Source organism: Polaromonas sp. P1_F9, from assembly GCF_056405615.1.
On record NZ_JBFUBT010000003.1, the window covers coordinates 1 to 55383 of the forward strand.

Consider the following 55383-nt stretch of genomic DNA (forward strand, 5'->3'; position numbering starts at 1 on the left):
AGCCCAAGTACCCAAGGCGGGTCAGCTCCAGCAAGCTCGATCCCTACGCCGAGAAGCTGGCCACCTGGCTAGGAATCGAGGCAACAAGATCGCGGAAACAGCGGCGCACTTTGAGGCAGATCCACACAGACTCAGCCCAAAAAGGAGAAAACCAAGAACTTATCCACATCGTGAGCACCTTCTGCTCACAAAGAGTGTGGGTCAATATTCGATGGAAAACTCGGGTCAGACTTCAGCGGAATTCAACAGGTTGAGCAGAGTAGAGCGTTTACAAAGTGGCTCATACTCAGTAAAAGCGCGCTACTTCGCTCTCAACTTGAGAGAACAGTATCTGTGAAAGTGCTTGGTTCAAATAAATTTGAACCTACGGGTGACGTATCAACTTATCTTCTGACTCTGAAGAATGCTGATGTATTGCTCACCGGAATTAAAGACAAAACCTCGGACCAACTCAAGCTGGCTGACGACATCAAGACCTTACGTTCAATGCCGGCGAATGGAAAAGATTCGCAGTCGGAACTACCTATTATTCAGCAGTGGAAATAGCGCTAGAGCACGCTTTTGTTGGGGCTGATAAATTCTCGGGGGAGGGCTAGAGCTTCTATTGAGAAAGCTTTTCGCTTTCGTTCACAGTGGCAAGCCCACGTAGTTTTCGGCCAGCGCCGTTGAAGCAGCCTGCGAATGGATCAAGTAATCCAGCTCGGCCTCCTGGAGCTTCTGGCCGAAGCCGCCTGCATCGGGAAACTTGTGCATGAGTGACGTGAACCACCAGGAAAAGCGCACGGCCTTCCAGACGCGGCGCAGGCAGGTGTCTGAATAGCTGTTGATACCGGCCTCGCTACCGCCGTAAAACTCTGTCAGCGCGCCTGCCAGGTAGCGGACGTCGCTGGCCGCCAGGTTCAGACCCTTGGCGCCCGTGGGCGGCACGATGTGGGCCGCGTCGCCTGCAAGGAAGAGGCGGCCGAAGCGCATGGGCTCGGCCACAAAACTGCGCAGCGGCGCAATGCTTTTTTCAATCGAGGGCCCGGTGACGAGGCTTTCCGCCAGCTCGGGCGCCAGGCGGCGGCGCAGCTCGTCCCAGAAGGCGTCGTCGCTCCAGTTCTCCACCTTGTCGTCCAGCGGGCATTGCACGTAGTAGCGGCTGCGGGTGTGGCTGCGCATGCTGCACAGTGCAAAACCGCGCGCGTGGTTGCTGTAGACGAGTTCGTGGGAAACGGGCGGCGTCTCTGACAGCACGCCCAGCCAGCCGAAGGGATAGACGCGCTCAAAGGTCTGCAGCGCATTGGCCGGCACGCTGGCGCGGCTCACGCCGTGAAAACCGTCGCAGCCGGCGATGAAGTCGCATTCCACTTCGTGTGCCACGCCGTGCTGCACATAACGCACTTTGGGGTGTGGCCCGTCAAAGTCATGAAGGCTCACGTTTTCGGCTTCATAAGCGGTTGCCAGGCCTGCTGCGGCGCGCGCGTCCATCAGGTCGCGTGTGACTTCGGTCTGGCCGTAGACCATCACCTGTTTGCCGCCGGTCAGCTGCTGCATGTCAATGCGGTGATGGGCGCCGCCAAAGCCGAGGGCAAAGCCGCCGTGCACGAGCCCTTCCTTGTGCATGCGGCCGCCTGCGCCGAGTTCGTCAAGCAGGTCGGTTGTACCTTGCTCCAGCACGCCTGCGCGTATGCGTCCCAGCACATACTCTTTGCTGCGCTGCTCAATCACGATGGCATGGATGCCGGCCTTATGAAGCAGCTGGCCCAGCAAATGCCCGGCGGGGCCGCCGCCCACGATGGCTACCTGTACGCGCATGGTGTCTCCGTTTAATTTGTCGGGCAATGTGCCCCAAGCGAGAAGGTTATGCGGCTGCGTGCGCCGCGCCCAGCGCGTGGCCGCGGCTTTGCACGATGTCCGGCTCACTTGTGCGATGATCGCGCAATGGTCACTTCAAAAACCGCTTTGAAACCCGGCGCTTTCCCGATCGCCAAGCCCGACATGATTGAAGGCATGGCCAAAGGCATGGCCGTGCTGGAGAGTTTTGACACGCAGCGCCAGCGCCTGAACGCCACGCTGGCAGCGGAACGCGCGGGCATCACACGGGCGGCCGCGCGCCGCCACCTGCTCACGCTCACGCACCTGGGTTACCTGGAAACGGACGGCAGCTATTTCTGGCTGGCGGCGAAGGTGCTGCGGTTTTCAGGCAGCTACCTGGCCACCGCGCGCCTGCCGCGCGCTGTCCAGCCCGCGCTGAACCGGTTGGCCGCCCAAACGCAGGAGTCGTTTTCCGTCGCGGTGCTGGACGGCGACGAGATTGTCATCATCGGCCGCAGCGGTTTTGAGTGGAAGTCACCGGCAGACAGTGGCAGGGCGGCGCCGGCGCGCGTGCTGGCTTACGGCTTGCACCTTGGGGCGCGCCTGCCGGCGCATGCGACTTCCACCGGGCGTGTCCTGCTGGCCGCCAAAACAAAAAGCGATTTCAATGCCTGGCTGAAGGCCAGGACCGACACAGGCAACCTGGCCCGGCTGACTCTGCACACGACGACCGACCCGCGCAAACTTCGCGCGCTGGTGGATCAGGTGCGGCTTGACGATTACTGCGTGGCCAGCGAAGAGCATGAGCTGGGCGTTCAGGCGCTGGCCGTGCCGCTGCGCGACATGCAGGGGCATACCGTGGCCGCGCTCAATGTGGTGTCGTCGCCGCAGCGGCTGAGGCCGGAGGCCATGCGGCGCGAATTGCTGCCTTTGCTGCTGGATGCAGCCAGGGAGTTGCGTTCGCTGCTTTAGCTTTTGGGTGGTGAAGGGCGCACGGCCAGCGCGACGCCGCCCAGAATGGCCGCGCAACAGGCCGCGAGCGACCAACCCAGCGGCTCCCCAAGAAAGACGATACCGCCCAGGGCGGTGATGGCCGGAACTGACAGTTGTACCGAGGCCGCCGTAGTGGCGGGAAGCCGCTTCACCGCCGCGTACCAGACGATGTAGCCCACACCGGAAGTGAGTGCGCCGGAGGCCACGGCATATGCCGCCCCGCGCATATCCCAGATCAGCTGCGGGAACATCAAGCCGGCCAACAACAGCGCTGGCGGTGTGGCGCGCAGGAAGTTTCCGGCAGTGGCTCGCGTCGCGTCACCGGCGTGTTTTCCGCGCAGCGAATACACCGCCCAGGCGATGCCGGCCAGCAACATCAGCATGGCCGACGGCAAGCGCGGGGCGGCGGCGCCCGGCAGCAACAGTGCGATGAGGCCCGCAACAGCAATTGCCAGGCCGGCGCTTTGCCTTGCGCCCAGCCGCTCGCCGCGGGCCAGCCCGGTGCCCAGCATCGTGAGCTGCACCGAGCCGAACAGCAGCAGGGCGCCCGTGGCCGCCGGCAGGCTGACGTAGGCCAGCGAGAATGCGGCCGCGTAGACGAACAGCGCCCCGGCCGACGGCCAGTTGCCGGTCGCAGTGACACCACGCCGCCACATGAAAAGCCAGAGCACCAGCGCACCTGAGGCGATGCGAAGGGCCGTAAAGCTGGCCGCGTCAATCGGTGTGCTGCGCAGTGCGAGGCGGCACAGGAGCGAATTGCCCGCAAAGGCGAACATGGCCAGTACAGTGAGGCCCAGTGTCGAGGTGGCTGGTGATACCTTCATGGTGACTGCTGCCCGGCGAACTGTACGTTCAGGCCGACGCCGCGTTGCGCTCGCGCGTTTGTGCCTTGAGCTTGCCGACTTTTCCGACCCGCAGCAGCGGTTGCCGGGAATAGATGGAAAAGCGCTTGGGTGTTTTGTCGTTGGCCAAAGTTTCAGTCATGCCGTAGATGGCTTCCGACTCATACGCCCAGGTACTGCGCCAGCAATTCAGGTTTGGCATGCAGCTCGGCCGAACTGCCTTCAAACACCACCTGGCCCTTGACCAGGATGACATTGCGATCGGTGATCTGGGTGACGTGCTTCCAGTTCTTGTCGACGATCACGCTGCTGATGCCGGTTTCGCGGATCAGGCCGCAGATGCGCCAGATGTCGCGCGCAATCAGCGGCGCCAGGCCTTCGGTGGCCTCGTCGAGGATCAACACGTCAGGGTTGGTCATCAGCGCGCGGCCGATCGTCAGCATCTGCTGCTCGCCGCCAGACAGCTGCTGCCCGCCGTGGTTCAGGCGTTCTTTCAAGCGCGGAAAGGTCTCCAGAACGCGCTCGTAGGTCCAGTCGTTTCTGCGGCCCACGCCGTCTGCGGCGCTTCCTGGTCTGCCGGCGCGCGCCGCCATTTTGAGGTTCTCGGTCACGCTGAGGTTGCCGAAGATGCCGCGGCCTTCGGGGACATAGGCGATGCCGAGGCGGGCGATTTCGTAGGGCGGGGCGCCCGTCATGGGCCTGCCGTTGATTGCGACCGAGCCCGAGCGCGGTTTGACAAGGCCCATGATGCTTTTGAGCAGCGTACTTTTGCCCATGCCGTTGCGGCCCATGAGGCCTATGGTTTCGCCGCGTGCGACGTGAAAGTCAATGCCGCGCAGGATGTGGCTGGCACCGTAGTAGGTGTTGATGTCCTGGGCGCCGATCAGGATGTCGATTTGTTTCTCGGGGGCGTTCATTAATGCTCCTCGCCTAAATACGCGGCTTGAACGCCGGCGTCAGCGCGGATTTGCGCGGGCGTTCCGCTGGCGATCACCTGGCCGTTGACCATCACGGTCAGTTTGTCGGCCAGCGTGAACACCGCGTCCATGTCGTGCTCGACCAGCAGGATGCCGTGGTTTTTCTTGATGGCCAGCAACAGGGCGACCATGCGCTCGGCCTCGGCCACGCCCATGCCGGCCAGCGGCTCGTCGAGCAGCAGCACCTGCGGCTCGGTGGCCAGCGTCATCGCGATCTCAAGCTGGCGTTGCTCACCGTGGCTGATGGTGCCGGCGATGCTGTGTTTGCGGTGTTGCAGGCCGGCCAGTTCCAGCGCTTCTTCGGCGCGGGCGTTGACTGCCGCGAAGCTCGTGGCGCGCTTGAGCCAGTGCGCGGCATGCGGCGCGCGCGACTGTGACGCCAGCCGCACGTTTTCCCACACGCTGAAGGGCAAAAAGATATTGGTCTTCTGGTAGCTGCGACCCAGTCCCTTGCCCGAGATTTTTTCGGGTGTCCAGCCTGTGATGTCGTGCCCGCCCAGCGTGACCGTACCCGAGGTCGGCGGCAAGTCGCCAGAGAGAAGGTTGGTCAGCGTGGATTTGCCGGCGCCGTTGGGGCCGATGACGGCGTGAATGTGGTTGCGCCACAGATCAATAGAGACATCATTGACCGCCGCAAGACCACCAAAGCGTTTGGTGAGATTTTTTGCACTGAGGAGTAGCTCAGTCATGGCCAACCTCCGCCTTGTCTTTGCGCTGGGTGAATTTTTCCACCAGGCCCAGGATGCCGCGCGGCGCAAACGTGACCAGCAGCACGATAAAGAGGCCCATCCACAGCTGCCAGTGCTTGCCCAGGTTGACGCTGCCGATTTGCGGCAAGTCCTTGAAGACATGCAGCAGATATTCAAACGCGAAGGCGCCGACGATGGCACCGGCAAAATTGCCCATGCCACCCAAAATGACCATCATGATCGCGTGCGCGCTCATGTGAAAGCCCATGAGCTCGGGGTTGATGTAGCCCGTTTGCGCACCCCACAGGTAACCAGCCAGGCCCGCCAGCGCGCCGGCCAGCGTGAAGGCCGAGAGTTTGTAGCCGAAGGTGCCGAAGCCCATGGCGCGCATGCGGTGCTCGTTGACGCGAATGCCGGCCAGCGTGCGGCCGAAGGGACTCCAGAGCAGGCGGCGCAAAAAGGCGTAGACCAGCAGCACGGCCGCGAGCGTGAAGTAGTACAGCGTGACTTTCTTGTCGAGGTCGAAGGGCACCCAGCCGAAGATGGTTGCGCTGGGCTTGAAGTTGATGTACAGCCCGTCGGAGCCGCCCAGCACCTTGTTGTCGAAGAAGAGGTAGAACACCATCTGCGCAAACGCCATGGTGACCATGATGAAGTAGATACCGTGGGTGCGCACCACGAAGAAACCGATGATGAGCGCGGCAAGGCCCGAGGCCGCCACGGCCACTGGCAAAGTCCACCACAGGCTGACAGGCTCGCCCGCGGGTGTCAAAAAGGCCAGCGCATACCCGGCCAGGCCGAAGTAGGCTGCGTGGCCCAGCGACACCAGGCCGGTCACGCCTTGCAGCAGGTCCAGGCTCATGGCAAAAATCGCCATGATCATCATGCGCGTGACCATCTGGGTGTAGAAGTCGGTGCCGACAAAAGGGAAGGCGATCAGCGCGATGAGGCCGAGCCCAAGCGCCACCTGCACACCGCGCGGCAGGATTTCGAGATTGGATTTGGCTGAACTCATAGCGCTTTAGCCGATAACTGAACTGGATGTGTGGAGGCTTTTCCCCTCCAGGCCGGGGCCGCGGAACCGGCTTTGCCGGGCCGCAGGCGCAGCGCCCCCTCGGGGGGCAGCGCAGTACACGAAGTGACAAGCGTGGGGGCCATGGAATTCATTGTTTAAAGAGTCCTTCTGGTTTCCACAAAAGGACAGCGGCCATCAACATATAAACCAGCATGCCCGCCATCGAAGGCAGCAGCACCTTGCCAATGGTGTCGACCAGGCCGACCAGCAGGGCCGAGATCAGCGCACCGCGCACCGAGCCGATACCGCCAATGACCACCACCACAAAACACATGATGAGGACTTGCGAACCCATGTTGGGGTAGACGCTGGCCACGGGTGCGGCGATCATGCCGGCCACTGCGGCCAGGCCCACGCCCAGCGCGAACACCACGGCGTGAATCAGCTTGATGTTGATGCCCAGCGATTCGGCCATGTCGCGGTTAAAGGCGCCGGCGCGTATCTTCATGCCCAGGCGGGTTTTGGAGATCATGAAATAAAGGCCCAGTGCCAGCGCGATGCAAACACCCGACATAAAGAGGCGGTAGACGGGGTAGGAGAGGTTGTCGGTGAGCGGGATCGAGGCGCCCAGCAAGTCGGGAATCGTCACGCCATGGACATCGTCGCCCCAGAGGATGGAGCGCACTTCTTCAAAGATATAGATCAGGCCAAAGGTCAGCAGCACCTGGTCCAGGTGGTCGCGCTGGTAGAAATGGCGAAACAGCAACCACTCCAAAGCCAGCCCGAAGACGACCGACAGCACCGCGCCCAGCAGGATGGCCAGCGTGAGGCTGCCTGTCAGCGTGCTGAGCGACCAGGCCAGGTAGGCGCCCAGCATGTAGAAGCTGCCATGAGCCAGGTTGACCACGCCCATGATGCCGAAGATCAGCGTCAGGCCGGCGGCCAGCATGAACAGCAACAGGCCGTACTGGACACTGTTGAGCAGCTGGATGAGGAAGTTGGCTAAATCCATAGGCGGTTTAGAGAGTCGATATCCGTGAATGGGATGGGCGAGGAATAAGATCAGACGCGAGACCCTGGAGGCGATCCCAGCCAGCAGGGGCCGCGGAACCGGCTTTGCCGGGCCGCAGGCGCAGCGGCCCCCTCTGGGGGCAGAGAGCTACACGAAGTGAGCGAACGTGGGGGCTCATGTATGTCGGCGTGTGAATAGCAAGAGGCTGCCCATCAGCGTGAACAAGCCACCCGAGATGCGGTTAAACCAGCGCACGGCCCGGCTGGATCTCAGCAGCGGTGCGATGCGCGCCACGCCCAAGGCGCAGCCGGTCAGCACGGTGAACTCAAACGCCATGAAGGTGAGGGCGAGGATGGCGAACTGCGGCACAAAGGGCGCGGCCGGATTCAAAAATTGCGGGAAGAACGCGGCAAAGAACAGGACCGCTTTAGGGTTGCTGGCGCCGACCAGGAAGCCGCGCAGGAAAAACGAACGGCGCTGGGCTGGTGCTTCACCTGCGGCAGGATCAAAGACAGCCGCTTCACTGCGGAAGGTCTTGATCCCCAACCAGATCAGATATGCAGCGCCAATCACCTTGGCTACGGTAAAGGCGGTTTCAGACGCCGCCAGCAACGCGCCTAGTCCCATGGCCGACAGCAGCATCACACACAGCACCGCGCTGACGCTTCCAGCCACCGAAGTCATGGCCTTGCGCGGACCATGGTTGAGCGCATTCGTCATGCACATCAGCATGGTCGGGCCGGGTGTGAGGATCAGCAGGGCGACTGCTGCGACGTAGAGGAGGTAGGTAGTGAGCGTCATGGTGAGGATGCTACAAGACAGAAAGCACACCTCATACCAGTTTTACCTAAGAATGAGGCGGGGCGGCCCATGTGACTTCATACCAGCATGAGCCGCGGGACTGGCTTTGCCAGACCGCAGGCGGGCGGCCCCCTCGGGGGGCAGGGAGCTACACGAAGTGAGCGACCGTGGGGGCCACGTCTTCAGGCCATCTTGCAACCGGCGCCTGAGTCGGCCAGCGCCTTGGCTGCCACACCAATCACCTTGTTTTCCTTGTTCTCGACCACGCGCAGGTACATGTCCTGCACCGGGTTGTGCGACGGGCTCATGGTCCATTTGCCGCGCGGGCTGTCGATGACGGCGCCTTCCAGGGCCTTGTAGAGCGCCGGCTTGCTGCTCAGGTCACCCTTCACCGCGTTGGCGCCCTGGATCAGCAGCAGGCCGGTGTCGTAGCCTTGCACGGCGTAAACGTCGGGCTGCAGCCGGAAGGTCTTGGCGTAGCTCAGGCGGAACTGGCCATTGCGCTGCGTTGGCAGCGAGTCGCTGTAGTGCATGGTCGTGATAATGCCGTTGGCCGCGGGGCCGGCGGCCTCAAGCACGCCCTCGGTCAGGAAGCCGGAGCCGTACAGTGGAATCTTTTCCTTCAGGCCCGAGGCGGCGTAGTCCTTGATGAATTTGGCCGCGCCGCCGCCGGCGAAGAAGCAGGCCACGGCGTCGGGCTTGAGTGCAGCGATCTCGGTCAGCAGGGCCTGGAATTCGACTTGGGGGAACGGCAGGCCGAGCTCCTTGACGATGGTGCCGCCTGCGGCGGTATAGCTTTCCTTGAAGCCTTCAAAGGCCTCGTCGCCTGCGGCGTATTTCCAGGTGATCCACACAGCCTTTTTGTGGCCGCGGTCGACCATGGCTTTGCCCAGCGCGCGCGTGGGCTGCGAGTTGGTGAAAGACGTGCGGAACACATTGGGCGCGCACAGGCTGCGCGTGGCGGCGTGCACGCCAGCGTTGGGGATCAGGCTCAGCACGCCGGAGTCGCGGGCGACTTTCTGGATGCCCATCTGCACGCCCGAATGCACCGTGCCGACGAGTACGTCGACCTTGTCGCGCTGCACCAGCTTGTTGGCGTTTTCAATGCCTTTGGAAGGTTCGGATTCGTCGTCGACCTTGAAGTATTCGATCTCGCGGCCGCCGAGTTTGCCGCCTTGTTCGTTGATGGCCATGCGAAAGCCGTTTTCAATGGCGACGCCGAGCTGGGCGAAGGTGCCGGTATAGGGCAGCATGAAACCCACACGCACCTTGGCGGACTGCGCACGCACGATTTCGGGCAGCAGGAGGCCGGTGGAAGCGGCACCGATAACGGCAGCACTGCGGGTCAATACAAGTCGGCGTGAAGTCATGGAATAGCTCCTGGTTGAGACTGAAGACAGTGAGACGAATAGTAAGCGTGCGTTGTGTATGCAGCCCTAGTGTAAAACCCGAGATTGAAGATTAAATTGTTTATGTCTAAAGCAATACCCGTGCCCGGTTCGCGCATTTTCTGACCCTCCGGCGCAGGGTATTTTCCGGATGCCTGCTTCCCGGGGTTTTCCATGTCAGTGCGGCTGGCGCAGCTTGAAGCGCTGGATCTTGCCGGTGGCCGTCTTGGGCAGCTCGTTCACAAATTCAATCCAGCGCGGGTATTTGTAAGGTGCAAGCTGCAGCTTCACATGGGCCTTGAGTTCGTCCACGGTGGCGGCCTGCCCGGCCTTGAGCACCACATAGGCCTTGGGCTTGATGAGTTCGTCGGCGTCGGCCACGCCTATCACCGCCACTTCCAGCACGGCGGGGTGTGTCATCAGGCAGGCTTCGACTTCAAACGGCGAGACGTAAATGCCGCCGACCTTGAGCATGTCGTCGCTGCGTCCGCCATAGGTGTAGTAGCCGTCAGCATCGCGGGTGTACTTGTCGCCGCTCTTGGTCCATTCGCCAGCGAAGGTGGCTTTGGTCTTGGCGCGGTTGTTCCAGTACATGATGGCCGCGCTGGGCCCGCTGATCTGCAGCTCTCCGATTTCCCCGTCAGCGCATTCGCGCCCGTCGTCGCCGATGATGCGCAGCCCGTAACCCGGCACGGCCTGACCGGTCGTGCCGTAGCGCACCTGACCGGGACGGTTGCTTAAAAAGATGTGCAACATTTCGGTGGAGCCGATGCCATCCAGGATTTCGCAGCCGTATTGGGCTGTCCATTTTTTGCCGATTTCAGCGGGCAGGGCTTCCCCGGCGCTGGTGCACACGCGCAGGCGCAACTCGAACTTCGCCGGCCGGGCCGGATCGGCCAGCAGGGCCGCATACAAGGTGGGCACGCCATAAAAAATCGTGGGCTGGTATTTTTTGAGCAAGGCAAACACGTCAGCGGGCGTGGGCCGCGCGGGCAGCAGCACCGTGGTGGCACCCACGCTCATCGGAAAGGTCAGCGCATTGCCCAGGCCGTAGGCAAAGAAGAGCTTGGCGGCTGAATACACCACGTCAGATTCGCGGATGCCCAGCACACCGCGGCCATACAGCTCGGCCGTCTGGATCAGGTGGCTGTGCAGGTGCACGGTCCCTTTGGGCGCGCCCGTCGAGCCGCTGGAATAGAGCCAGAAGCAGACGCCATCGGCGCAGGTGTCTGCTATGGTTTTGGTAGCTGCTTGCGCACGCAGGACGCCGGCCAGCGTGGGATATGGCGGGGATTCTTCAATGCCGGCGACGATCACGGTTTTTAGCGTGTCCATTTTTTTGAGCAGTGGCTCAAAGGCCGGGAGCAGGGCACTGGAGACGATAAGGCCCTGTGCCCGCGAGTCGCGCAGCATGAACTCGAAGTCGGGAGGGGTGAGCAGGGTGTTGGCCGCCACGGGCACCACACCCGCAAGAATGCAGCCGAGGAAAGCGACGGGCCATTGCGGCGTGTCCAGCATGGCCAGCAGCACGCGGCTTTCAGGGACAACACCCTGGTGGCGCAAGGCGTTGGCAAAACGGTGGGCCTGGTCGGTGAGTTCGCCGTAAGTCAGCGCCTCGCCGGTGGTGGCATCGATGAAGGCGGCCTTGCCCGCACGGCCGGCATTGCGCTGCAGCAGGTCGTGCGCGGCGTTGTAATTGCGCGGAATGGTTACCCGTGGTGGGCTTGCCGAATGGTCTGCGCTGCTTGCTTGCATGCTTGTCTCCAGATTGCTCTTGCTATTATTTTGGTAGCTGCTTGCGCACGCACATCAAGCGCTACGGGTCGATTTCTTATAAATACATGGCGCAGATCAGGCGGTGGCCGGGCTTGCTCCCAGCGTTTGCAACGCGCCGGTGAGCCACTGGCGGCACCACTCGGTGCCTTCTGTTTCGGGCATGGTGCCGCTGCTGGCGTCGTGGCACCAGACGTCGCCGATGCGCTGGGCGCCCAGATCTGTCAGGCGTTCGTCAAACTTCTTGCCGCCGAAGCAGAAGGTCTGCATATAGGTGCGGTCGCCGAGCGCGATAACGCCGTAGCGCACATGGCCCAGGAACTGCGGGTTGGCGTTCAATGATTCATAGAGGGCGCGGGCGTTGTCGGGCACATCGCCGGAGCCGTAGGTGGAACTGCAGATGAGATAAAGTGCATCTTCTGCCTTTGAAGCGTCGAAGACGCTGATGTCGAGGTTGTCCATCAGTTCGACTTCAATGTCGTTGACCAGGTCTGCGCAATCCATCTGGATGGCCTGTGCGACATAGTCGGCGGTACTGGTCATGGTACCTACAAGGATTTTGAGTTTCATCAAGAAGTCTCCAAATAAAAGATGCAATAAACTGCTTGACATCAATTTAACCTGAAGTATACTGCAATTTAGACGAAATGCAACTGGCAAAGCCCTGAAAGGGCGACTTTTTACACAGGTGCTTCTTGGAAATCATGTCCGAACAGGAATCGAAAGCCACGCTCAGTGAACTTGGCGCCCGCGTTCGTGCCTGGCGCGCGCGCCGGGGCATGACGCGCAAACAGCTGGCGTCGGACTCTGGCCTGAGCGAACGCTTTCTGGCCGATGTGGAAACCGGCAAGGGCAACGTTTCGATCAATTCCCTGGAAGCTGCGGCCCGCGCGCTGAACATCTCCATTCTCGAGCTGCTGCAGGACGCGCCGCGGCCGGCCTTGGCCCGTGTGCAGGGCCTGTTGACGCGGCTGGACGACACCCAGCTTGACCAGGCCTACAGCCTGCTTGGCAGCACCTTCGGCCTCAGCGACTCACTGGGCCGCGAGCAGCGGGTAGCACTGATCGGCCTGCGCGGCGCCGGCAAGTCCACCTTGGGCAGCCAGCTGGCGGCCGAGCGTGGCGTGCCTTTTATCGAGCTGGACCGCGAGATTGAACGCGAAGCCGGCACCAGCATGAACGAAATTTTGCTGCTGCACGGGCAGGCCGGCTATCGGCGCTATGAGCGCCGTGCGCTGTTCCGCATCGCCGAAGACCACCCGGACGGTGTCGTCATGACCACGGGCGGCAGCATCGTGAGCGAGCGCGAAACCTTCGATTTGCTGCAAAGCCGTTTTTACTGCGTCTGGCTTAAGGCCAGCCCCGAAGAACACATGGCCCGCGTGGTGGCCCAGGGCGACATGCGGCCTTTCGACACGACCCGCGGCGCGACCGACGAGGCGATGGAAGACATTCGCCGCATCCTTTCGAGCCGCGAAGCGCTCTATGCCCGCGCCGACGCCGTGGTTGATACCGCTGCGCGCACACTGAAACAAAGCCTCAAAGACCTGGAACGCGCCGTTCCCAAAACAACCGTCCGCGACACCGTCGAACGGGCATAACCGGAGACACCCCTATGAACGCCATGACAGAACCGCTTTTATTTAAACAGGTCATCGAAGGCCAGGAGCGCGAGCTCGTGAGTTTCTCCACCCACCCCAGCAAATACCAGCACTGGACGCTGAGTGTGGAGGGCGACGTCGCACGCCTGAAGCTGGACATCAACGAAGACGGCGGCATCAAGCCCGGCTACAAGCTCAAGCTCAACAGCTACGACCTGGGCGTGGACATCGAACTGCACGACGCGATCAATCGCGTGCGCTTTGAGCACCCGGCCGTCAAGGTGGTGGTGTTCGAGTCGGGCAAGGAAAAGATCTGGTGCTCGGGCGCCAACATCTACATGTTGGGCCTGTCGACGCACGGCTGGAAGGTCAACTTCTGCAAGTTCACCAACGAAACCCGCAACGGCCTGGAAGACTCCTCGCGCCATGACGGCCTCAAGGCGATTGCCTCCGTGACCGGCGCTTGCGCCGGCGGCGGCTACGAGCTGGCCCTGGCCTGCGACCGCATCATCATGGTGGATGACCGCTCTTCCACCGTCAGCCTGCCGGAAGTGCCCTTGCTGGGCGTGTTGCCAGGCACGGGCGGCCTGACCCGCGTCACCGACAAGCGCAAGGTGCGCCGCGACCTGGCCGACATTTTTTGCACGACCTCCGAAGGTGTGCGTGCCGACCGCGCCAAGGACTGGAAGCTGATCGACGCGCATGCCAAGCCGCAGCAGTTTGGCGATCTGCTTGCTACAGAAATTGAAGCGCTTCGCGCACAGTCCGCAAGGGCTGCAGCCTCAAAAGGTATCGAACTCACCCCGCTGAAAGCCGTTATTGATGACGCCGGCTATCACTACAGCCTGGTTAACGCGCAGGTCGACCGCGAAAAGCGCATTGCCACCGTCACGGTGAAGGCACCTGCTTCTGCCATTGAATCCACGCCGGAAGCCATTGAGGCGGCCGGTGCCAACTGGTACCCGCTCAAGCTGCAGCGCGAACTGGACGACGCCATCCTCAACTTGCGCACCAACGAACTGGAAGTCGGCACCTGGGTCATCAAGACCACAGGCGATGCCGGCCAGGTGATCCGCATGGACGAAACACTGGCCAAACTGAAGGACCACTGGCTGGTCAAGGAAACCACGGGCGCGCTGCGCCGCACCCTGGCCCGGCTGGACGTCACCAGCCGTTCGCTGATTGCGCTGGTCGATGCGGGTTCATGCTTTGCCGGCACTTTCTACGAGCTGGCCCTGGCCTGCGACCGCATCTACATGCTGGACTTGCCCGATTCACCGGACGCCGCGCCTGCGCTGCAACTGAGCCCGGCCAACTTCGGCTGGTTCCCCGCCGTCAATGGCCTGACGCGTCTGCAGACCCGATTCTGCGAAGACGATGCCACCATTGCACAGTTGCAAAAACTCGGCGACAGCCCGCTGCGCGCTGATCAGGCGCTGGCGCTGGGCCTCGTCACCTTGACCCCCGATGACATCGACTGGGAAGACGAGATCCGCATCATGCTGGAAGAGCGTGCTTCGCTTTCGCCCGACGCCATGACCGGCATGGAAGCTTCGCTGCGTTTTCCGGGCAAGGAGACGATGGAGACGCGTATTTTCGGGCGCCTGTCCGCATGGCAGAACTGGATATTTATTCGACCCAACGCGGTGGGCGAGGACGGTGCGCTGAAATTATTTGGAACTGGCAAAAAGGCCAAGTTCGATTGGAAACGGATTTAAGGAATCGCCATGAGCTCTATAGACCTCCAAGCCCTCATCCCCAACAACGTTCACCTCGGTGAAAACCGCCAGCTGCAGCGCGCGCTGGAGCACTGGCAGCCGGCCTTCCTGAACTGGTGGGACGAGATGGGACCCAGCGACTTCAAGGCCAAGGAAGTTTATTTGCGCACTGCTGTCGGCGTGGATGCCTCCGGCTGGGCCAGCTACGGCTACACGCCCATGCCCGACTACCGTTGGGGCATCTTTTTGGCTGACAAGGAAGAGGGCCGCAAGATTGGCTTTGGTGACCACATGGGTGAAGAGGTCTGGCAGGATGTGCCTGGCGAATACCGCTCCACCTTCCGCCGCCTGATCGTGACGCAAGGCGACACTGAACCGGCCTCGGTCGAGCAGCAGCGCCTGTTGGGCCACACCGCGCCTTCTCTGTACGACCTGCGCAACCTGTTTCAGGTCAACGTTGAGGAAGGCCGCCACCTCTGGGCCATGGTGTATCTGTTGCACGCGCACTTTGGCCGCGACGGCCGCGAAGAAGCTGAAGAGCTGTTGATGCGCCACAGCGGAGACGCTGACAAGCCGCGCATCCTGGGCACCTTTAATGAGCCCATGGACAACTGGTTGTCCTTCTTCATGTTCACCTACTTCACCGACCGCGACGGCAAGTTCCAGCTCAAGTCGTTCGCGGAATCCGCCTTTGACCCGCTGGCGCGTACCACGCGCTTCATGCTGACCGAGGAAGCCCACCACATGTTTGTGGGTGAGACCGGCGTTGGCCGTGTCATCAAGCGCACGCTGGAGGTGATGAAAGAGCTGGACACCGACGACGTCGCCACACTGCGCAAAGCCGGCGTAATCGACCTGCCCACGGTGCAGAAATTCATGAACTTCTGGTTCACGTCGTCGTTGGATCTGTTCGGCTCGGAAGCGTCGTCGAACGCCGCCAACTACTTCAGCAACGGCATCAAGGGCCGGCCGGACGAAGCCAAGTTCGCAGACCACGTCGAGCTGGAAACCGAGATGAGCATCATCGTGCCGAACGGGCAGGGCGGTATTAAAAACGAGACGATTTCAACCCGCAACGGCATGAACGAGATCACGCGCCTCGAGTACGTCAAGGACTGCAACGTCGGCGTGACGCGCTGGAACATGGGCATCAAGCGCGCGGGTGTGGATTTTGAGTTGACCCTGCCGTCCACACGTTTTCGCCGCGCGGTCGGCGCCTGGGCCGGCAACTTCACCGACCCGCTGGGCAACCCGATCAGCGCCGCCGATTTCGAAGCAAAAAAAGACCAGTGGCTGCCCACGCCGGCCGACACGGCATTTGTCAAAAGCCTGATGAACCGTGTCACCGAACCCGGCAAGATGGCAGCGTGGATCGCACCACCGGATCGCGGCATTAATGCCAACCCCTTGGAGTACGAATACGTCAAACTCTAGGGGGGATTAAGCCAGTCAGGGCCGCGGGACTGGCTTTGCCAGACCGCAGGCGCAGCGGCCCCCTCGGGGGCAGGGCGCTACACGCAGTGAGCAACCGTGGGGGCTAACCAATCTTTGCGCCGCGTTCTTTGAGTAAGTCCCGCAGTAGCGAGCGATGGCAGCGCGCCTCGTTCTCGCAGTAGCAGCCCATGGCGAAATTCGTCTGGTGTGACAGCGCCGCCAGCAGGTCCAGATTGCGGCTGGCATCGGGTTCGTTCATTTCAGCCCGGTATTTCTTGCTGAAGGCGGCCCAGTCCTTGTCGGACTCCACGCTCTGGCCCAACTTCATGGTTTCCACGCTGGGTGCGAGGCTGGGGTACCAGACGTCATACCAGTCCTGCGAGGCGAACTCGGTTTTTGGCACGCCGCGCGGCGGCCTTCGCACCGTGCCTATGCGCAAACCTTCGTTGGCACTTCGCGCTGTGCCCAGCCTGACGATCCTGACGCTCATTACGGTCTCCTTTTTGGCGAACGGTTCAAGAACCCTGTTCTGGAACGACTCAGGGCGCGGCGGCGGTGCCTGGCTCAGGAGGTTCAACGCTCGACATCTCCCGCATCTGGCGCGCGATTTCATCTTCGGCCATTGGCGCTTGCTCAGAAGGCGTGGGGGCCGTCGTGTCCAGCCAATGCACCGTGGCTGGAAAGGCGAATACCACCACCGTGAGCGTCACCTGCGCCAGCAGCATGGGCCACAGCGCGCCCAGCAGACGCCGGCTTGAAATGGCTGGCAGGCCCGAGCGAGCCCGGGCCATCAGTACGGCATAGCCCATGGGTGGAATCAGGAAACTCAGCTGCAGCACCAGCAGCAGCAACACCGCCGCCTGCTGTGCATCGCCCAGGCGCGCGATCAGCGCCGGCGCGACGATGGGCACGATGACAAAAATCATCTCGAACGCATCCAGCACCCAGGCGCACGAGGCCACCAGCAGCAGTACCAGGGCCGCCGTCACGCCCGGCGGCAGGGTGGAGCCCAGCAGCAGGCCGTTGAGCCAGCGGTCGGTGCCGAACACGCGAAACACCAAGCTGAAGGTGGTGGCGCCCACCAGGAGCGCAAACAGGGCGCCGCTGAGCTTGAGCGTGTCGGCCAGCACTGCCCGCCAGCCTGCCGCCGAAATCGAGCGGCCCGCGAGAGCGGCTGCGACCAGCAGCATGGCACCGGTGGCGGCCGCTTCCACCGCATAGAGCTTGCCGGTAAAGACGCCGGCCAGCAGCAGCACGATGGTGCCACCCGCGAGCAGGGCGACTGCCGCCTGCGCACGGCTGAGCAGGGTGTGCTGCGGCTTTTCCTGAAGCTTTCGCGCCCGGAGCCAGGCCACCAGGGCCCAGAGCGCCAGCACGCACAGGGCGGGCAACAGCGCGGCATGCATCACGTCCTGGGTGTTGATGATGCGCTGGCCGGCCTGCAGGTAGCCCGGCAGCCGGCTGGCTTCCAGGTGCGCCAGCATCATGGCATCGCCCAGCAGCAGCAAGACCAGAGAAGGCGGCACCACCACGCCTATGGTGGCGGCCACACTGATGATGGAGATGGCCTGCGCGGTGTCCAGGTGCGCCATGCGCGGTGCCACCAGGCGCGAAAGCAGGGCCGAGCTGGAAGCGACCGAGCCGTTCATGGGCGCGATAATGGCGCCGACACTCAGGGCTGAGAGGGCGTGCGCGCCGGCCAGGGGCCGGAACAGCCGCAGCAAGGCCGAGAACAGGGCGTCGGCCACTGTCAGGCGCTGCAGCAACACGCCCATGAAGACATACAGCGGCATGGCCTGCAGCAAATCGTTTTCCAGCAGGCCCAGTGTTCGCACGGGCAAGGCCTGCAAGATCTGGAGGTCAAAAGCGCCTGCGGCCAGGCCCAGCATCGCGAACAGGCTGGACACGCCGATCAGCAAGGCCCAGACCGGCAGGCCGGTGGCCAGAATCAGCACGCCCAGCGCCACCAGCATCCACAAGCCCGCGAGGGGGCCGGTGAAACTCATGGCGAGCCCGGCGCGCGGCCGTGCGGCAGGAGTTCCAGAAGGCCTTCCGCCAGCACCAGCAGGAGCATCAATACCATGGCGAGCTTGATCACGAAGTAACCCGGGCTGAGTGTTTCACCGAATCGCTCGAAAGTGGCCACGGAAGCCACCAGCAGCGGCCAGCCGGCCCAGAGCATGAACAGCGCCCAGGGCGCGACGCAGGCCAGCAGCGCCCAGGCATGCCAGCGCGGGCGAGGTGCGCCGCAGGGGTGCGGCTGCAAGGAGGCGAGGTGGGTATGGCTTCTGGAGGCCGCGGTCACAGCCACAGCGACATACAGTGCGAACAGCACCTGCGCCGCATCATTGGCCTGGCGTGAGTAGGCCTGGACGAGTTCGCGCAGCGGCCATTGGGCCAGCAGCAGTGCCGCCAGCGGCAGCACCAGCAGCCCGAATACTGCCGTCATGCGTGTCAGACTCTTGTCGATCCAGGACACGGCCCCGGCGGCGGCCCGCATCATCATGCGGCGGCAAGGTTGCCGCCAGCCTTCCCCTCGGGCCGGTGCGGATCAGGCTGGGCAGCGAGGCGAAGTTTCATTGGGTAATCCAGTGAATGGAAAAAATGAGGAGGGTTGCGGGAAAGTGTAGCGGGTTCAGGCTATAATATTTGACTAGTCGGAGTGTGGCGCAGTCTGGTAGCGCACCTGGTTTGGGACCAGGGGGTCCAAGGTTCGAATCCTTGTACTCCGACCAAAAATCTCAAGCAAAAAGCCCACTTAGGTGGGCTTTTTCACGCCTGTTTGTTGGGGCGCCTCGCTAATCCGGCTTTGGCAGCCTTCGGGCCTCAGTCCCGCCAGCGGCGGCGTTTTCAGGGCTTGAGCAAGGACCCAAAGTTGGATGTGCGCCAGTATTCGCGCACCTGTTCCAGTTTTTCCTGAAAATCCCGAAAGTGCAGCGGCTTGCGCACGTAGCTGTTGAGCCCGCCCTGGAGCTCTTTCACCACCGGGGAGTATTTGGATTCGGATGTCAGGAGGATGACGGGTACAAAGAAGGTGCGCGGGTCGGCCCGCATGCGCTGCATGACTTCCATCCCGCTGAGGCCGGGCAAATTCAGATCCAGCATGACGAGTTCGGGTGGATGGTCGTTGGGCCGGTTGCTGTAGGCCCCTTCGCAGAAAAGGTATTCCAGGGCTTCCGTGCCGTCGCGGGCAACGATGATTTCATGGTCCGCACCGTTTTCCTGCAACGTCACCATGGTGAGCTCGACATGGGCAGGGTTGTCTTCCACCAGCAGCAGGATTGGTCGGGTCATGTGCGTGCCTTTGCGTTTCTTTCGTGTAGACAATATACCCCTGACAGGGAGCCGGCCATAGGTGAGTCATTGCGGTGTGTGAGAACCACAACAAACCGCCGTGTCCGAATCACTGCGCGCCGGACACGTTCGACCCTGTTGTCTGGGGCGTCAGGCAGGCGTTTGAAGGTATGATTCGCGACGAACTGAATCCTGCAGTTCACAAGTTTGCGGCTCCGCCGCGCTGACACACACATACAGACTGCCCGTAGCTCAGTTGGATAGAGCATCAGCCTTCTAAGCTGAGGGTCGGGGGTTCGATCCCCTCCGGGCAGGCCAATTTGGGCCATCTCGCTACTGCGAACGCGTGATCAAGCCCGATGCGCTCCTCAGAATCCTCACGTACCTGAAGTACGTTCCGGTTCTTCCGGTGCGGCTCGGACTTGCTGACGCGTTCTCGCTACGCGATCTGATCCCAAATTTGGGGGCAACGCTGCGGTACGGTTTGGCTTGCTGACGGGTCCTCGCTACGCTTGCTATCGGCCGATTTTCTTGTCTGGGCGTCAGCTCGATGTGCTTTTATCCTCACTTACCGTTCCGGTTCTTCCGGTGCGGCTCGGACTTGCTGACGCGTTCTCGCTACGCGATCTGATCCCAAATCGGGGGACAACGCTCCTGGTATCGGATCGCCGTCTGACTCAACGCTTTTCGTACTGCGTCTTGCCAAACAGGACTTCGCGCGCCTTGTCATCGGTGATGGGCCGGCGCAAGTCGGCCAGAACTGCTACGCCGCGTTGCACGGCGGGACGCTCGCTGATCAGGTCAAACCATTTCTTCAGGTGAGGGTAATCGGCCCAGTCGATGCCGTGGTTTTGCCAATTGCGCAGCCAGGGGAAGATGGCGATGTCGGCGATGGTGTATTCATCGCAGGCGATGAACTTGTGGGTGGAAAGCTGCTTGTCCATCACGCCGTAAAGCCGCTTCGTTTCATTCGTGTAGCGGTTGATGGCGTAGTCGATTTTCTCCGGCGCGTACTGCCGGAAATGGTGGGTCTGCCCAATCATGGGGCCGACGCCGCCCATCTGGAACATCAGCCACTGCAGCACCTGAAATTTGAGGCGGTCGCTTTTTGGCAAAAACTGGCCGGTTTTTGCGGCCAGGTACAGCAGGATGGCGCCGGATTCAAACACCGGGATCGGCTTGCCGTCGGGGCCGACCGGGTCGACCAGCGCCGGAATCTTGTTATTCGGGCTGATAGCCAGAAATTCGGGTTTGAACTGGTCGCCGGTGCCGATATTGACCGGAATCGCCCGCCAGTCCCGGTCCAGCTGCAGTCCGCATTCCTCCAGCATGATGTGGACCTTGTGGCCGTTCGGTGTGGGCCAGGAGTAAACATTGATCATTGGCGCTTCCTTGGACTAACATGAGGTTGCTGCACTTTACGAGAAAAGCCAAAACCATGTTTGAGCGGTTGAAGAAAGTCTTTGTCGGGGGTAAGGGGGATGCGGGCGACGCCGGCGCCTCCGACGATGCCGTGTCCGAGTGGGCCGGCACCCGCGGCTTTTCTTATACCGGCCTGGGGGAAGGCAAGGGTTTTGCCCTGAAAGGTTCCGTGAGAGGCAAACCCTGGAAGATGGAGCGTGGCCGGGCCTCGCGCGACTACATCCGCGGCGAAGAACTCCGCGCCCGCGGTGAGATCAAGGTCAACGACGACGTCACGGTGCTGGTCATGAACCGGGCACTGAAGGATTCACTTGAAAAACGTGCTTACCAGGCCTATACCGACACCCTGCAGACCACCGCAGACCTGAGCATGCCGGAAGAGGTGCGCTGGCTGGCCATGTATTCGGAAGTAGGTTGGGAAAGCCTGCCCAAGCCGTTCTGGCAGCGCTACGCAGTCATGGCAGACCAGCGCGTGCATGCGCAGGCCTGGCTGGACCCCCACCTGGTCGAATTGCTGATGAACTGGCCGGAGCCATCACCAGATGCGCAAGTGCCTTTTATCCTGATGATTCTGCGAGGCAAGGCCTACCTGCGCATGCAATACACCCCCGCCGACATGCCGACGCTGGAACATGCGGCCCAGATTTTCACGAGCGCCTGCGAATCGGCCATTGCAGGCCTGTCCAACGACATCACGCTCTGATTTTGGCATTTTTAAGGGCGAATTTGGCCGTTCCCTCTTATATACCGTGCGCGGGCAGCTATCAATTTAATAGCGAATGTCGAGCACCTCAGCTGCCTCGCGTCACAGGCATCTCGACTTCGCCGGGCATCAGCAAGTGCTTGGCGAGCTCGAGCTTGGCCAGAGAAGCACGATGAACCTCGTCCGGGCCGTCGGCCAGGCGCAGGGTGCGCTGGCTGGCGTAGGCGTAAGCCAGCGGGAAGTCGTCTGACACGCCGCCGCCGCCGTGGGCCTGGATGGCCCAGTCGATGATCTGGCAAGCCATGTTGGGTGCCACCACCTTGATCATCGCGATCTCGGCCTTGGCGACCTTGTTGCCCACCGTGTCCATCATGTAGGCGGCTTTCAGCGTAAGCAGGCGGGCCTGCTCAATCATGCAGCGGGCCTCGGCGATGCGTTCGTGCCAGACGGACTGGCTGGCAATGGGTTTGCCGAAGGCGACGCGGGTATTGAGGCGCTTGCACATCAGCTCCAGCGCGCGCTCGGCAATGCCGATGCTGCGCATGCAGTGGTGGATGCGCCCCGGGCCGAGGCGCCCCTGGGCGATTTCAAAACCACGGCCTTCGCCCAGCAGCAGGTTGGCGGCGGGCACGCGCACGTTGGTCAGGCGCACTTCCATGTGGCCGTGCGGGGCATCGTCATAACCAAAGACCGACAGCGGGCGGATGACTTTGATGCCGGGCGTGTTGGCCGGCACCAGGATCATGGACTGCTGTTCGTGGCGGCCGGCGTCAGGGTTGGTTTTGCCCATGACGATGTAGATGGCACAGCGCGGATCGCCCGCGCCGGACGACCACCACTTGAGGCCGTTGAGCACGTAGTTGTCGCCGTCGCGCTCGATGCGGCACTGGATGTTGGTGGCGTCGGACGAAGCGACTTCCGGTTCGGTCATCAGGAAGGCCGAGCGGATCTCGCCCTTGAGCAGCGGGTCCAGCCACTGGTCCTTGTTGGCTTCGGAGCCGTAGCGGGCGATGGTTTCCATGTTGCCGGTGTCCGGCGCCGAGCAATTGAACACCTCGGCCGCGAAAGGCACGCGTCCCATGATCTCGCACAGCGGCGCGTATTCGAGGTTGGACAAACCTTCAGGGGCACGCGGCGAGTGCGGCAAAAACAGGTTCCACAGGCCGGCGGCGCGCGCCTTGGGTTTGAGCTCCTCGACCAGCCTGGTCGGGATCCAGGCATTGCCCTTGGCGCGGTTCTCGGCGATTTCGCGGAAAAAGCGGGCCTCATTGGGGTAAACATGCTCGTCCATGAACTTGAGCAGGCGCGCCCGCAGTTCCTGTACTTTGGGGGTGTAGTTGAAGTCCATGAAATCTCCAGAAAGATGTGAGGCGATGTTGTTGTGAGGCAGCGGTCGTTCAGCCCTGGCTTTTCAGCGCAAAGCCCCAGGCCATCCTGGCCAGAAGCGGCGCACCGGCGGCCGAGCTGACGGCCTGGGCGCTTGAGGCCGTGCCGGCCTCGACGCGCTTGGCAATGCCTTGCAGGATGGCCGCGATGCGAAACAGGTTGTAGGCCATGTAGAAGTTCCAGTCGGCCTTGAGCGCCTCGGGTGTGGCCAGACCGGTACGCTCGCAGTAAAGGCGTATGTAGTCGGATTCGGTGGGAATACCCAGGCTGACCACGTCCAGGCCGCCGATGCCGCGAAAAGCGCCAGGCGGGATGTGCCAGGCCATGCAGTGGTAGCTGAAGTCGGCCAGTGGATGGCCCAGGGTGGAGAGCTCCCAGTCAAGCACCGCCAGCACGCGTGGCTCGGTGGGGTGAAAGAGCAGGTTGTCCAGCCGGAAGTCGCCATGCACGATGGAGACCATGCTGTCGTCGCGCGCGCTGGCCGGGATGTTGGCTGGCAGCCACTGCATCAGGCTGTTCATCTCGGCGATGGGCTGGGTGATGGATGCTGCGTACTGCTTGCTCCAGCGGCCGATCTGGCGCTCGAAGTAGTTGCCGGGCTTGCCGTAGTCGGCCAGGCCCCGCTCGGCAAACTTCACCTTGTGCAGGGCGGCGACCACGCGGTTCATCTCGTCGTAGATCTCGCCGCGCTGGGCGTTGGTCATGCCGGGAAGTGACTGGTCCCAAAGCACGCGGCCTTCAACGAACTCCATCACATAGAAAGCGCGGCCGATCACGGACTCGTCCTCGCACAGGCAATACATCCTGGGTACCGGTACGTCGGTGCCGTGCAGCCCCTGCATGACCTTGAATTCGCGCTCCACCGCATGGGCCGACGGCAGCAATTTGGCCACCGGTCCCGGCTTGGCGCGCATCACATAAGAAGCGGTGGGCGTGATCAACTTGTAGGTCGGGTTGGACTGGCCGCCTTTGAAGATTTCCGCGGTCAGCGGGCCCTGGAAGCCAGGCAGGTGCTTGTCGAGATAAGCGGCAAGGGCTTCGAGATCAAAAGAGTGTGCACCCGAAACAGCCCGTGTACCGACAAAGTGATCGAAATTGCTCATGCTAAAGCGTGTTGTCTCTGTTTATTTGTCAATTTCAGCTTCAGAGATGCGCATCAGGGTTGCGCGGTTGCGCACCACCAGGCCGCCCGGCTCGATCCGGATGGCTTCTTCGCGCTCCATGGATTTGAGTTCCTGGTTGACGCGCTGGCGCGAGGCGCCCAGCAGCTGTGCCAGTTCCTCCTGTGCCAGCTGCAGGCCGATTCGCACCTCGCCGCTGTCCGCCAGGCTGGGCACACCGTAGCTGCGCACCAGGTGCAGCAACTGCTTGGCCAGCCGCGCCCGCAAGGGCAGGGTGTTGAGGTCTTCCACCAGGCCGAAGAGCTGCCGTATGCGCCGTGCGTGCAGGCGCAGCAGGGCCTCGTAGAGTTCGACATGCTGGCTCAGTATCTTGCGAAGGTCGGCGCGCGAAACGCACAGCAGCGTGGTCTCGCCATGCGCATACGAGTCGTGGGTGCGCCGCTCGCCGTCGAAGATCGCCACATCGCCGACCCAAAGGCCCGGCTCCACATAGGTCAGCGTGACCTGCTTGCCCGAAATCGAGGTCGAACTGACACGGATGGCGCCCCGCGCGCAGGAGATCCATTCTTCCGGCACATCGCCGCGGGCGCTGATGAGTTCGCCGTCTTTGTAGCGTTTGACGTAGGCGCATCGAAGTATGTCGTGCCTCAGGGATGGGGACAGGGATGAAAACCAGCGGCCGTTGTTGATGGCCTCTCGTTCCTCTATCGTAAGAATGGGATCGTCCATGGTCTGTCTTTTGAGTGACTAACAAGACGTCCATTGTCGCTTGAGGGACCCGCCCGGCGCCAGCGGGCTGTCGCATGGGTGTCGCCCGGCCGGAGGCTGGGAGGGGTGGCCGGGCAGCCTGCCGCCTAGCGGTAGTGCGGCGTGCGCTTGTTCAGGAAGGCGTCTATGCCCTCGCCCGCGTTGGCGTCGTGCAGGTTGCGCACGAAGTGATCACGTTCGCGGGTGAGCTGCTCGGTCAGCGTGCTGCCGGCTGCGTCGTTGATGAGTTCCTTGATGCTGGCCAGCGCGTTGGGTGCGCGCGCATTCAGGTTGTCGGCCAGTTCAAGCGCCTGGGCCAGGGCCTCGCCCGGGGCCGTAACGCGATTCACCAGGCCAAAATCATGCAGCCGTCGCGCGCCTATGCGTTCACCGGCCATCAGCAGCTCGCTGGCCAGCGCACGCGGCAAGGCGCGCGCCAGGGTCCAGCTGCCGCCGCCGTCAGGTGAGAGCGCCACCGTGCTGTAAGACATCACGAACACGGCGTTGTCCGCTGCAACGACGAAATCGCAGGCCAGCGCCAGTGAAAAACCCGCGCCGGCGGCGGCGCCTTCCACGGCGGCGATCACCGGCTTGGGATAAGTCCGGATCGAGTCGATCCAGTTGTGCAGGCCTTCAATGCTTTGGGCTTGCACCTCCGGCGCCTCGCGGCGGTTGGCCTCCAGTCGCTGCAGGTTGCCCCCGGCGCAAAACATGGCGCCTTCGCCGGTAATCACCACACTGCGGATGTCGGGGTTGTTTTCAGCGGCATTCAGCGCCTCAATGCCCGCTGCGTAAATATCGGGGCCGAGCGCGTTCTTGAACTCGGGGTTGCTGATCGTCAGGATAAGGGTCTGACCCTCGCTCGTACCTTTGATTGCGCCTGCCATGTCAGTTGTTCCAATACGAAAGAGTGTGTAGTCGCCGAGAAGGGATTCTCACGCCAGAGGGGGCCGCGGAACTGGCTTCGCCAGGCCGCAGGCGCCGCCCCCTGAAGGGGGGAAGGTGCTACACGAAGTGAGCATCCGAAGGGGGTGCTATTCCTCCTGGTGTAACAGGCTCAGGCCGATGGCGCCGCGCCGCCGCAGCCAGGGGGAAGGGCGGTAGCGTTGGTCGCCGTAAACGGTCTGCATGTTGAACAGCACTTCCAGCACATTGGTGGGGCCATAGCGGTCACCCATGGCCAGCGGGCCCAAGGGGTAACCGAGGCCCAGCGTCACGGCCGTCTCAAGGTCTTTCGGGCTGCAAATACCTTGCTGGCAAATGTCGCTGGCGATGTTGACGATGGTGGCCACCACGCGCTGGGTGACAAAGCCGCCGCTGTCGCGGATCACGCTGACCGCTTTGCCGTCGCGGGCGAAGAGGGCATGGGCGGCGTCGCGCATGTCGGTGCGGGTGGCCGGATTGGTCGCCAGTACGCGCCGCCTGGTGGCTGCGTCGTCGATCAGCATGTCGATGCCCACGGTGCGGGCCGGGTCCAGCCGCTCCACGACGGCGACGGTGGTGATGTCAAAGCCAAGGGGCGCCACCAGCATCAGGGCCTGCGGCGATGCGGAGGCGCCGGTCTCGATTTTGGCGCCCAGGTTTTTGAGCAGTTGCAACAGCTCCGAGCGGCGTGAAGCACGCGGCGAGACCCATACGGGCGGAAGTCCGGTTACCTCAGGGACGGCCGGCTCGGGCGGAACTTGCATGGTGCCGTCGGTGTAACGATAAAAGCCTTCACCGGTCTTGCGGCCCAGCACGCCGCCGGCCAGGCGCTGCGCGGTGATCACATTGGGACGGTAGCGGGCTTCTTCGTAGTATTGGTGGTAGATTGACTCCATCACGGGATGGGAGACGTCGAGCCCGGTCAGGTCCATCAGCTCGAAAGGGCCCAGCTTGAAGCCTGCCTGGTCGCGCAGGATGCGGTCTATGGTGGCGAAGTCGGCGACGCCTTCGCTGACGATGCGCAGCGCTTCGGTGCCGTAGCCTCGGCCGGCGTGATTGACGATGAAGCCGGGCGTGTCTTGCGCCTGCACTGGTGTGTGGCCCATTTGCCGGGCGTATTGGCTGAGGCCCTCGCACACCGCGGGGCTGGTCTTCAGGCCCGCGATCACTTCCACGACTTTCATCAGCGGCACGGGGTTGAAGAAGTGATAACCGGCCATGCGCTGGGGGTGCTTGAGACCTGCGGCGATGGCCGTCACGGACAGCGAGGAGGTATTGCTTGCCAGAACGGTGTGCACAGGTACCAGCGCCTCGAGTTCCGAGAACAGGGTCTTCTTGACTTCCAGCCGCTCCACGATGGCTTCAATGATGAGGTCACAAGCCGTCAGGTCGGCGAGGGTGGAAGCCAGCAGCAGCCGGTCTTTGTGCCCGGCTGCTGCGGCTGCGTCGATGCGGCCTTTTTCAACCAGCTTGTCCCATTGGGCGCAAATGGCCTCGCGTGCTTTTTCCGCGGCGCCTGCCTGCGCGTCCATCAGCCTGACGGTGCTACCGGCCTGCACTGCGATCTGCGCAATGCCGCGCCCCATGGCGCCGGTGCCAACTATTCCCACATTCGTGTAATTTACTTCCATGCCTGAATTATGGCCGACCGTATTTGTCAGGGTCCCGTGTCAAAATTGCCAACCCCATGAAACTTGCCAAGAAGCCTGTCAAATATCTCCTTGGCGTTCTGCTGATGGGCGTTGCCGTCCACAGCATGGCCTTGTCGCTTGGGCGCATGCGCGGCGCCACTCTTGTCGGACGTCCCCTTGATGTCACCCTGTCGGCGCAACTGGACGGCGCGGAAGGGCTGTCTGCAGTCTGCGTGGCGGCTGATGTGTTTTTTGGCGACAGCCAGGTTCCCCAGGACAAAGTTCGTGTCATCACGTCGCAAGGCGCTTCCGGTGAAGCGCTGATCCGCATCCGCACAAGCTCCGGCGTCGATGAGCCGGTGGTGACACTCTATGTGCGTGAAGGATGCCTGCAGAAAAACACGCGCAAGTATGTGCTGCTGGCGGAAGTGGCCGGAGAAAACACCAGCCCGATTCCCGCTGTCGGCGGAGAAGCCGTGGCGACTGCGCCTCTGGTGGCGCAGATGCCTGGTGTTGCTGGCGCCGGCGGCAACGCCACAAAGGCACAGGCAGGCTCCGCGCCCTCCAGTCCGGGAAAAGCCCCAAGAGCGAGGTCCGGAAAAGTCCCGCCTCCCGGAGGCAGTGAATTGCGATCGGCTACTTCAGTTGGGTTGCCGCAGACAACGCCTGCTGTCCGCGGGGCTGGCAAGTCCGCATCCAAGCCGGCGGATAAGCCCCGTTCTCGCCTGAAACTTGACCCCATTGATATGGCGGCCGAGCGCGACCCTGTGCTCCGGTCTTCGCCGGAGCTGCTGACGGAGCCCTCAACAGACGCCCAGCAGCGCGCTGCCGCCGCCGCATTGTGGCAGGCGCTGAATGCCCAGCCGCAAGACATGGTGCGAGACAACCAGCGCCTGAAGTCGCTGGAAGCCGACGTTGCCGGCATGCTCGCGCAAAGCCAGAAAACCGAAAAAGCTGTGACGGAAATGCGTGGACAGCTTGAGCAGGCACGCGGCGAACGCTATAACAACTGGCTCGTATACGCCCTTTACGCCTTGCTGGCCGCCTCCCTTCTGGCGATCCTGGTACTGTGGATGCGTAGCCGACAACAAAACCGTGTCAGCCGGGGATCATGGTGGGGCAAAGGGTTTGCCGAAGACAGCGCGCCTTATGTGACTGAGGGTGCGGGTAACACCGGGAAGGCCTATTTACGCAGGGCTCCAGAAGCTGAATCGTTGAGCGCCGGGCCTTTGCCCGATTCGCTGGTTGATTTCGATCCCAGCGAACCATTTTCCGAGGCGCCGAAAAATACGCCGGCTTCAAGCGCCGTGGCGCGCCCAAGGGTTGCCGAATCCAGATTCCCTTCGGAATTTCTGCCTAGCCTGAGCGGGATCAGCAGCATGCCGCGGATTGTGAATGCCGAAGAGCTGTTTGATGTGCAGCAACAGGCCGATTTCTTCCTGTCGCTCGGCCGGCCCGACAAGGCCGTAGATGTTCTGCGCCACCACATCATGGACAACGTGGAAACAAGCGCGCTCGTCTATCTCGACCTGTTTGACCTCTATCACAGCTTGGGACGCCGGGAGGATTACGACGCGTTGCGTACGGACTTCAACAAGATGTTCAATGCCAAGGTGCCGGCATTCGACGAATACGCGGCGAATACGCACGATCTGGAGTATTACACGGAGGCCCTCTCGCGGATTGAGGCCCTCTGGCCAACGCCCAAGGTACTCGACGTACTTGAAGAGTCCATATTCCGCAAACCGGATTCGCGGGGAGAGGTCTTCAGCCTGGCCGCCTATCGCGAGCTGTTGCTCCTCCACTCGATCGCAAAAAGGATTGTTAGCCGGCCGCCCGGCGAAGCCGAAGCACTGGTCAAACCATCGGACGCACCGTCGATTCCGACCATGCCGGATACGCTCCCAAGCGTCGCAGGCTTTGGACCCACCAGCATCCAGCCGCTGTCAGCCCGGTTCCAGATCGTAGCGCCCTTGCCATCTCCTGCCGTGGCAGGTGCAACCGACCCGACGCAGCCTCCCGCGTCCCCCCGGCTTGGCCTTGATATTGATTTGAGTGCAGGTGAGGGTGGGGACCTGGCGCCGTTTCCATCGATCGACGCTGGTGCGCGGCCGCCGCAAGCCGCTGCCAACAATCTCATCGAGTTTGACCTCGACTTTCCAGATTCTTCAGGGTCGACGCAGAAAACTTGAGCGAAAGTTTCAGCTTGGGCTCCGTTTTGCGAGCACCTGACCAGGCTGGGCGCGTTGCGTCAGCGCCGTACTTGCAGGGCACCCGGATTGACGATATTGGTAGGCGTGCCCTTGATGAAGTTGACAACATTGTCAAACGCCGCACCAAAGTACAGCTCGTAGCTGTCCTGTTCAACATAGCCGATATGCGGCGTGCAAATGCAATTTTCGAGACGGAGCAGCGCATGGCCTTGCAGGATGGGCTCTGATTCAAACACATCAATGGCCGCCAGGCCGGGCCGTCCGCGATTGAGGGATGCAATCAGCGCTTCCGGTTCGATAAGCTCCGCCCTTGACGTATTCACCAGCAGGGACGTGGTTTTCATGCGCGACAGGTCTTCCAGTGTGACGATGCCGCGTGTCTCCGCGTTGAGCCGCAGGTGAAGGCTCAATACATCGCTTTGCTCAAAGAATTCGGCTTTGCTGGCTGCGACTTCAAAGCCATCGGCCTGTGCCCGCTCCAGCGACGCGTCGCGGCCCCAAATGACGACACGCATGCCGAAGGCCCTGCCGTAGCCGGCCACAATTTGCCCGATCTTCCCGTAGCTCCATACCCCCAATGTCTTGCCCTTGAGGACGGAGCCAATGCCGAAGTTGGGTGGCATCGAGGCTGACTTGAGCCCTGCCTGCTGCCAGGCGCCATGCTTCAAGTGGGCTACATAGTGGGGAATGCGGCGCATGGCGGTCATCACCAGTGCCCAGGTCAGCTCCGCGGGTGCCGTAGGAGACCCAATGCCCTCGGCAACCGCGATGCCGCGTTCTGTGCAAGCCGCGACATCTATATGGCTTCCGACACGGCCTGTCTGGGCAATCAGCTTGAGTTTGGGCAGCTTTTCAATAACTTGCCGGTTGAGCTGGGTTCTCTCCCGGATCAGGACGATGACATCGGCATCCTTGAGGCGGACGGACAGCTGGCCGATGCCTTTAACGGTATTGGTATAGACCTTGGCGGGGTAGGCTTCAAGCTTGGCCGCGCAGGTCAGCTTCCGCACCGCGTCCTGGTAGTCGTCGAGGATCACAATATTCATGCCGATATTGTGCCTGCAAGATTTTTCTTCCTTTCCGCCGGGGTCACTTCCGACTTGGGATTTTGTATCTCAAGGAAACGCGCCAGATTGCGCCGCAAAACGCCCAGGGCTGAACTTTTGGCAGGTGTTTTCCGTACCGGTTATCGCAAAGGGGCTTCCCGCTGGCTCATGCGCTCAAGTTCTGCACAGACGTCGGCCATGCGGCCGGATATCACCATACGGCCGGCACACGCAGGGCTGACGTTGGAATCAAACTCACGAACAACTCGCAGCCGGCTGGGGCGGGACTCCTTGACAGAGCGTTGGACGGCAAGAGCGCCGGTTGCGCGCGCAGTCGGGGCGCGCGTTGCCGCGAAATCGCCGGAAGCAAAGGGTAGCGCAAGCTGGTGAGATCTGAGCTGTGCGCCGGCTGGCGCGGAAAGCCGGCTTGCCCCAGCCATGCCCTGCGCCGGCAAAAACAATGACACCAATGCCTGCACGGGTGCAAGCAACACTGACAACATTGGTGAGTATGAAAAACTGGTGATTCCCATGATGAACTCCTGTATGAGAGAGGTTTACACAGGCAGGATTGCAGACTGGCAAATTGCCAGGAAGGCCTCGCACCAGGGTGTTGGCCACCACAAAGGCCAAACGCCCGCCACCTGGTGCGCGGCCAGGTGAGCGGCCTACATCAGCATCGTGTTGCGAATGAGACCGACGGCCAGGCCTTCCAGCTCGAAAGGCTCACCGGGCTCGACCACAATGGTTTTAAAGTCCGGGTTTTCGGGCAGGAGTTCGATCAGGTGCTTGTTGCGGCGAAAGCGCTTGACGGTCACTTCATCACCCAGCCGGGCCACGACAATCTGACCATTCTTGGCTTCCTTGGATTGCTTGACGGCCAGCAGGTCGCCATCCATGATGCCTGCGTCCCGCATGCTCATGCCGCGGACCTTGAGCAGGTAGTCGGGCTGGCGCTGAAACAGGCTGCTTTCAAAATAATAGGTTTGCTCGACATGTTCCTGCGCGAGAATCGGGCTGCCAGCAGCAACCCGCCCCACCAGAGGTAGGGCGAGTTGGGCCAGGCTTTGCAACGGCAGGGAAAACTGTTTGATTCTGGATTCGTTCAGGCTGCGAAGGGCGTCGTTGCGCAGACGTATGCCGCGTGAGGTCCCGCTGACCAGCTCGATGACGCCTTTGCGGGCCAGCGCCTGCAAGTGCTCCTCGGCGGCATTGGCAGAGCGAAAGCCAAGCTCGGCGGCGATTTCAGCACGGGTAGGCGGGGCGCCCGTGCGCGCGATGGCGCTCTGGATCAATTCCAGAATTTGCTGCTGGCGCGCAGTGAGCTTGGGAGCCTCAGGGGGAAAATGCGAAAAGTTATCGAGTGTGCTCATCACTGTTGCTCCTTGAATCACAACTTAAGCCCGCTTGCGTATTGCCTGCTGGCTTTGGGTACGCAACGTTGCCGTAGCTGTTTTAATATCCAGTAACTGTATTTTCATCCAGTTTTTAAAAGATTGCAAGTTTACGTTTTATGCATCCTCAAAATATTGTGATTCTGGGCACTGGCGGCACGATTGCCGGGCAGGCTGCGAGTGCGTCGGACAACATCGGCTATATCGCTGCCCAGGTGGGCGTTGAACAACTTGTTGCGGCGGTCCCGCCTTTGGCCAGGTTCGGCCCCCTGATGACCGAGCAGGTCGCGCAGGTCGACAGCAAGGACATGAGCTTCGAGGTATGGGTGCGGCTGGCCGGCCGCGTCAGTCACTTTCTGGCCCAGCCGGACGTGCAGGGCATTGTCATCACGCACGGAACGGACACGCTGGAAGAAACAGCATATTTCCTTCATGCGGTGTGCCGCCCCGATAAACCTGTGGTGCTGACCTGCGCCATGCGGCCCGCGACGGCGCTGGTGCCTGACGGCCCCCAGAACATGCTGGATGCCATGGCGGTGGCGCGTCATGCAGGGGCTAGGGGTGTTGTTGCGGTGTGTGCCGGAACCATCCACAGCGCGCTGGACGTGCAGAAAGTGCATACCTACAAGGTGGACGCCTTTGACTCCGGTGATGCCGGGCCGATTGGCTATGTGGAGGAAGGATCGCTCAGGTTAATGCGAAATTGGCCTGAAGCCCATGTAAAACAAGCACTAGCAGCTATCAAAATGATAGTAAACCCCATAATTCCGTTCCAGTGGCCGCGCGTTGAGATTGTCATGAACCATGCCGGCGCCAGTGGTGCGGTCGTGGACGCGTTGCTGGTGCAGGGTATTCAGGGGCTGGTGGTGGCTGCCACGGGTAATGGCACCTTGCACCATGCGCTGGAAGCGGCCTTGCTTCGTGCGCGGTCTGCGGGGGTGCGGGTCGTCTGTGCGACAAGGTGTCTCAATGGCCGGGTCTTGCCCACACCGGGGGATCTGTTTTCTGATTCGCAGGGGCTGAGCCCCGTGAAGGCGAGGATAGCGATGATGCTTGAGCTGTTGGCGCAAAGCTGAACCCCGACTTCCGATTCCGGTCTGCCGGGAACGGAATGAAAAAAGCCGTCGGGCTGACGGCTCTGGGATGCAGATGGATTCGCTGGAGGCTCGATTCAACCCGCCAGCGCTTTGAACGCCCGGGCGGTGATCTCGTCAACACCGCCCATGCCGCTGATGGCACGGTATTTTGGGGCCAGTTCAGGCTCTGACTTTGCCCAGCTGGAGTAGTACTCCACCAGCGGACGGGTCTGGGCGCTGTAAACCTCCAGGCGCTTGCGGACGGTTTCTTCCTTGTCGTCATCGCGCTGGATCAGCGACTCGCCGGTCACATCGTCTTTGCCTTCGACCTTGGGCGGATTGAACTTGACGTGATAGGTACGGCCTGAGGCGGGGTGCGAACGGCGTCCGCTCATGCGCTCGATGATGGCGTCGAAGGGGACGTCGATTTCAAGAACGTAATCCAGCTTGACGCCGGCAGACTTCATGGCGTCGGCCTGCGGAATGGTGCGCGGAAAGCCGTCAAACAGAAAGCCCTTGGCGCAGTCGGGCTGGGCAATGCGCTCTTTGACCAGATTGATGATCAGGTCGTCGCTGACCAGTGCACCCGAGTCCATGATTTTTTTGGCTTCAATGCCCAGCTGCGTGCCGGCTTTGACGGCCGCACGAAGCATGTCGCCGGTGGAAATCTGGGGAATGCCGTACTTCTGGCAGATGAAGGTCGCTTGCGTCCCTTTGCCCGCGCCAGGCGCGCCCAACAAAATCAGTCTCATGGATGTCCTCGGATTTTATGAATTCTTGAAGTCAGTCCCGAACCGCCGGCCGGTTTCCGCAGGGGCTGCTTGACAGGTATGGAGGGCTGCCGACACGTCCTGCAGGCCTCACACTTGTGTTTTTCCCAAGGATAGCATGCACCCCTGACAGCAACTTACGAGCCGGCGTTATGCCAGGAGGGCAGGTCAGGAAAACAGCTTGCGGGCAAGGTCCAGGTCTTCCGGGGTGTCAACGCCCGGCCCGGGCGCGTCGCCGGTGATGTGCACGGCGATGCGATGGCCGTGCCACAGCGCCCGGAGTTGCTCAAGGCACTCCAGTTGCTCGAGTGGCGACTGGGGAAGGCGCGGGAACTCCCGCAGAAATCCCACCCGGTAGCCGTAAATGCCGACGTGCCGGAGTGGCCGGGGCAGGCTGCTGCCGGCCTCCCACCACGCCTTGCCGGTAAAGTCGCGCGCGGCCGGAATGGGTGAGCGGCTGAAGTAAAGGGCCGTATGGCGCGCGTCAAGCACCACCTTGACCACGTTGGGGTTGTTCAGGTCGGCCAGCTGCTGGATGGCATGCGCCGCCGTGCTCATGGCGCAGTCCGGGCGCACGATGAGCAGGCGCGCGACCGCGTCGATCAAGGCCGGGTCAATCAGCGGCTCGTCACCTTGCACGTTCACCACAATGTCGTCGTCCGCGAGTCCCAGCACGCTGCAGGCTTCCGCAAGCCGGTCGCTGCCGCTGGGGTGGTCTCCTCGTGTCAGCACGGCGACGATGCCGAAAGACGCGCATTTTTCGATGATTTCGTCGCTGTCGGTTGCGACGACGGTGCGCAGGGCAGTGCTCTGCATCGCGCGCTGCGCCACACGCACGACCATGGGTGCGCCGCCGATGTCGGCCAGCGGCTTGTTGGGCAGGCGTGTAGAGGCCAGTCTGGCCGGAATGAGGACGGTGAAGCTCATGCTTTCGGGGTCTTGCCTGTGTTTTTCAAGGACCCGTTCACAGGCCGAGCTCTTCGTCGGTCAAGGTCCGCGCTTCGCTTTCCAGCAGCACGGGAAGCCCGTCGCGTACCGGGTAGGCGAGGCGGGCGCTGCGGGAAACAAGTTCCTGTTTTTCCTGGTCGTAGTCGAGCGGGCCTTTGGTCACAGGGCAGACCAGCAGTTCAAGCAGTTTGGTGTCCATGGCCTGATGGTAAGGGAGAAATCAGCGGGGCCAGCCGGGCATCGAGTGCGGCAAAGAACGCTGGTTCGGGCGTAAACACCAAAGGCACGGCCAGAACCTCCTTTTGTGACGTGCCCTGCAGTGCAAAAAGCTTGACAGCGTCTTTTTCGGTGCACAGCACCACACGCCCTCTGAGTGCCTCCGCTTCCAGGTCTTGATCGGTGAAGTCATGGTGGTCGGGCAGGGCCGTTGTGGCCTGCAGCGTCAGGCCGGTTTCCCTCAGCATTCCGAAAAATGCTTCAGGATTGGCTATGCCCGCAAGTGCCGCCAGAGGCCGGCCCCGCAGGCTCGCCAGCGAGACCGGTTCGTCCCGGGCGGAATAAGCTTCGTTGCCCAGTTTCCGGTTGGAAACAAACCCTTCAAATGCCGGTTTTTGCCCGGTGTGCAGCACAAAATTCAAGCCAACCCGTTCGCGTGCGGGCCAGGGCTCACGCAACGGGCCTGCCGGTAGCAGCCAGCCGTTCCCCACACCTCGGTCGTCGAACACGGCAATCTCGATATCGCGCTGCAGGGCGTAGTGTTGCAGACCGTCGTCACACACGACTACAGCCGTGCCCGGATATGCCGCAAGCAATGCGCGCACGGCGTCTGCGCGCTTGCCGGCAACAAAAACAGGCGCACCCGTTGCGCGCTTGATAAGGGCCGGCTCGTCGCCTGTGAGATGAGGGGATCCGCCGGGGACCACCTCCAGGCAGGCGGTGCCGTGCCGTCCATAACCTCGCGACACCACCCCTACCCGTATCTGTTGCGCCTGCAGATGTTTCACTAGGGCAATCACCAGCGGTGTTTTTCCGGCGCCGCCGGCGATGACGTTTCCGACCACGATCACCGGAACGCCAAAATATTCGGACCGGAGAATGTGACGGCGATACAGCACCCACCGCAGCCGCACGACCAGGCCATAGGCCTGGGCCAGCGGCCAGAGCAGGCATGCCAGCCAACCCCGTTTGCGCCAGGCATTCTGCAAAATCTGTTTCACGTGATGACAGCCATTTCGCCGCGAAGGCTGCATGGAATGGGCAACCGGCCCTGGCCTATCTGGCCCCGGCCGTTGCGGCGCTTTGCGTTGCAAATGTGATTTGCGTCAGCCCCTGGCGGCGTGCGGCCTCCATGACGGTGATGACGGCTTGATGTGTGGCGTTTGCATCAGCGCTGATGATGATGACGCTTTCCTTGCCGGCTTTCGCTGCTTCGGCCAGCGCGGCTCCCAGCACTTCGATGCCACGGCCTTCCACCAGAGTCTTGTTGACCATGTAGCGGCCGTCGCTGCTCACGGCAACGATGACTTCCTTGGGATAGTCGCGCTGCTGTTCGGCGTTGGCGATCGGCAGCTTGACCTGAAGTTCGGTGAACTTGCTGTAGGTGGTGGACAGCATCAGGAAGATCAGCACCACGAGCAGCACATCGATGAAGGGGATCAGGTTGATCTCCGGCTCGTCATGAGGATGGGGTCGGAAGTTCATTTTCTGAGGGTATTGAGGTGGCGTACAAAACGCTCGGCCGCCAGCTCCATCGTCAGCAGATATCCGTCCACGCGCGCCCGGAAATAGCGCCAGAAAATCAGCGAGGGAATGGCCACCATCAGGCCGAAAGCCGTGTTGTAGAGCGCAATCGAAATGCCTTGTGCCAACTGGGCGGGGTTTCCGCCGGCGGCATTGCTCACACTTCCACCACCTGCCTGGGAGCCGAAAATCTCGATCATGCCTATGACTGTGCCCAGCAGGCCGAGCAGGGGGGCGGCAGAGGCGATGGTGGCCAGGGCTGCCAGATACCGCTCCAGCTTGTGGGCCGCCTTGCGTCCGGCGCCTTCCAGCGTGGAACGCAGGTCATCTTCGCTGATCCGTGGATTGGTATTCAGCGCGCGAAAACCGCTGGCAAGAACTTCGCCGAGCAGCGAATTTTGTTCAAGCTGCGCCACGACATCGGGGGAGGGGACGGAGGCGCGGGAGACGGTGATGGCTTCGTCAAGCAGCTTGGCGGGGGCGACTTTTCGGGTTTTTAGGCTGGTAAAACGCTCGATAACCAGAGCAAGGGCCAAGACAGAGCAGGCAACCAGGGGCCAAATCGGCCAACCTGCGGCTTGTATGATCGAAAACAATGCACATCTCCAGGCAGTAAGTTGTGGTGGATTATGGCTTACAGAAACTGCCATCTCGTTGCAGCCGAGCCTGATCTGTTAAATGTTCGCAACAACGTCATCGGTGTCAGACGTAGCCCACAGAAGCTGTGGATAACTTTGTTAGCAAGTGGTGGCGCAGCGGCCTGCAAGCCGCGTCAAATCGTGCATGTGACAGAACGATGAAATTTTGAGCAGAATTAAGTTATTCAAAATCAATGAGTTACACGAATTTATCTCGATATCCGCGGGAAACCCAGGGTTTGAGCCTTGAGGGGCGGCTCTCTGTGGAGTATTACACCCGGATTGCCAAGGGGGTTTAGGCGTGTTTGATGCCTCGACTCCTTCGGAGAAGCCACAAGCGGGAGCGCGCGACGCGGGCATTCGGGTATGGCCCGTCGGGTCTTTGCTGAGGGCTATTTCAGACAGCCTTGAAGCCCGATTTAACCCCGTCGCGGTGCAGGGTGAGATCAGCGGGTTTTCACGGGCAGCCAGCGGCCACTGCTATTTTTCCCTCAAAGATGAACAGGGGCAGGTTCGCTGCGCCATGTTTCGTCGCGCTGCCACGATGCTGGACTTTTCCCCGCGCGACGGCCAATTGGTGGAGTTGCGGGGACGGCTGGGTATTTATGAGCCGCGCGGTGAGTTGCAGCTGGTGGTGGAATCCATGCGCCAGGCGGGCCAGGGCAATCTTTTTGAGCAGTTCCTGCTGCTCAAGGCCAGGCTTGAAGCTGAGGGCCTTTTCGACCCAGGCCGTAAAAGGCCTTTGCCTTTGCTGCCCCGCGCCATTGGTGTGGTGACTTCGCTGGGTGCCGCCGCCTTGCATGATGTCATGAGTGCTTTGCAGCGCCGTGTACCGCACATTCCCGTGGTTATTTATCCTGCCAGCGTGCAGGGTAGCCAGGCCGCCGGCGAATTGCGCGCTGCTTTGCTCAAAGCCTATCAGCGGCGATCCCAGGACCGCGTGGATGTCTTGCTGCTGGTTCGTGGTGGCGGCGCCATGGAAGACCTGTGGGCTTTTAATGATGAGCAGCTCGCCCGAACCCTGGTGGAGTCGCCCATGTCAGTGATTAGCGGGGTAGGGCATGAAACCGATTTCACAATCGCCGATTTTTGCGCTGACGTGCGTGCGCCCACGCCGACCGCTGCGGCAGAACTCTGCGCGCAGCCTCAGGCTGTCTGGCTGGGTGCGCTGGATCTGACTCTGTCGCGGTTACAAAACGGCGTAGACCGGCAGCTGGAGTCGCACAACCAGCGCCTGGACTGGGCGGCTTCGCGGATCAGCCGGCCGTCGCATCTGGTTACCAGGCAGCATGCCCGCCTGGCCGGGCTCGGCCAGAGCCTGAGCCATGCGGCGCGTTCGGCACTGCAGCACGAACGGCAAAAGCTACAGGCCTGGGGCAGCGACTTCCCGCGCGAGGTGGAAGGCAGCCTGCAGCGCGGCAGGCAACGCATTGAGCGCGCACAGTTACGGCTTGAATTGCTGGACCCCAAACTGGTTCTGAAGCGCGGCTATGCCTGGCTTGCCGACCTCCAGGGGCAACCCATTACAAGCCGCGAAAAGACCCATGTGGGACAACCCGTACGCGCTACCCTTGCCGACGGCGAGGTCGATTTGACGGTTTCTGCGCGCAGACTGATTTAGTTTTTACAATGACATCGTTAAAAGCAGTTTATTCATCACCACGAGGAAAAAATCATGGAACACAAACTCCCCCCGCTACCGTACCCGATCGACGCCCTGGCGCCGCATTACAGCCAGGAAGCCTTTGAATACCACCATGGCAAGCACCACAATGCTTACGTGGTGAACCTCAACAACCTGCAAAAGGGCACTGAGTTTGAAGCCATGACGCTCGAAGAGATCGTCAAGAAATCCAGTGGTGGTGTGTACAACAATGCTGCCCAGATCTGGAACCACACCTTCTTCTGGAACTGCATGAAGCCTGCCGGCGGCGGCGAGCCTGGCGGCGCGCTGGCTGCAGCCATCAATGCCAAGTTTGGCTCTTACGCTGCGTTCAAAGAAGCTTTCGTCAAGTCGGCCGTTGGCAATTTCGGCTCCGGCTGGACGTGGCTTGTCAAAAAAGCCGACGGCACGGTTGATATTGTCAACACCGGCCCGGCAGGTACCCCGCTCACCACTGCCGACAAGGCCCTGCTGACGGTGGATGTCTGGGAGCATGCCTACTACATCGACTACCGCAACCTGCGTCCGAAATTTGTCGAGACCTTCCTCTCCAATCTGGTGAACTGGAGTTTTGCCGAGGCCAACTTCGCCTGAGGCGAGAAGCCTTCGCTCACAAAAAAGCCGACATGAGTCGGCTTTTTTGTTTTAAAAGCGAGAAATCAGCGCTTCGCTTCGAAGATCGGGCCGCCCAGTTTGCTGCCGGCCTTGATGCGTTTTCGCGCAAACCAGCCCTTGTTCATTTCCAGGACAAAGCGCACGGGTTGGGCAGAGCAGTGTGGGTCTGTGGTTTGAGGTTTCATGTCGGCGAGGTTCACGATGGTGCCGTCATCCGCCACAAAGGCGGCGGTCAGCGGCAGCAAGGTGTTTTTCATCCAGAAGCACTGCTGGGCTGGCTGCTCGAAGATAAAAATCATGCCTTCCTGTTGCGGCATTTCCTTGCGGAACATCAGGCCGATTTGCCGCTGTTCCGGTGTGAGGGCCACCTGTGCATCAATCAGGTGCATGCCGGCCGACAGCTTGACGCGCTGTAAATTCATCTGGGGGCCGTCCTGCGCCGAAGCACCCAAGGGCACAAACAAGGCGGCAACAGCCAGCATCTGGGTGAGACCCTTGAACGCCCCACGAAAAAAGACAGTACCGGATTCGAAAAACATAGAGTCACCACGCATGAAGTTGATCGGCCAGCATAAACGACGCGCATAAAAAATGCCCGCACGCGGCGGGCATTTTGACCGAAGTCACCAGGAATTACTTCTTGGCTTCAGCTTTTGCTTTTTTGGCGGCAGCAGCTTCTGCTTTTTTGGCTGCAGCGGCTTCAGCTTTTGCTTTCTTGTCAGCAGCAGCTTTTTCTTTCTTTGCGGCCTTGGCAGCAGCTTTTTCTTCTTTGGTCATTTTGGCTGGCTTGGCTTCTGCTTTGGCAGCAGGAGCGGCTGGCGTTGCGGCAACAGCTGGCTTGGCTGGAGTAGCCGCAGGAGCGGAAGCTTGTGCGAAAGCACCAGCAGCGAAGAGGCCAGCGATCAAAGCAGCGAGGATTTTGTTCATTTGGAATTTCCTTTGATAACGTTATTGGAAAAAATACCCCGAACTTCTCGGAGGCCCTACCGTAACGAGGCCGGTTCCAAAGCCGTTGACACGATGCCCCCAAATTCTTTTGCTGTGCGGTTTTACGGCTAGAATTTAGGGGTTTTTACCTAACTGTTGCGTGGCGTGCCCTTGGACGCCTTGCGCTTACCGGAGACTTTTGTTCATGTATCAGCACATCAAGGTGCCTTCCCAAGGCCAAAAAATCACTGTCAATGCCGACAACTCGTTGAACGTACCCGACGAACCCATCATTCCGTTCATTGAAGGCGACGGCACCGGCGCAGACATCACGCCGGTTATGCTGAAAGTGGTTGATGCTGCTGTTGCCAAAGCCTACGGCGGCAAGAAAAAAATCCATTGGATGGAAGTGTTTGCCGGTGAGAAGTCCACCAAGGTCTATGGCCCGGACGTCTGGTTGCCAGAAGAAACCCTGCACGCTGTTCGTGACTACGTCGTGTCGATCAAGGGCCCGCTGACGACCCCTGTGGGCGGCGGCATCCGCAGCCTGAACGTGGCGCTGCGCCAGGAGCTGGACCTTTACGTCTGCCTGCGCCCCATCCAGTATTTCAAGGGCGTTCCTTCGCCCGTCAAAGAGCCTGAAAAGACCCACATGGTCATCTTCCGCGAAAACTCGGAGGACATCTACGCCGGCATCGAGTTCGAATCCGGCAGCGACAAGGCCAAAAAACTCATCAAGTTCCTGCAGGACGAGATGGGCGTCAAGAAGATCCGTTTCCCGAACACCTCCGGCATCGGTATCAAGCCGGTTTCCAGCGAAGGCACCGAGCGCCTGGTGCGCAAGGCCATCCAGTACGCCATCGACAACGACAAGCCCAGCGTAACCATTGTGCACAAGGGCAACATCATGAAGTTCACCGAAGGCGGCTTCCGTGACTGGGCTTATGCCCTGGCCAAGAAGGAATTCGGCGCTGTGGAAATCGACGGCGGCCCATGGATGAAGTTCAAGAACCCCAAGACCGGCAAGGAAATCACCGTCAAGGACAGCATCGCCGACGCGTTCCTGCAGCAGATCCTGCTGCGCCCCGCTGAATACAGCGTGATCGCCACTTTGAACCTGAACGGCGACTACGTGTCCGACGCGCTGGCTGCTCAGGTTGGCGGCATCGGCATCGCCCCGGGCGCCAACCTGAGCGACACCGTCGCCATGTTTGAAGCCACCCACGGCACTGCGCCCAAGTACGCCGGCAAGGACTACGTGAACCCCGGTTCCGAAATCCTCTCGGCCGAAATGATGCTGCGCCACATGGGCTGGACCAAGGCTGCCGACCTGATCATCAGCTCGATGGAAAAATCCATCGACTCCAAGAAGGTCACTTATGACTTCGCCCGCCTCATGGAAGGCGCTACCCAGGTCAGCTGCTCCGGCTTTGGCCAGGTCATGATCGACCACATGTAAAGCTGGCGCAGCCGGTTTTTCCGAGAACCGCCCGGGAGCAATCCCGCGGCGGTTTTTTTCTTGGCCGCGGAAAAGGAAAAAAATCACGCTTGAATGTCGCGTTCCCGCCACCAATTTCCCTATCAGGCGCACTGGACTACATCGGTGGCTAGAATGAATTCCATGGCAACCAAGTCTCCCAAATCCCCCAACTCTCCGGTGCAGCCCCCAGTCCCGGCTATCAAGCCCGATAACGGCAATGGGGGAGAGTCGGTCGTGTTGGAGCGCCGGCCGCAAAAGACCAAGCCCCCGCAGATGTATCAGGTGGTCCTGCTCAACGACGATTACACCCCCATGGAGTTCGTGGTGGTGGTGATCCAGGAGTTTTTCAACAAGGACCATGACACCGCCACGCAGATCATGCTGAAGATCCATCTGGACGGCAAAGGTGTCTGCGGCGTGTTTTCCAGGGACGTAGCGGCGACCAAGGTGGACCAGGTTACCGAAGCTGCCCGGAAAAACGGCCATCCGCTGCAGTGCGTCAGTGAGCCCATTGAATAATCGTAAATCCGGCCAATATTCCCTTCATAAGTCAGTAGAGTTAACCCAAGCAAGCCGAAAGGAAGATCAATGATTGCCCAGGAACTAGAAGTCAGCTTGCACATGGCGTTTGTCGAGGCGCGTCAGCAGCGCCACGAGTTCATCACCGTTGAGCATCTCTTGCTTGCCTTGCTGGACAACCCCAGTGCAGCCGAGGTATTGCGCGCCTGCTCAGCCAATGTGGACGACTTGCGCAAGTCGTTGGCCAATTTCATCAAGGACAACACCCCGCAGGTCGCCGGTACTGACGATGTCGACACGCAGCCCACGCTGGGCTTCCAGCGCGTGATCCAGCGCGCCATCATGCACGTGCAGTCCACCGGCAACGGCAAGAAGGAAGTCACCGGCGCCAATGTGCTGGTTGCCATTTTTGGTGAAAAGGATTCACACGCCGTGTATTACCTCCACCAGCAGGGCGTGACGCGCCTTGACGTGGTGAATTTCATCGCGCACGGCATCAAGAAGAGCGACCCGCCCGAACCAGCCAAAGCCGGCGAAAGCGCCGCCGAAAACGAAGAGGGTGGCGAGAAGAATGAAAAAGCCTCACCGCTTGAACAATTCACCGTTAACCTGAACCAGCTCGCCAAGGACGGCAAGATCGACCCGCTGATCGGCCGTCAGTATGAAGTCGAGCGCGTTATCCAGATTCTCTGCCGCCGCCGCAAGAACAACCCGCTGCTGGTCGGTGAGGCCGGTGTGGGTAAAACCGCGATTGCCGAGGGCCTGGCCTGGCGCATCACGCAAAAAGACGTACCCGAGATCCTGGCCGAAGCCAATGTGTACTCGCTCGATATGGGCGCATTGCTGGCCGGCACCAAGTACCGCGGTGATTTTGAGCAACGCCTGAAGGGCGTGCTCAAGGCACTGAAGGACAAGCCCAACGGCATCCTGTTCATCGACGAAATCCACACCCTGATCGGTGCCGGTGCGGCCTCGGGCGGCACGCTGGATGCGTCCAACCTGCTCAAGCCGGCGCTGTCCAGCGGCCAGCTCAAGTGCATCGGCGCGACCACCTTCACCGAATACCGCGGTATCTTCGAAAAAGATGCGGCCCTGTCGCGCCGGTTCCAGAAGGTCGATGTGGTCGAGCCGACCGTGCAGGAAACGGTCGACATCCTCAAGGGTCTGAAGTCGCGCTTTGAAGAGCACCACAGCGTCAAGTACGCCGTGGCTGCCCTGCAGGCTGCCGCCGAGCTCAGCGCCAAGTACATCAACGACCGCCACCTGCCCGACAAGGCCATTGACGTGATCGATGAAGCCGGCGCCGCCCAGCGCATCCTGCCCGCGTCCAAACGCAAGAAGATCATCACCAAGGCCGAAGTCGAAGAGATCGTGGCCAAGATCGCCCGCATCCCGCCCGCCAATGTCTCCAACGACGACCGCGGCAAGCTGCAGACGCTCGAACGCGATTTGAAGAGCGTGGTCTTCGGCCAGGACAAGGCCCTCGAAGTGCTGGCCTCCGCCGTCAAGATGGCGCGCTCCGGCCTGGGCAAGGACGACAAGCCGATCGGCTCCTTCCTGTTCTCCGGCCCCACCGGCGTCGGCAAGACGGAGGCAGCCAAACAGCTGGCCTACATCATGGGCATTGAGCTCATCCGCTTCGACATGTCGGAGTACATGGAGCGCCATGCCGTGAGCCGCCTGATTGGCGCGCCTCCGGGTTATGTCGGTTTTGACCAGGGTGGCCTGCTGACCGAAGCCATCACCAAGAAGCCGCACGCCGTGCTGCTGCTTGACGAGATCGAAAAGGCGCACCCGGACATCTTCAACGTGTTGTTGCAGGTCATGGACCACGGCACGCTGACGGACAACAACGGGCGCAAGGCCGATTTCCGCAATGTCATCATCGTCATGACCACCAACGCCGGTGCCGAGACGATGAACAAGGCGACCATTGGCTTTACCAACCCGCGCGAGTCCGGCGACGAGATGGCCGACATCAAGCGCCTGTTCACGCCCGAGTTCCGCAACCGCCTCGATGCAACAGTGAGCTTCAAGGCGCTGGACGAAACCGTCATCCTGCGCGTGGTCGACAAGTTCCTGCTGCAGCTCGAAACGCAACTTGCCGAGAAGAAGGTGGAAGTCACCTTTACCGACACGCTGCGCAAGTACCTCGGCAAGAAGGGCTTTGATCCGCTGATGGGTGCGCGCCCGATGCAGCGCCTGATCCAGGACACGATCCGTCGTGCGCTGGCCGACGAGCTGCTGTTTGGCCGGCTGACCGACGGTGGTCGCCTGACCGTTGACATGAAGGTCACGACGGACGAGAAGGGCGTTGAGACCGGAGAAGTCCAGCTCGACATCCAGCCGCTGCCGAAGAAGGAAGGCAAAGCCAAGCCGGAAGCCGAAGCGGCAGAGACCAACTGACCCATTCGCTGATCGAACCGATCCAGCGGCGCGGATAGTTTCCGCGCACCCAAAAAAGGCCGCTAGCATCACGCTATCGGCTTTTTTCATTTCGCCCGCGCCCAAACCCCACAGACACCCCGCCTTGACCCTTCCCGAACTCAGCTCAGAATGGAAAACCGGCCTCTCCCTGGCCTGGAGTGCCTACATTGCCGTGCTGTCGGTCTGGATCGTGATGCAAAAGCGTGCGCCGGTCTCCACCATGAGCTGGATCCTCTCGCTGGCCTTGCTGCCGTTTGCCGGCTTCGTGATTTACTACTTTCTCGGTCCCCAGCGCCTCAAAAAGCAGCGCCTGAAGCGGCTGCGCAGCCGCGCCGGTGCGCGCGGCGATGCCGATCTGGCCCAGTTGCAGGGCGTGGCAGAAAGAGCACCTCCGGCCCTGCGGCAGATGACCGCCATGGGCACCGCCGCCTGCGGCCTGCCGGTATCCAGCGCCACCGCCGTTCAGCTGCTTTCAGGCGGCGCCCAGGCGTTCGACAGCATTTTCGACGCGATCCGCAGCGCCCGCGATCATGTGCACCTTGAGTACTATATTTTTGAGCCCGACCGGATCGGCACCGCCCTGCGCGACCTGCTGGCTGAAAGGGCGAAGCAGGGCGTCAAAGTGCGCCTGCTGGTCGATGCGCTCGGCTCCAAGCGGCTTGGGAGCCGGTTTCTGGCGCCACTGGAGGCTGCCGGCGTCGAGGTTGCGTTCTTTCACGACACCCGCATAGGCCGCCGCCTGCGCCCGGTGACCAACTACCGCACCCACCGCAAGATCGTCGTCTGTGACGGCCGCGTCGGCTTCACGGGCGGCGTCAACATCACCGACGAAGAAGACCGGCGCACCCGCGCCGATGCCTACCATGATGTGCACCTGCGCATTGAAGGCAGCGCGGTGCGATGGCTGCAGACCACCTTCCTGGAAGACTGGACCTACGCCACCGGCGAATCGATAGCCGACACGGACGGGACCCTTCCGCACCTGCTGCCCCTCCTGGTGCCCGACGAAGAAGCCGGTGACATTCCGGTGCAGGTGGTGACCAGCGGGCCCGACAACATGCTGGAGCCGATTCACCGCATGCACCTGGCCGCCATCAATGCCTCCACCCAGCGCGCCTGGCTGACCACGCCTTACTTTGTACCTGGAGAGCCCGCGCTGATGGCGCTGACCAGCGCCGCGCTGCGCGGCGTCGATGTGCGCCTGCTGGTGCCGCGCCGCAGCGACAGCTTTATCGTCAGCGCCGCCGCGCGCTCCTACTTCGACGAACTGATCGCCGCCGGCGTCAAGGTCTGGGAGTACAAGGCCCGCATGCTGCACTCCAAAACACTGGTCGTCGACGACAGCTGTGCCATGGTCGGCACCGCCAATTTCGACAACCGCAGCTTTCGCCTCAACTTCGAAGTGATGGCCGTGGTCTACGGCCCCGCGCTGGCAGGGCCGCTCGCTGCGCAGTTTGAAACCGACCTGCTCAGCGCCGCGCCCGTGCGCGCACATCGCCCCCAGAAATTTTTGATGCGCCTGCTCGATGCCACGGCGCGGCTGTTTTCACCCTTGCTCTAATTATCTACTTCGAGTTCTTCATGCCCCACACCTTCCTCTGGCACGACTACGAAACTTTCGGCATCAACCCGCGCCGTGACCGGCCCGCGCAGTTCGCCGGCATTCGCACCGACGCAGAGCTCAATGAAATCGGCGAGCCGCTGATGATTTATTGCAAGCCCGCCAACGACTACCTGCCCAATCCAGAGTCCTGCCTGCTTACCGGAATCACGCCCCAGTTGTGCCTGGAGCGCGGCGTGGCCGAGCACGAATTCGCTGCCCGAATCGAAGCCGTGCTGGCCGAGCCCGGCACGATCGGCGTGGGCTACAACACCATCCGCTTCGACGACGAAGTCACGCGCTATATGTTCTGGCGCAACCTCATTGACCCGTATGCGCGCGAATGGCAAAACGACTGCGGCCGCTGGGATTTACTCGATGTCGTGCGCATGGCCTATGCGCTGCGGCCCGAGGGCATCATCTGGCCCCTCAAGCCCGATGAGCGCAGGCCGGACGACGCCAGCGCCGTTCGCCCCAGCTTCAAGCTCGAAGACCTGGCGCGCGCCAACGGCCTGCTGCACGAGTCGGCGCACGACGCCCTGTCTGACGTGCGCGCCACCATCGCGCTGGCCCGCCTGATCCGCAAGGCGCAACCCAAGCTCTTTGACTTTTGCCTGGGCCTGCACAAAAAAGACCGCGTGGCTGCAGAGCTGGGCTTGCCCACCAGCCCGCAAACCGCCCAGCCGTTTTTGCACGTCTCGGGCATGTTCCCGCCAGAGCGCGGCTGCCTGGCCGTCATGTGGCCGCTGGCAACGCATCCGACAAACAAGAACGAATTGCTGGCCTGGGACTTGTCGCAAGACCCGAGTGAGTTGCCTTTGCTCGACGTTGCCACGCTGCGGCAACGCCTCTTCAGCAAATCGGCCGAGCTGCCCGAAGGCGTGCTGCGCCTGCCCATCAAATCGATTCACTTGAACAAATCACCCATGGTCGTGCGCAAGCTCGCCACGCTGTCGCCGGAGATGGCGGCCAAATGGAATGTAGACATTCCCGCTGCGCTGGCCAACGCCGAAAAAGCGGCCGGCCTGCCCGACATGAGCGCCGTCTGGCCCGAAGTCTTCCAGCGGCCCAAAGAGCCCACGCCGGATGTCGATGAAGACCTGTACGGCGGTTTTATCAACAACACCGACCGCCGCCGCCTGAACCAGCTGCGCGCCTTGTCTCCCGCCGAGCTGGCCCATGCCCGCATCGGCTTTGACGACGAGCGCCTCGGGGAATTGGTGTTTCGCTACCGGGCGCGCAACTTTGCCGAAACCCTGTCGCCCGAAGACGCCGAACGCTGGGAGGCGCATCGCGCCGCGCGCCTGCTGGAGGGTGAGGGCGGGGCGCGGAATGTGGATGCGTTGTTTGCCGAGATTGATGTGTTGGCGGAGACGGCGGATGAGAAGGGGCAGGCGGTGCTTGAGGCGCTTTATGAGTATGCGGAGATGATTGCGCCTGAGATGTCGTAGGTGGCTTTTGCAGGTCAGGCTTGTCCCGGCCTAGGCGCTTTTTGCTGAAGGTAGCTGGCCGGGGGGTTGCCCGGCGGCAAGTAACTTTCTTTTGCTTCGCCAAAAGAAAGTCACCAAAAGTCACGTAGTGGGAATTCGCTCACTTCGCGAAGCGAAGTTACGCGAATACCAAAAGGCGACCCTGCTGTCTGCGTCCCTACGCTGCGCTGCGGGCAACCTGCGGTGCTCGGTCCAGGCGGGTCTCGCTCGAACTCGCCTTCGGCTCAGACAATCGCGATCCCTGATCCGCCTGAACCTGCGCTCCTCGGCACATACAGAAGGGGTGGGGTCGAGGAATACCGGACAGCCGAAGACAGAAGCCCGAATACCGGGCGCTGGCCTCCGCTTAAAACGGGGCGTCGCCTTCGATGGTGGTGCGGTAAAGCTTGCGGCGCAGGTGGTCGGGGGTGCCTGCCGCCAGGTGGGTGACTGAGCGGTTGTCCCAGAACACCATGTCGTGCGGCTGCCATTCGTGGCGGTAGATGAGTTCGGGGCGTGAGGTGTGTTCGAACAGTTCGCTGAGCAGGGCGGTGCTTTCGTCCTCTGGTATGCCCAGGATGCGGGTGGTGAAATGCTCGCTGACAAAAAGCGCCTTGCGTCCGTTTTCAGGATGAGTGCGCACCACCGGGTGAACCACTGGCTTGACCTCTTCAACCTGCTCTTGTGTGAGCTTGGGCCGCCAGGGGTTGCGGCTGCGCAGTTCTTCGTATTTGGCGAGGTAGGTGTGTTCGGCGCGCAGGCCCTGGACGGCTGTCTTCAGCGCGTCGGGCAGGGTGTCCCAGGCGGTGTGCTGGTTGGCGAAGAGGGTGTCGCCGCCTTCGGAGGGTAGCTCCTGCGCGTGCAGCAATGAGCCCAGGCTGGGTTTGTCTTTGTAGGACAGGTCAGAGTGCCAGAAATGGCCGGCGTCGCCCAGGCCGATGGGCTCGCCGTTTTCCTTGATGTTCGAAACGATCAGGATTTCAGGGTGGTTTTGCAGCTGGAAGTTTTTCAGCACATGGATTTGCAAGGGGCCGAAGCGGCGGCTGAAATCAACGTGTTGCTGCGGTGTGATGCGCTGGTCACGAAAGACCAGCACGTGGTGATCCAGGTGGGCGCGGTGGATGCGGCTGAAGTCAGCCGTGCTGAGCGGCGTCGACAAATCCATGCCCAGCACCTCGGCGCCCAGCGGGGCGTCAAAAGGCCGGATCTCGATGGAAGAAGGGGTGTGGGGGGCGTGCTGCATGGTTGCTGCTGCGCTTGCACGGTCGTTCGAAGCCAAAGTCGCTGTCATCTTCACCTTTCTCAGCTGCGTCCGGCTGCGCCGGTCACCTAATAAATGTAGAGGCGTCGCTGTTCAAAGCGAACTACCTGATTGTCGTTTGTTAATTACTTTAAAGTCTGCCCGGCCTCGCCACCCCGCTGGCGGAAACAAAAAAAAGCCCGCAGTTGCGGGCTTTTTTCTGTGCAGTGTTCCGGCATCAGTGCCGGGAAGCAGTAACTCAGGCAGCCAGTGCGGCTTTTTCCTGGTTGGCAGGCTTTTGTGTGTGGGTCACGATTTCAATCTGCGCGGCTTCCAGTGCTGCGGCTTTCGCGGCTTCGCCCATGGCAAGGCCTTCGGCGCGCACAAAACGCACGTCGGTTATGCCGAAGAAGCCGAACACCACCTTCAGGTAGCTCTCCTGGTGTTCCAGGGCTGTCATCGCGTCGCTGGTCGAATAGACGCCGCCGCGGGCGGACGCCACGATCACTGTCTTGCCGCCGGCCAGGCCCACGGGGCCCTTGTCGGTGTACTTGAAGGTGCGGCCGACTTGCGCAACGCGGTCGATCCAGGCCTTGAGCTGGGTGGGAATCGCGAAGTTGTAGAGCGGTGCACCGACAACGATCACGTCGGCAGCCAGGAACTGCGTCACCAGCGCTTCAGACACGGCGTTTTCGCGCTTTTGCACGTCGCTCAGGGCAGCGCCGGCAGGCATGCGGAAACCGAGTGATTCGGCGGAAAGGTGGGAAGGTGTGTCGGCTGCCAGGTCGAGGTAGCTGACTTCGGTGCCGGGGTTGGCGGCGCGCCATGAGGCCACGATCTGGGCCGTGAGCTGGCGGGAAACCGAATTGCCGCCGAGGATGCTGGAGTCGATGTGAAGAAGCTTGGTCATGGTGAATTCCTTGAGTGAAGTGATTGATCGGGTGGGATAAACCGGTTTTCAGGCCGTGTTCACCTTGAACCGCAGCCATGGGATAGATTGTGCGGGTGAGTCGAGTGTTTGATAAGTTGGCAATAATGCGACTTATCGTTCTACTGATGAGACAATAAACACCGCAAAATCACAAAATGCCTCTATCCGGCGCCTTCGCACGTGGCGCAAGGCGAGTAAAGGCGGTGAAAGGCGACGAAAGGACTTTTCCCATGCAAGACCTCAATGACATGCTGTACTTCGCCGAAGTGGTGGAGCGGGGCGGCTTTGCCGCGGCTGGTCGGGCGCTGGGGCTGCCCAAGTCGCGGCTGTCGCGCCGCGTGGCCGAGCTGGAGGCGCGGCTGGGCGCGCGCCTCTTGCAGCGCACCACCCGCAAGCTTTCACTGACCGAGGTCGGAGAGATTTACCTGCGCCACTGCAGCGCCATGCGCGACGAGGCGCTGGCTGCATCGGAAGCCGTGGCGCAAATGCAGGTCGAGCCGCGCGGCACGCTGCGCATCACCTGCCCGGTGACGCTGGCACAAAGCACGGTGGGCTATCTGGTGCCGCGCTACATGGCGCTTCACCCCCACGTGAAAGTCGACATGCGCGTGACCAACCGGGTGATTGACCTGGTGGAAGAGGGCATCGACATTGCCCTGCGCGTGCGGCCCACGCTGGAAGACAGCGGCAGCCTGATCGTGAAAAACCTGGGCGCCGGCTCCGGGCGCCTGCTGGCCAGCCCGGACTTGCTGAGGCGCCAGGGCACGCCAGAAAAGCCGGAAGACCTGCACAAGCTCGACACCGTCGCCATGTCCTGGGTGGACGGCCGGGCGTCTTGGACGCTGATGGGCCCCGACGGAAAAGAGTTTGTGCTGCAGCACCAGCCGCGCTATGTGGCCGACGACCTGCAAACCCTGAAGCTGGCCGTGCTGGCCGGCACCGGCATGAGTTTTTTGCCCGAATCCCTGAGCGCGGTAGAGCAGCAGGCCCAATTGCTGGTGCCCGTGCTGCCGGGCTGGGCGCTTCGCCCCGGTGTGGCGCATGCGGTGTTCACTTCACGGCGTGGGCAGATTCCGGCGGTCCGGAGTTTTCTGGACTTCCTGGGGGAGCGGATGCGGGGTGAAGAACTGGTTTGATGGCCTGGCCTGGCGTGTACCGACCATGCGTGCGAATCGAATTGCTATCGATTTAATAGCTGCTCGCGCAGGTTCTGATTGGGTTGGAGGCGGTTTTGATGCTAAAAATTCGTCAAAACAGAGAAAAAACAGGTTGTTGGGAGCCTGCGCGACAGTTTGAGGCCGCAAACAGGTCCGTGAGAGCCCATTTTTCATGAGAAATATGGTTGCGGGCCAATAGGAACCTTCGCAAGCAGCTACAAAAATAATAGCGCCTGGACACGCCGGGTATCGCCACCGACGGCAACCGGGCGGAAGCCGTCGGGCGATATCAGCGAACAAGGTTATTTACTGCCAGTAGGCGGCAATCGCCGGCGCCCGAGTGCGCCTGAACGAATGGCGGTGCTTCTCCCAATATCACTGAGGGAGTGACGGGTATGTCGCAAAGCGGTCTTTATAAAGGTTGTGAAGCAGGCTATGCTGCTTGCAAGGCCAAATGCATTTCCTGTTCTACAAAAATGACTATGCGACTACTTGGAATACTTGCCCTAATCCTTGCCAATGCTGCCTTGTATTCGCTGCTTGAGGTAAGAGTCGGTTCAACTCTTTACTACGCATTAATTGCGTTTTTGTCTATATTTTTTGTCTTCTGTTATGTTTCGATCATCAAATTAGACGAGCGAGTTAGGAAGCTAGAAAATAAAATTTTCTAAGCAGCAACCGGATCGACCAGATTCAGGACGCACTAGGAACCCGCACCAGCACCCACGACGCAGCAGACAACATCGCCAGCGACGGGCTGAGCACATTCAGCTACAGCGACCGGGGACGCTTGGCAGCGGCCGGCACGGCAGGCTGTGGATTTTCGTGTGTGTTTGATCCGTTTTTTCATCGAGCATTGAGCCACTGATGATGTCCTATTGCGCAGAACTGGCAATCCACATTTCAGGGTTTTGATGGGATCAAGCGACTGCGAAAAAGGTGGGTCGCATTGACGCGAAACTTGACAGTCGTGGGTTGCCTCTCGCCTCCCACGGCGAAGTACGCTTAAACCAAACTCAACACCGTTTTGACCAGCGCCTGCGCACGCGGCACCAGCGTATCGAGGCAGCAGTATTCGCCGTCGGTGTGCGCCTTGGCGCCCACCGGGCCGACACCGCACAGCGTGGGAATGCCCAGCGATGCGGTGAAGCCCGCGTCGGAGCAACCACCCGTGGCTTCACCGTTGACGTCGAAACCGACTTCGGCCGCACTCGTTTTGTAGCGCTGCATCAGGTCGCTGCTGGCTTCGGGCTCCAGGGGCAGCGACTCCGACATCTGCGTGATGCGGATGGTGGTGCCCGGCACACCGGGCGCGGCGGCCAGGGCGTGGATGCTGGCGAACACCGCCTGGCGCTCGGGCAGGGTGCGAAAGCGTACGTCGAGCCTGGCCTGCGCCGCCGGTGCGACGGTGTTGGTCGACATGCCGCCGCTGATCAGGCCGACATTGGTGGTGATGCCGCAGCTGTAATCCGTCAAGGCATGCAACGCAGTGACCAGTTGCGCCAGGGCGCCAATCGCGCTGGCGCCGTCGGCGTGGTTCATGCCCGAGTGGGCGGCGCGGCCGGTGACTTCGATCAAAAAGGTGGCGCCGCCCTTGCGCTCGGTGACCAGGTTGCCGCTGACGCGGCCGGGCTCGGAGTTGAAGACTGCCCGCGCGCCGCGCGCATGGGTTTCGATGGCGATGCGGCCGTTTTGCGAGCCGACTTCTTCGTCGGCCGTGAAAAGACCCAGCACCGGAAAGGGCAGCGGCGGCAGTTTTTGCAGCGCCATCATCACAAAGCATTGCAGCACCAGGCCGGACTTCATGTCGGAGACACCGGGGCCGTAGCCGCGCTCGCCGTCCACGCGCCAGGGGCGTTGGGCTACGGTGCCGGTGGGGAATACGGTGTCGCGGTGGCCCATCAACACCACCGGCGCTGCCGCAGCTTGCGCGCCCGGCAGTCGGGCCAGCAGCACGTCTCCCTCGGCAACATCACCGCGGTGTTCGGCGCTGATGCCCGCGGTTTGCAGCCAGCCTGCCATGGCCTGGGCCACGCGGTCGGTGCCCGGCTTGTCGTGGCTGCTGGAGTCGATGTCGACCAGCGTGGCCAGGGCCGCCTGCATGGCGGGGCGCTGGCCGGCCAGCCATTCGGTGGCGGCGCAGCCTGGCACTTGTACGTCGTTCGTCACGGCACTCATCGCGGCGCTCATGCGCATTCCTCCATCACGCCGGCGCCTTCTTCAGCCAGGTCCCAGAACATGCCGGCCATGATCTGCAGCGATTCGCGGGTGGTGTCCACCAGGATGTGTTCGTTCGGCGCGTGCTGGGAGCAGGCGGGGTACGAATGCGGCACCCACAGCGTGGGCAGGCCCAGCGTTTCAGAAAACACATCGTTCGGCAGCGAGCCGCCGAGGTTGGGCAGCAGGGCCGGGCGGCGGCCGGTGCTGCGTTCGATGGACGCCATGCCCCAGCGCACCCAGGCGTTGTCGGGGTCGAGGCGGGTGGCGGCCATGTTCATGTCGGTGCCGCGCACTTCCACATCGTCAAAGCCGTGGGCCAGCAGGTGCTTGCGGATGTGCGCCAGAAAATTCGCCGGGTCGCTGCCCACCACATAGCGCATGTGGCAATGCGCGCGCGCCTCGGCCGGAATGGCATGCACCGGCATGGCCGGGTTGCCGGTGGTGAAGGCCAACACCTCCAGGCTGTTCCAGCCGATCACGCGCTCGGCCGGCGAGAGGCCCGGCTCGCCCCAGTCGGGATCGATCTCCGGGTCGTTCGGGCCGCCGCCGACCTCGATGTCCTGCAGCGCGGTGCGCACGCTGGCCGGAATGGCGGTGGGCAGCAGGCCGGGCACCAGGATGCGGCCGCGGGCGTCCACCAGGCTGGCAATCGCATGGGCCAGGCGGATGCCGGGGTTGCGCAAAAGGCCACCCCAGTTGCCCGAATGGTGGCCGCCGTCGCGCAGCTTGAGGTGCAGATCGAAGTTGAAGACGCCGCGCGAGCCGAGAAACAGCGTGGCGCGCGAAGCCGACACACGCGGGCCGTCGGAGGCCAGGAACAGGTCGGCCGCCAGCGCATCGCGGTGCAGGGCACACACTTCGTTCAGGCCGGGCGAGCCGTCCTCTTCACCCATTTCCAGGATGATTTTCACGTTGTAGCCCAGGCGCCCGCTGCGTACGGCCAGCACCTGCTCGAGCGCGGTCAGGTTGATGGTGTGCTGCCCCTTGTTGTCGGCGGTGCCGCGGCCGTACCAGCGGTTGCCGTCGACCACGATCTTCCAGGGGCTCAGGCCTTCACGCCACTGGGCGTCGTAGCCGCGCACCACGTCGCCATGGCCGTAGGTCAGCACGGTGAAAGCGGCGCCGGGCTCGATGCGTTCGGCCAGCAGGAAAGGGCTTTTGCCCGGCACCGGGTTGTCGACGATGCGGCAGGCAAAACCCAGCTCCGTGAGCTTGGGCGTGATTTCGTCCTGCAGATAGGCGTGCAGGATGGGGCCGCTGGCAGCGTCCTGGCTTTCGGTCTTGTAGGCAACACGGCGGTCCAGCGTTTGCTGGAAACGCCCGTCGTCGAAACAGGCGAGGGTCTGGGCCACGGCTTGGGTACGGCTCATGAGGGGTCCTTGAAATTGAAGGGAGATTGCGCGGTTGAAATGAATGGGTAAAACGTCAGGCGATGGCTTCGGCGGCAATGTCGGGCACGCCCAGCCCGGGCTCGGGCGTGAGGGCGGAGGCCAGCAGCATGCGGGTGTAAGGGTGCTCGGGCCGGGCAAAAACCTGCTCGCGCGTGCTCAGCTCGACGATGGCGCCGCGGTGCATCACGGCCACGCGGTCCACCAGGTGTTCGACCACGCCCAGGTCGTGGCTGATAAAGAAATAGGTCAGCCCGAACTCGGCCTTCAGGTCCATCAGCAGGTTCAGGATCTGCGCCTGCACCGACACGTCGAGCGCCGATGTCGGTTCGTCGCAGATCAGGATGTCGGGGCGCAGCACCAGCGCCCGCGCAATCGCCACGCGCTGGCGCTGCCCGCCCGAAAGCTGGTTGGGGTACTGGCTGTGTGTGCGCTCGGGCATGCCGACCAGGTCGAGCATCTCGCGCACCTTGCGCTGCTGTTCCTGCGCGGTGCCCACTTTGTGCAGGGCCAGCGGTACACGAACGATCTCTGCCACCGTGCGGCGCGGGTTCAGTGATGAATACGGATCCTGAAAAATGGGCTGGATGTGGCGCGCCAGGGCGCGGCGCTGGCTGCTGTCGACTTCCTTGCCGTTGACCAGCACATTGCCGG

The 55383-nt window shown here is 61.7% G+C and carries 52 protein-coding genes and 2 tRNA genes (1 of these 54 only partly in view); 18 read left to right on the top strand and 36 right to left on the bottom strand.

All coding sequences use genetic code 11. From position 1 onward, the window contains the following. Nucleotides 1-333: 333 nt before the first annotated feature. The gene (locus tag AC1DYR_RS08940) at nucleotides 334-546 is read left to right on the top strand and encodes a hypothetical protein (RefSeq protein ID WP_477704806.1); all 213 of its coding nucleotides are present in this window, start codon (nucleotides 334-336) and stop codon (nucleotides 544-546) included. Between the two features lie 81 nt (nucleotides 547-627). Here AC1DYR_RS08940 and pobA read toward each other — a convergent pair whose 3' ends face one another. Beyond that, on the bottom strand, nucleotides 628-1797 hold the full coding sequence (pobA, locus tag AC1DYR_RS08945) for a 4-hydroxybenzoate 3-monooxygenase (protein WP_477704807.1): 1170 nt from the start codon (nucleotides 1795-1797) through the stop codon (nucleotides 628-630). 126 nt (nucleotides 1798-1923) lie between these two features. On the opposite strand from pobA, the gene AC1DYR_RS08950 reads away from it, so the two are divergent. After that, the gene (locus tag AC1DYR_RS08950) at nucleotides 1924-2769 is read left to right on the top strand and encodes an IclR family transcriptional regulator domain-containing protein (RefSeq protein ID WP_477704808.1); all 846 of its coding nucleotides are present in this window, start codon (nucleotides 1924-1926) and stop codon (nucleotides 2767-2769) included. On the opposite strand, the gene AC1DYR_RS08955 is transcribed toward AC1DYR_RS08950, so the two are convergent. From AC1DYR_RS08955 to AC1DYR_RS09000, 10 genes are all read right to left on the bottom strand, one after another. Continuing rightward, entirely contained in the window at nucleotides 2766-3614 is an 849-nt protein-coding gene (locus tag AC1DYR_RS08955) for a DMT family transporter (protein WP_477704809.1), read from the bottom strand. The genes AC1DYR_RS08950 and AC1DYR_RS08955 overlap by 4 nt on opposite strands. A 28-nt stretch (nucleotides 3615-3642) precedes the next feature. After that, a complete protein-coding gene (locus AC1DYR_RS08960) occupies nucleotides 3643-3774 on the bottom strand; it encodes a hypothetical protein (RefSeq protein ID WP_477704810.1) in 132 nt (43 codons plus the stop codon). A gap of 19 nt (nucleotides 3775-3793) precedes the next feature. Continuing rightward, nucleotides 3794-4549: an ABC transporter ATP-binding protein gene (locus AC1DYR_RS08965; RefSeq protein ID WP_477704811.1), complete on the bottom strand. Its 756-nt coding sequence runs from the start codon at nucleotides 4547-4549 to the stop codon at nucleotides 3794-3796. After that, nucleotides 4549-5298, bottom strand: a complete 750-nt coding sequence (locus AC1DYR_RS08970; RefSeq protein ID WP_477704812.1) for an ABC transporter ATP-binding protein — start codon at nucleotides 5296-5298, stop codon at nucleotides 4549-4551. The genes AC1DYR_RS08965 and AC1DYR_RS08970 overlap by 1 nt, the downstream gene beginning before the upstream one ends. Continuing rightward, a complete protein-coding gene (locus AC1DYR_RS08975) occupies nucleotides 5291-6313 on the bottom strand; it encodes a branched-chain amino acid ABC transporter permease (protein WP_477704813.1) in 1023 nt (340 codons plus the stop codon). The genes AC1DYR_RS08970 and AC1DYR_RS08975 overlap by 8 nt, the downstream gene beginning before the upstream one ends. Nucleotides 6314-6461: 148 nt before the next feature. Beyond that, complete coding sequence (locus AC1DYR_RS08980; RefSeq protein ID WP_477704814.1) at nucleotides 6462-7325, bottom strand: branched-chain amino acid ABC transporter permease; 864 nt, start codon at nucleotides 7323-7325, stop codon at nucleotides 6462-6464. A 174-nt stretch (nucleotides 7326-7499) separates the two neighbouring features. Continuing rightward, on the bottom strand, nucleotides 7500-8126 hold the full coding sequence (locus AC1DYR_RS08985) for a LysE family translocator (RefSeq protein WP_477704815.1): 627 nt from the start codon (nucleotides 8124-8126) through the stop codon (nucleotides 7500-7502). A gap of 182 nt (nucleotides 8127-8308) precedes the next feature. Then, nucleotides 8309-9496, bottom strand: coding sequence for an ABC transporter substrate-binding protein (locus tag AC1DYR_RS08990; protein ID WP_457280738.1), 1188 nt, complete (start codon nucleotides 9494-9496; stop codon nucleotides 8309-8311). 195 nt (nucleotides 9497-9691) lie between these two features. Next, nucleotides 9692-11269, bottom strand: a complete 1578-nt coding sequence (locus AC1DYR_RS08995; RefSeq protein WP_477704816.1) for a benzoate-CoA ligase family protein — start codon at nucleotides 11267-11269, stop codon at nucleotides 9692-9694. 96 nt (nucleotides 11270-11365) lie between these two features. After that, nucleotides 11366-11857, bottom strand: coding sequence for a flavodoxin domain-containing protein (locus AC1DYR_RS09000; protein ID WP_477704817.1), 492 nt, complete (start codon nucleotides 11855-11857; stop codon nucleotides 11366-11368). A gap of 134 nt (nucleotides 11858-11991) precedes the next feature. On the opposite strand from AC1DYR_RS09000, the gene AC1DYR_RS09005 reads away from it, so the two are divergent. The 3 genes from AC1DYR_RS09005 to boxB are packed head-to-tail and all read left to right on the top strand — an operon-like array spanning nucleotide 11992 to nucleotide 16040. After that, the gene (locus AC1DYR_RS09005) at nucleotides 11992-12888 is read left to right on the top strand and encodes a helix-turn-helix transcriptional regulator (RefSeq protein ID WP_477704818.1); all 897 of its coding nucleotides are present in this window, start codon (nucleotides 11992-11994) and stop codon (nucleotides 12886-12888) included. Between the two features lie 23 nt (nucleotides 12889-12911). Continuing rightward, nucleotides 12912-14606 (top strand): 2,3-epoxybenzoyl-CoA dihydrolase, encoded by a 1695-nt coding sequence (gene boxC / locus AC1DYR_RS09010; protein ID WP_477704819.1) that lies wholly within the window; start codon nucleotides 12912-12914, stop codon nucleotides 14604-14606. A gap of 9 nt (nucleotides 14607-14615) precedes the next feature. Next, the gene (gene boxB / locus AC1DYR_RS09015) at nucleotides 14616-16040 is read left to right on the top strand and encodes a benzoyl-CoA 2,3-epoxidase subunit BoxB (RefSeq protein WP_477704820.1); all 1425 of its coding nucleotides are present in this window, start codon (nucleotides 14616-14618) and stop codon (nucleotides 16038-16040) included. Between the two features lie 103 nt (nucleotides 16041-16143). Here boxB and AC1DYR_RS09020 read toward each other — a convergent pair whose 3' ends face one another. The 3 genes from AC1DYR_RS09020 to AC1DYR_RS09030 are packed head-to-tail and all read right to left on the bottom strand — an operon-like array spanning nucleotide 16144 to nucleotide 18546. Next, nucleotides 16144-16530: a DUF488 domain-containing protein gene (locus AC1DYR_RS09020; protein ID WP_477704821.1), complete on the bottom strand. Its 387-nt coding sequence runs from the start codon at nucleotides 16528-16530 to the stop codon at nucleotides 16144-16146. 49 nt (nucleotides 16531-16579) lie between these two features. Beyond that, nucleotides 16580-18046, bottom strand: a complete 1467-nt coding sequence (locus AC1DYR_RS09025; RefSeq protein WP_477704822.1) for a TRAP transporter large permease subunit — start codon at nucleotides 18044-18046, stop codon at nucleotides 16580-16582. After that, a complete protein-coding gene (locus tag AC1DYR_RS09030; protein WP_477704823.1) occupies nucleotides 18043-18546 on the bottom strand; it encodes a C4-dicarboxylate ABC transporter substrate-binding protein in 504 nt (167 codons plus the stop codon). The genes AC1DYR_RS09025 and AC1DYR_RS09030 overlap by 4 nt, the downstream gene beginning before the upstream one ends. 152 nt (nucleotides 18547-18698) lie before the next feature. Here AC1DYR_RS09030 and AC1DYR_RS09035 point away from each other — a divergent pair. Then, nucleotides 18699-18775: transfer RNA gene (locus AC1DYR_RS09035), tRNA-Pro, on the top strand. Nucleotides 18776-18890: 115 nt separating this feature from the next. On the opposite strand, the gene AC1DYR_RS09040 is transcribed toward AC1DYR_RS09035, so the two are convergent. After that, nucleotides 18891-19334: a response regulator gene (locus AC1DYR_RS09040; protein WP_477704824.1), complete on the bottom strand. Its 444-nt coding sequence runs from the start codon at nucleotides 19332-19334 to the stop codon at nucleotides 18891-18893. A gap of 241 nt (nucleotides 19335-19575) precedes the next feature. Here AC1DYR_RS09040 and AC1DYR_RS09045 point away from each other — a divergent pair. Further along, nucleotides 19576-19652 (top strand) — tRNA-Arg (locus AC1DYR_RS09045). A 359-nt stretch (nucleotides 19653-20011) separates the two neighbouring features. Here AC1DYR_RS09045 and AC1DYR_RS09050 read toward each other — a convergent pair. Continuing rightward, nucleotides 20012-20716, bottom strand: a complete 705-nt coding sequence (locus tag AC1DYR_RS09050) for a glutathione binding-like protein (protein WP_477704825.1) — start codon at nucleotides 20714-20716, stop codon at nucleotides 20012-20014. Nucleotides 20717-20772: 56 nt separating this feature from the next. On the opposite strand from AC1DYR_RS09050, the gene AC1DYR_RS09055 reads away from it, so the two are divergent. Further along, nucleotides 20773-21459 (top strand): hypothetical protein, encoded by a 687-nt coding sequence (locus AC1DYR_RS09055; RefSeq protein WP_477704826.1) that lies wholly within the window; start codon nucleotides 20773-20775, stop codon nucleotides 21457-21459. An 88-nt stretch (nucleotides 21460-21547) separates the two neighbouring features. Here AC1DYR_RS09055 and AC1DYR_RS09060 read toward each other — a convergent pair whose 3' ends face one another. The 5 genes from AC1DYR_RS09060 to AC1DYR_RS09080 all read right to left on the bottom strand — a co-directional run bounded on the left by AC1DYR_RS09060 (nucleotide 21548) and on the right by AC1DYR_RS09080 (nucleotide 27268). Beyond that, nucleotides 21548-22807 (bottom strand): acyl-CoA dehydrogenase family protein, encoded by a 1260-nt coding sequence (locus AC1DYR_RS09060; RefSeq protein WP_477704827.1) that lies wholly within the window; start codon nucleotides 22805-22807, stop codon nucleotides 21548-21550. 49 nt (nucleotides 22808-22856) lie between these two features. Next, the gene (locus AC1DYR_RS09065) at nucleotides 22857-23948 is read right to left on the bottom strand and encodes a phosphotransferase (RefSeq protein WP_477704828.1); all 1092 of its coding nucleotides are present in this window, start codon (nucleotides 23946-23948) and stop codon (nucleotides 22857-22859) included. A 21-nt stretch (nucleotides 23949-23969) separates the two neighbouring features. Further along, the gene (locus AC1DYR_RS09070; RefSeq protein ID WP_457280750.1) at nucleotides 23970-24695 is read right to left on the bottom strand and encodes a Crp/Fnr family transcriptional regulator; all 726 of its coding nucleotides are present in this window, start codon (nucleotides 24693-24695) and stop codon (nucleotides 23970-23972) included. 125 nt (nucleotides 24696-24820) lie between these two features. After that, nucleotides 24821-25600 (bottom strand): oxepin-CoA hydrolase, alternative type, encoded by a 780-nt coding sequence (locus AC1DYR_RS09075; RefSeq protein ID WP_477704829.1) that lies wholly within the window; start codon nucleotides 25598-25600, stop codon nucleotides 24821-24823. 147 nt (nucleotides 25601-25747) lie between these two features. Continuing rightward, the gene (locus tag AC1DYR_RS09080) at nucleotides 25748-27268 is read right to left on the bottom strand and encodes a 3-hydroxyacyl-CoA dehydrogenase (protein WP_477704830.1); all 1521 of its coding nucleotides are present in this window, start codon (nucleotides 27266-27268) and stop codon (nucleotides 25748-25750) included. 56 nt (nucleotides 27269-27324) lie between these two features. On the opposite strand from AC1DYR_RS09080, the gene AC1DYR_RS09085 reads away from it, so the two are divergent. Beyond that, a complete protein-coding gene (locus tag AC1DYR_RS09085; RefSeq protein ID WP_477704831.1) occupies nucleotides 27325-29460 on the top strand; it encodes a type IV pilus assembly protein FimV in 2136 nt (711 codons plus the stop codon). 59 nt (nucleotides 29461-29519) lie between these two features. On the opposite strand, the gene AC1DYR_RS09090 is transcribed toward AC1DYR_RS09085, so the two are convergent. Together AC1DYR_RS09090 and lexA are read right to left on the bottom strand one after the other, a co-directional pair. Next, a complete protein-coding gene (locus AC1DYR_RS09090) occupies nucleotides 29520-30527 on the bottom strand; it encodes a D-2-hydroxyacid dehydrogenase family protein (protein WP_477704832.1) in 1008 nt (335 codons plus the stop codon). Between the two features lie 668 nt (nucleotides 30528-31195). After that, nucleotides 31196-31900, bottom strand: a complete 705-nt coding sequence (lexA, locus tag AC1DYR_RS09095; RefSeq protein WP_477648741.1) for a transcriptional repressor LexA — start codon at nucleotides 31898-31900, stop codon at nucleotides 31196-31198. Between the two features lie 140 nt (nucleotides 31901-32040). On the opposite strand from lexA, the gene AC1DYR_RS09100 reads away from it, so the two are divergent. Continuing rightward, on the top strand, nucleotides 32041-32997 hold the full coding sequence (locus tag AC1DYR_RS09100) for an asparaginase (protein ID WP_477704833.1): 957 nt from the start codon (nucleotides 32041-32043) through the stop codon (nucleotides 32995-32997). Nucleotides 32998-33092: 95 nt separating this feature from the next. Here AC1DYR_RS09100 and adk read toward each other — a convergent pair whose 3' ends face one another. The 6 genes from adk to AC1DYR_RS09130 form a co-directional block, all read right to left on the bottom strand. Continuing rightward, nucleotides 33093-33749, bottom strand: coding sequence for an adenylate kinase (adk, locus tag AC1DYR_RS09105; RefSeq protein ID WP_477704834.1), 657 nt, complete (start codon nucleotides 33747-33749; stop codon nucleotides 33093-33095). 186 nt (nucleotides 33750-33935) lie between these two features. Beyond that, nucleotides 33936-34694 (bottom strand): 3-deoxy-manno-octulosonate cytidylyltransferase, encoded by a 759-nt coding sequence (gene kdsB, locus AC1DYR_RS09110; protein WP_477704835.1) that lies wholly within the window; start codon nucleotides 34692-34694, stop codon nucleotides 33936-33938. Between the two features lie 37 nt (nucleotides 34695-34731). Continuing rightward, nucleotides 34732-34914, bottom strand: coding sequence for a Trm112 family protein (locus tag AC1DYR_RS09115; RefSeq protein ID WP_477704836.1), 183 nt, complete (start codon nucleotides 34912-34914; stop codon nucleotides 34732-34734). Next, entirely contained in the window at nucleotides 34895-35965 is a 1071-nt protein-coding gene (gene lpxK / locus AC1DYR_RS09120; RefSeq protein ID WP_477704837.1) for a tetraacyldisaccharide 4'-kinase, read from the bottom strand. The genes AC1DYR_RS09115 and lpxK overlap by 20 nt, the downstream gene beginning before the upstream one ends. A 22-nt stretch (nucleotides 35966-35987) precedes the next feature. Next, nucleotides 35988-36416 (bottom strand): ExbD/TolR family protein, encoded by a 429-nt coding sequence (locus AC1DYR_RS09125; protein WP_457280760.1) that lies wholly within the window; start codon nucleotides 36414-36416, stop codon nucleotides 35988-35990. Then, on the bottom strand, nucleotides 36413-37051 hold the full coding sequence (locus AC1DYR_RS09130) for a MotA/TolQ/ExbB proton channel family protein (RefSeq protein ID WP_477705215.1): 639 nt from the start codon (nucleotides 37049-37051) through the stop codon (nucleotides 36413-36415). Before AC1DYR_RS09130 ends, AC1DYR_RS09125 begins: the two co-directional genes overlap by 4 nt. A gap of 343 nt (nucleotides 37052-37394) precedes the next feature. Between AC1DYR_RS09130 and xseA the strand changes: the two genes are divergently transcribed. Both xseA and AC1DYR_RS09140 read left to right on the top strand, forming a co-directional pair. After that, nucleotides 37395-38714, top strand: coding sequence for an exodeoxyribonuclease VII large subunit (gene xseA, locus AC1DYR_RS09135; RefSeq protein WP_477704838.1), 1320 nt, complete (start codon nucleotides 37395-37397; stop codon nucleotides 38712-38714). 54 nt (nucleotides 38715-38768) lie between these two features. Then, nucleotides 38769-39350 carry a Fe-Mn family superoxide dismutase gene (locus AC1DYR_RS09140; protein WP_477704839.1) on the top strand — a complete coding sequence of 194 codons (582 nt, stop codon included), beginning with the start codon at nucleotides 38769-38771 and terminating at the stop codon, nucleotides 39348-39350. A 65-nt stretch (nucleotides 39351-39415) separates the two neighbouring features. Here AC1DYR_RS09140 and AC1DYR_RS09145 read toward each other — a convergent pair whose 3' ends face one another. Beyond that, on the bottom strand, nucleotides 39416-39910 hold the full coding sequence (locus AC1DYR_RS09145; RefSeq protein ID WP_477704840.1) for a DUF192 domain-containing protein: 495 nt from the start codon (nucleotides 39908-39910) through the stop codon (nucleotides 39416-39418). 94 nt (nucleotides 39911-40004) lie between these two features. Then, entirely contained in the window at nucleotides 40005-40298 is a 294-nt protein-coding gene (locus AC1DYR_RS09150; protein ID WP_477704841.1) for a hypothetical protein, read from the bottom strand. A 199-nt stretch (nucleotides 40299-40497) separates the two neighbouring features. Between AC1DYR_RS09150 and icd the strand changes: the two genes are divergently transcribed. The 5 genes from icd to sbcB all read left to right on the top strand — a co-directional run bounded on the left by icd (nucleotide 40498) and on the right by sbcB (nucleotide 47775). Then, nucleotides 40498-41757: an NADP-dependent isocitrate dehydrogenase gene (icd, locus tag AC1DYR_RS09155; protein ID WP_457280764.1), complete on the top strand. Its 1260-nt coding sequence runs from the start codon at nucleotides 40498-40500 to the stop codon at nucleotides 41755-41757. A 162-nt stretch (nucleotides 41758-41919) separates the two neighbouring features. Next, a complete protein-coding gene (clpS, locus tag AC1DYR_RS09160; protein ID WP_457280765.1) occupies nucleotides 41920-42297 on the top strand; it encodes an ATP-dependent Clp protease adapter ClpS in 378 nt (125 codons plus the stop codon). A gap of 69 nt (nucleotides 42298-42366) precedes the next feature. Continuing rightward, nucleotides 42367-44703, top strand: a complete 2337-nt coding sequence (gene clpA / locus AC1DYR_RS09165; RefSeq protein ID WP_457280766.1) for an ATP-dependent Clp protease ATP-binding subunit ClpA — start codon at nucleotides 42367-42369, stop codon at nucleotides 44701-44703. A 124-nt stretch (nucleotides 44704-44827) separates the two neighbouring features. Beyond that, complete coding sequence (cls, locus tag AC1DYR_RS09170; protein WP_477704842.1) at nucleotides 44828-46285, top strand: cardiolipin synthase; 1458 nt, start codon at nucleotides 44828-44830, stop codon at nucleotides 46283-46285. Between the two features lie 20 nt (nucleotides 46286-46305). Next, nucleotides 46306-47775: an exodeoxyribonuclease I gene (gene sbcB, locus AC1DYR_RS09175; protein ID WP_477704843.1), complete on the top strand. Its 1470-nt coding sequence runs from the start codon at nucleotides 46306-46308 to the stop codon at nucleotides 47773-47775. 385 nt (nucleotides 47776-48160) lie between these two features. On the opposite strand, the gene AC1DYR_RS09180 is transcribed toward sbcB, so the two are convergent. Both AC1DYR_RS09180 and AC1DYR_RS09185 read right to left on the bottom strand, forming a co-directional pair. Next, nucleotides 48161-49036, bottom strand: coding sequence for a TauD/TfdA dioxygenase family protein (locus AC1DYR_RS09180; protein ID WP_477704844.1), 876 nt, complete (start codon nucleotides 49034-49036; stop codon nucleotides 48161-48163). Nucleotides 49037-49292: 256 nt separating this feature from the next. After that, entirely contained in the window at nucleotides 49293-49943 is a 651-nt protein-coding gene (locus AC1DYR_RS09185) for an FMN-dependent NADH-azoreductase (protein WP_477704845.1), read from the bottom strand. A 251-nt stretch (nucleotides 49944-50194) separates the two neighbouring features. Here AC1DYR_RS09185 and AC1DYR_RS09190 point away from each other — a divergent pair, with 251 nt between their 5' ends. Beyond that, nucleotides 50195-51100 (top strand): LysR substrate-binding domain-containing protein, encoded by a 906-nt coding sequence (locus AC1DYR_RS09190; protein ID WP_477693640.1) that lies wholly within the window; start codon nucleotides 50195-50197, stop codon nucleotides 51098-51100. Nucleotides 51101-52126: 1026 nt separating this feature from the next. On the opposite strand, the gene AC1DYR_RS09195 is transcribed toward AC1DYR_RS09190, so the two are convergent. The 3 genes in view from AC1DYR_RS09195 to AC1DYR_RS09205 are tightly spaced (at most 55 nt apart) and all read right to left on the bottom strand, a layout consistent with a single transcriptional unit that may run on beyond the window. After that, complete coding sequence (locus AC1DYR_RS09195) at nucleotides 52127-53311, bottom strand: M20 family metallopeptidase (RefSeq protein WP_477704846.1); 1185 nt, start codon at nucleotides 53309-53311, stop codon at nucleotides 52127-52129. Beyond that, complete coding sequence (locus tag AC1DYR_RS09200) at nucleotides 53308-54711, bottom strand: M20 family metallopeptidase (RefSeq protein WP_477704847.1); 1404 nt, start codon at nucleotides 54709-54711, stop codon at nucleotides 53308-53310. Before AC1DYR_RS09200 ends, AC1DYR_RS09195 begins: the two co-directional genes overlap by 4 nt. 55 nt (nucleotides 54712-54766) lie before the next feature. Then, nucleotides 54767-55383, bottom strand: partial view of an ATP-binding cassette domain-containing protein gene (locus AC1DYR_RS09205; protein WP_477704848.1) — the 3' portion only. The gene runs 244 nt beyond the window's last position; 617 of the gene's 861 nt are visible here — the last part of the coding sequence; its start codon lies beyond the right edge, outside the window; its stop codon occupies nucleotides 54767-54769.

Coding starts and splice junctions, on each gene's coding strand:
- pobA (WP_477704807.1), bottom strand. CDS start 1,797: ATGCGCGTACAGGTAGCCATCGTGGGCGGCGGCCCCGCCGGGCATTTG.
- AC1DYR_RS08950 (WP_477704808.1), top strand. CDS start 1,924: ATGGTCACTTCAAAAACCGCTTTGAAACCCGGCGCTTTCCCGATCGCC.
- AC1DYR_RS08955 (WP_477704809.1), bottom strand. CDS start 3,614: ATGAAGGTATCACCAGCCACCTCGACACTGGGCCTCACTGTACTGGCC.
- AC1DYR_RS08960 (WP_477704810.1), bottom strand. CDS start 3,774: ATGACTGAAACTTTGGCCAACGACAAAACACCCAAGCGCTTTTCCATC.
- AC1DYR_RS08965 (WP_477704811.1), bottom strand. CDS start 4,549: ATGAACGCCCCCGAGAAACAAATCGACATCCTGATCGGCGCCCAGGAC.
- AC1DYR_RS08970 (WP_477704812.1), bottom strand. CDS start 5,298: ATGACTGAGCTACTCCTCAGTGCAAAAAATCTCACCAAACGCTTTGGT.
- AC1DYR_RS08975 (WP_477704813.1), bottom strand. CDS start 6,313: ATGAGTTCAGCCAAATCCAATCTCGAAATCCTGCCGCGCGGTGTGCAG.
- AC1DYR_RS08980 (WP_477704814.1), bottom strand. CDS start 7,325: ATGGATTTAGCCAACTTCCTCATCCAGCTGCTCAACAGTGTCCAGTAC.
- AC1DYR_RS08985 (WP_477704815.1), bottom strand. CDS start 8,126: ATGACGCTCACTACCTACCTCCTCTACGTCGCAGCAGTCGCCCTGCTG.
- AC1DYR_RS08990 (WP_457280738.1), bottom strand. CDS start 9,496: ATGACTTCACGCCGACTTGTATTGACCCGCAGTGCTGCCGTTATCGGT.
- AC1DYR_RS08995 (WP_477704816.1), bottom strand. CDS start 11,269: ATGCAAGCAAGCAGCGCAGACCATTCGGCAAGCCCACCACGGGTAACC.
- AC1DYR_RS09000 (WP_477704817.1), bottom strand. CDS start 11,857: ATGAAACTCAAAATCCTTGTAGGTACCATGACCAGTACCGCCGACTAT.
- AC1DYR_RS09005 (WP_477704818.1), top strand. CDS start 11,992: ATGTCCGAACAGGAATCGAAAGCCACGCTCAGTGAACTTGGCGCCCGC.
- boxC (WP_477704819.1), top strand. CDS start 12,912: ATGACAGAACCGCTTTTATTTAAACAGGTCATCGAAGGCCAGGAGCGC.
- boxB (WP_477704820.1), top strand. CDS start 14,616: ATGAGCTCTATAGACCTCCAAGCCCTCATCCCCAACAACGTTCACCTC.
- AC1DYR_RS09020 (WP_477704821.1), bottom strand. CDS start 16,530: ATGAGCGTCAGGATCGTCAGGCTGGGCACAGCGCGAAGTGCCAACGAA.
- AC1DYR_RS09025 (WP_477704822.1), bottom strand. CDS start 18,046: ATGAGTTTCACCGGCCCCCTCGCGGGCTTGTGGATGCTGGTGGCGCTG.
- AC1DYR_RS09030 (WP_477704823.1), bottom strand. CDS start 18,546: ATGATGATGCGGGCCGCCGCCGGGGCCGTGTCCTGGATCGACAAGAGT.
- AC1DYR_RS09040 (WP_477704824.1), bottom strand. CDS start 19,334: ATGACCCGACCAATCCTGCTGCTGGTGGAAGACAACCCTGCCCATGTC.
- AC1DYR_RS09050 (WP_477704825.1), bottom strand. CDS start 20,716: ATGATCAATGTTTACTCCTGGCCCACACCGAACGGCCACAAGGTCCAC.
- AC1DYR_RS09055 (WP_477704826.1), top strand. CDS start 20,773: ATGTTTGAGCGGTTGAAGAAAGTCTTTGTCGGGGGTAAGGGGGATGCG.
- AC1DYR_RS09060 (WP_477704827.1), bottom strand. CDS start 22,807: ATGGACTTCAACTACACCCCCAAAGTACAGGAACTGCGGGCGCGCCTG.
- AC1DYR_RS09065 (WP_477704828.1), bottom strand. CDS start 23,948: ATGAGCAATTTCGATCACTTTGTCGGTACACGGGCTGTTTCGGGTGCA.
- AC1DYR_RS09070 (WP_457280750.1), bottom strand. CDS start 24,695: ATGGACGATCCCATTCTTACGATAGAGGAACGAGAGGCCATCAACAAC.
- AC1DYR_RS09075 (WP_477704829.1), bottom strand. CDS start 25,600: ATGGCAGGCGCAATCAAAGGTACGAGCGAGGGTCAGACCCTTATCCTG.
- AC1DYR_RS09080 (WP_477704830.1), bottom strand. CDS start 27,268: ATGGAAGTAAATTACACGAATGTGGGAATAGTTGGCACCGGCGCCATG.
- AC1DYR_RS09085 (WP_477704831.1), top strand. CDS start 27,325: ATGAAACTTGCCAAGAAGCCTGTCAAATATCTCCTTGGCGTTCTGCTG.
- AC1DYR_RS09090 (WP_477704832.1), bottom strand. CDS start 30,527: ATGAATATTGTGATCCTCGACGACTACCAGGACGCGGTGCGGAAGCTG.
- lexA (WP_477648741.1), bottom strand. CDS start 31,900: ATGAGCACACTCGATAACTTTTCGCATTTTCCCCCTGAGGCTCCCAAG.
- AC1DYR_RS09100 (WP_477704833.1), top strand. CDS start 32,041: ATGCATCCTCAAAATATTGTGATTCTGGGCACTGGCGGCACGATTGCC.
- adk (WP_477704834.1), bottom strand. CDS start 33,749: ATGAGACTGATTTTGTTGGGCGCGCCTGGCGCGGGCAAAGGGACGCAA.
- kdsB (WP_477704835.1), bottom strand. CDS start 34,694: ATGAGCTTCACCGTCCTCATTCCGGCCAGACTGGCCTCTACACGCCTG.
- AC1DYR_RS09115 (WP_477704836.1), bottom strand. CDS start 34,914: ATGGACACCAAACTGCTTGAACTGCTGGTCTGCCCTGTGACCAAAGGC.
- lpxK (WP_477704837.1), bottom strand. CDS start 35,965: ATGCAGCCTTCGCGGCGAAATGGCTGTCATCACGTGAAACAGATTTTG.
- AC1DYR_RS09125 (WP_457280760.1), bottom strand. CDS start 36,416: ATGAACTTCCGACCCCATCCTCATGACGAGCCGGAGATCAACCTGATC.
- AC1DYR_RS09140 (WP_477704839.1), top strand. CDS start 38,769: ATGGAACACAAACTCCCCCCGCTACCGTACCCGATCGACGCCCTGGCG.
- AC1DYR_RS09145 (WP_477704840.1), bottom strand. CDS start 39,910: ATGTTTTTCGAATCCGGTACTGTCTTTTTTCGTGGGGCGTTCAAGGGT.
- AC1DYR_RS09150 (WP_477704841.1), bottom strand. CDS start 40,298: ATGAACAAAATCCTCGCTGCTTTGATCGCTGGCCTCTTCGCTGCTGGT.
- clpS (WP_457280765.1), top strand. CDS start 41,920: ATGGCAACCAAGTCTCCCAAATCCCCCAACTCTCCGGTGCAGCCCCCA.
- clpA (WP_457280766.1), top strand. CDS start 42,367: ATGATTGCCCAGGAACTAGAAGTCAGCTTGCACATGGCGTTTGTCGAG.
- sbcB (WP_477704843.1), top strand. CDS start 46,306: ATGCCCCACACCTTCCTCTGGCACGACTACGAAACTTTCGGCATCAAC.
- AC1DYR_RS09180 (WP_477704844.1), bottom strand. CDS start 49,036: ATGCAGCACGCCCCCCACACCCCTTCTTCCATCGAGATCCGGCCTTTT.
- AC1DYR_RS09185 (WP_477704845.1), bottom strand. CDS start 49,943: ATGACCAAGCTTCTTCACATCGACTCCAGCATCCTCGGCGGCAATTCG.
- AC1DYR_RS09190 (WP_477693640.1), top strand. CDS start 50,195: ATGCAAGACCTCAATGACATGCTGTACTTCGCCGAAGTGGTGGAGCGG.
- AC1DYR_RS09195 (WP_477704846.1), bottom strand. CDS start 53,311: ATGAGCGCCGCGATGAGTGCCGTGACGAACGACGTACAAGTGCCAGGC.
- AC1DYR_RS09200 (WP_477704847.1), bottom strand. CDS start 54,711: ATGAGCCGTACCCAAGCCGTGGCCCAGACCCTCGCCTGTTTCGACGAC.